The following is a 57671-nucleotide window of genomic DNA, read 5'->3' as shown; positions in this document are numbered from 1 at the left end:
TAACAGTATTAAAACACCTACGATTAAGATTTCTATAATAATATTTCTTATGGGATATTTTTTCTGCATATTTAACTCATACTACTACTCAAATATAGAAAGTTGATGCTATTTTGAGTAAAAGAAAGAATGCATGTGATGTTAATTTTGGTTCTTTTTAAGGTAAAATAGCATAAACACACTGTATCTATCAGCTTTTGGTGGCTAATTTTACATTCAAGAAATAAAAAAGGAAAAAGAGTTATTGTTTTTCTTTGACAACAACTTCAGTTGGTAGTTTTCCAAAATGTGCTTTAAAACATTTTGTAAAATAAGATGCAGAAGAGAAACCAACTTTAAAACCAACCTCGCTTATAAATGCAGAACCTGTTTCTAATATTTGATATGCTCTTTCTAATCTAATTCTTCTTAACAGTTCGTTTGGAGTTTGCCCTGTTAAAGATTTTATTTTTCTGTAGGATTGACTTTTACTTAAGTTTAATTCATTAGCCAATTCTTCTACACTTAAACTAGAATTGCTAATATTTTCTCCTATATATGCCAAAACTTTATTAATAAATTCTTTGTCTATTGATGTTGCATTTGTATTCTCTTTTGCCCCACTAACTTCACTAAAGTATTTATCAAAAATTAATTTTCTACTGGTAATAAGTTGCGAAAGTCTTAAAGTAAGTAAACGCATATCAAAAGGTTTGGTCATATAAGCATCAGAACCATGTTCTATTCCTTCAATACGGTCATCAATCCTTGCCTTTGCAGTAAGCATTAATAAAGGAATATGACTTGTTTTAATATCTGTTTTAATACGTTTACAAAACTCAAAACCATCCATTTCTGGCATAATAACATCCGTTAAAATAACATCTGGAAAAGATTTTTCTGCAATTTTTAACCCCTCTAAACCATTATTTGCTAATAAAACTTTATAGGTTTTACTTAATTCTGTTTTTAAGTAATTTCTTAACTCTGTATTATCTTCTACAACTAAAATAGTATACTTTTTAGAGGGTATTTTTTCAATTTCTTCATGATCTTCTGTTCCGAAAATTTTATTTTCTGGAATAAAGTTTATTTCTTTTTTCGGAAAATCTACTTCTGCTTTAAAACTCTTAATTTCATCTTTGGTAAAATGCTCTTTCCCTTTTGGTAAAATTATTCTAAAGGTAGTGCCTTCATCTATTTTACTAGTTACTTCTATTTTACCTTTATGTAAATTAACAAAACTACTAACTACTTCTAAACCTATACCCGTACCCCCATAATAGGTTTTATTAAGACTTTCTACTTGATAAAATCTTTCAAATATTTTATCAACCTGATCTTCTTCTAATCCTTTACCAGTATCTGATATTACAATTTCTACTACTTTTACAGCTTTGGTTGATGAAATTAGTGGTAAAATATAGTCTTCATCATTGTCTATTAAATTTACACTGATTACCCCATTGTCTGGAGTTACTTTCATTGCATTTGACAAAATATTGAAGATAATTTTTTCGAGCATATTTTGATCTGCCCACGTATTTATCAATGACATTTCGGTGTCTAAAGTCAAAAATATATTTCTATTTGCAGCTTCTTCTTTAAAGAACAGCACAATATTCTTAGTAAAATCTACCAAATTTAATTCTGTTGCTCTTACCCTTACTTTATCAAATTCTAACTTTCTTAAATCCATTAGTTCATTGATAAGCCTAAATAATCTATCAGAATTTCTATAAATAGTACTGTGTTTAGACTTTACTTTTTCGGGTAAATTTAAAGTTTCATCCCTCATCATATCCTTTAAAGGATTTAATATCAACGTTAAAGGAGTTCTAAATTCATGAGAAATATTTGTAAAAAACTGTAATTTATTTTTATTTAAAATCTCTTGTTGTAGTCTTTGAGTTCTCTCGTTTTTAATGAGTTCTTTTTCTTTTAACCTATTTTTTGTTATTTTATTTAAAAGTAAAAGTCCTAATCCAAAAAGTAGCACATAAGTAGCCAGAGCCAAGTTAGATTTCCACCAAGGTGGTAATATTGTTATTTTTAATTCTAATGGTTTTTCGTTCCAAAGACCATCATTATTTGCCGCTTTTAACTTAAAAACATAATCTCCATAATCTAAATTGGTATAAGTAGCACTTCTTTGATTGCCTACATAATTCCAAGATTTTTCTAAACCTTCTAAATAATAAGCATATTGGTTTTTCTCTGGTCTGGTGTAGTTAATCCCTGTATACTGTATGGTAAACACAGACTGCTCATGATTAAACTCTATACTTGATGTTTCTGTAATGGTTTTTGTAAGTGGCGAGTTTTCTTCATTAGGAATCACGTCTTTGTTAAAGATTTTTAAACCCGTTAAATAAAGAGAAGGTACGCTAGAATTTGTACTTAAGTCTTTTGGGTTAAAAAAATCGACCCCTTTATAATTTCCAAAATAAAGTTTTCCTTCGTCGTCTCTTAATACTGCATTAAAATTAAAATCATCAGACAACAATCCATCATTTGTGGTGTAATTAACAACTTCATTTGTTTTTAAATCTAGCTTTGTAATTCCAGTATTTCCACTTACCCAAATATCACCTTTTTTATCTTCTATGATACTTGCAATGTTTTCTTGATTTAATCCAGCAAACTTATTAAACCATTTAAATTCGTCGGACTTTTTATCATACCTACACAATCCAGCACCTCTTGTACCAATCCATAAGTAATTATCTGAACTTTCATATAAAGATAATATATGCGTAGAACTTCTTTGATTGTTATTTGACTTAGCCAATTGACTAACAAAAGATTTTACACTTAATACACCTTTATTATTGTTTATTTTAAAAAGTCCAATAGTTGTTCCCAACCAAATAGCCCCATCATTATCTACCAATATTTTTCTAACGTCACTTGTAGGTATCCCATGTTTTGCAAATTCTTGTGAATTTTGATATGTTAAAACATGTGTTTTGGGATTAAAAGTATAAACTCCGGTGTAAAAAGTACCTATCCAAATAAGTCCGTCTTTATCTTCTGCAAAACTTAAAATGGCATTTGAAAATAATTTTCCATTTGAACTTTCGATATTGATATTTGTAATATTTTTAAATCCGTCTTTTAAGACGTAAATTCCATTATCCCAACTTCCTGCCCAAAAGTTCTTTTTGCTATCAATAAAAATAGTTTGAATGTGGTTACTAGTAAGGCCTGAATATGTTTTATCATTAGCTTTATTAATATGATCTACTTTAGATGTTTTAATATCAAAAACATCAATACCACCACCATCCATCGTAATCCATAATTTATCATGATCATCTCTTACAATACCTGTAACAGAACCTATTTGTAAAGAATTTGGATTATTCTCTAAGCTTTCTATGTTATCGAATTTATCAAATAAATGATCACTTACTACAACACCATTATTGTAATAACCCATCCATATTCTCTTACTTTTATCAACAAATAATGACCAAATTGAATTGGAACGAATACTATTTTTGTCTTTTTTATTATAGAGGTAGTTTTTTATTAGAACTCCATTAGAATCCATGTGAAAAAGACCATCATTCTCAGAACCAAACAAAAAGGTTTTATCTGCTAATGCTACTATAGATAAGATGCGCTTTTGAGTTATCGGAAATTGTGAGAAACCAACAATATTATTTTCTTTAAGTTGATACTTAAAAACCCCTTTGGTGTAGCTACCTGCCCATAAATTATTTTCATCATCGACCAACAAAGTTTGAATTGGCATTTCAAAATCTAAAATATTAGAACCCTCTAGCTTTTTAGGTTTTAAAATTACAGAATTTAGCGTATCTAATTTTCTTAACCCTAAACTTGTACCTAGAAATATAGTACCATTTTTATTCTTTTGTATACTGTTTATAGCTGGTTTACTAACATCTTTACAAGCTATTCTTTGTATTTTATTCGTTTTTAAATTAAGCTTAAACAAACCATTTAGTCTTGTACCAATATAAAGATTACCTCTACATTCTAAGATACTTAAAACAGATATATTAGCATTATCTAATAGACCTACTGATATTTTTTTAAATTGATCTAAATCTCTATCATAAAGATTTAAACCATCTTCTGTACCAATCCAAAGATTATGATTTTTATCTAAATAGGCAGAAAACACCAAATTACTGCTAATTGATGTTGCATCTTCTTGCTTAAATTTATAAGAAGTATAATCTAGACCATCAAATTTATACAAACCAGCTCCATTGGTTCCTATCCAAATAAACCCGTAATGATCCTGAATAATCGTATAAATACCAACTTTAGAGATACCAGATTTTATCGTTTCGAAATTAAAAATTTGCTTTTTATTTTGTGCCTCAATAGGTGCACAAAAAAATGTGCATAAAGACAACATAAAAACAATACACCACTTAGGTTGCATAAATTAGATTTTTAATTAGGACTAAAATTACTATTTTTTGTTAGAATAAAACGGTCCATTTTAAAACCATCTTCTCTCATAGAAAAAGACAACACGTATTCTCCTGATTTATCAAAGTTTAAATAAATTGTTTTTTCTGTACCACAATGATTATCGGGCATTCTTTGTGCAGAAGACCAAGTCCATTCATTTTTACCATCGCACCATTGCATTCTTGCTCCGCTTGCTTGCCAATTTTCATTAAAACCAACATGTACTCCATTATCTTCTGTACCGGTAGAAAGTGCATTTACCCAAATATAATATTTCCCGGGATTATTTATTTTTATTTTATAAGAAATTACACCTCCTGTACCCGAAACCGGAAAGAAATTTTCGCCTAAAATAAGTGCATCATCATGGGTAATTCTTGTGTCTGGCAAAGCTTGAATATAACTGTTTTTATTAGCCGTTTTACTATAGTTTACTTCGTTTATTTTATCATTTAAAGATCTTACAACCCAATTTCTCTTGGTGCTATTATTATTTTTATAATGATAATTTTCTGCTTCAATTTCTAACATTCCGTCTTTTTCTTCAAAAGGTTTTGTGTCTGCTAGTATTTTTAGCAACGAATAATTTTTAGGCGTAAAAGTAATAGAATTCCATCTTCCTCTAGACCAAGCCGTTTCATTTCCTTCAGGAATTAAACCATTGGTAACCGCTTTAGAGGTTATTTCAATAATATCATTTTCATGTAAAAAAACAGCATCCACTTGATGTCTAACACTTTTAAAAGACTCAGAAACTCTAGGGTTTTTAATAGTATCTAAAGCAGTACCATTAATTTTAATAACATATTCAGATTCTCCATCATTCTCTGCTATAGTTACAAAGGTAAAATTATAGGCCCCTGTAGTTCCTTTAAACTTAGCAATTGCCGTTGCAAATTTGTTTCTATTATTTTCTTCTGATGCATTAATTGCCAATACATTGTTTGGAAAATCTTTATAATATTCCAAACCATCCTTTTTTAATAAATCGAAATCTTGAATTGCATTTAAACTGATAATTTTTTGCTCATTTTCTTTCGGACTTTCTTTTTCGTTTTTGGTTGCAGTAATCAATGCAACCCAATCTTTACCCTTATTTGGTGGAAAACCTATTGCTTTTTCACTTCCACCAGTAATTTTTTTAATAGAACCATTTAACAGTTTTCCACCAATTCTTGGATTGTACCATTTAACTGTGTACTTTTTTGTTGCTCCAAATAAATTAATTTTAGTTTCTTTTACCTCTGGTAAATAAATTGCAACCGTTTTATCATTTTCTACAAAAACATAATCGTCTGGATTGTAGGTTAAATCGTCTGCAGAATGCATTTTATCAAAAGGCAAATACTTATTAAAAAAGTCTAATGCGTGTTTTGTTTGATTCCAAACATTTTCTCTAGATCGCCAATCTTCACAATTCAAATCATTGTGCGCAAATTTATACCCAAAATACCATTCTACTCCGGCACCACCAGCCATTAAATTCCCCCATAAAACTTTGTGTCTTATATTATCATGATTTGGATCATCTGCATCTGGTTTTGCTCCTGCATCTGCAGGTCCAATTTCATCTTGAGAAACTACCCATTTTTTTCCTGTTAATTGAGATTCTTGAACCCATTTTTTTGTGATAACATGAATTGAATCTGGGCTAGCTGTTTGCATAGAAGGTCCATCTAAAAACTCATATCCCAATAAAGGCTCTAAATACAAATCTTGCTCTTTAGGTATAGAATGTGTGTGTAAAGCCACAAAATTCTGGTAAGGATCGTGTGTTTTAATATATTTTGCCATTGCTTTTCTATCGGCATCATTTTGTCCTTTTGGAGACCAATGAACAGGGCCGTTTTCTTCTCCTAAATTCCAAGTAACTGCTAAGTGATGTGCAAATCTGGCAATTAATTCTCTGTAATATAATTTACGCTGCGTTTTTAACTCGCCAATATCTAAAAGTAATTCGTTTTCTGTTTCTTGCGTAACAATATGTAACATCAAACCTAAATGATCCATGTGATCAAAAACAATTTCCCATTGATCTAATTTACTGGTATCAAAACGCGTTCGGTCATTTTTAGTGATCCAAGGCCAAACATCGTCTCCATCTCCTTGTACATTCATGGTTAAAAAATATACAGAATTCATTCCTTTAGAAGCCAAATAATTTAATGCTCCAATAATGTTTTTCCCTTTTCCGTTTTGCCAAGTTGGATCTCCTTCTTTCCAATCCTTAAAATGTGGTTGATATTTATGAGTTGCTGGCGTTTCATCAAACTCATAATACCCCAAAAAGTTTTCTGGACTATCTGCACCACCTTTTAAAAATGGTTTGTTAGATTCTGAATAATACAAATAACGTTCGTCTTTGTAAAGTAATCGTCCATTGGTTCTATCTGCACTTTCTTTTATTACAAAACTTCCGGTTTCGTTATCAAAACCAACAGATTTCCCTGCTTTTTCATCATCATTTATAGCAATTTCATTTCCCTTTTTAAAAGAAGCTTTATAAGTCCATTTTCCAACTTTATTGGGCATAAAACGCACCTTCCAAACAGTACCTTTTTTAGAACTTGTTTCTGCAGCATTACCATCGGCAGCAAAAAAACCAGGAATTGTGATTTCTTCATCTCCGTTTTTAAAAGTTACATTTAATCTATAATTTAAGAAAGGATTGTCTTCATCGTTTTCACTAAATTCTTTGTAATCAAAACGGATGGTTATTTTGTTCCATTTTTCTAATTTTCCCTCAACTTTTCCTTGAGAAAATACAGTGAAATTAAAAATGAACATTAAAAAATAGAGTACAATACTTCTTTTATTTATTGACATAAACTAAAAATTAAATTTTGAATTGAGAGAACTTAATCAACAATCTCGCCCCAAGGGTACGAGGTATGCTTCCGAAACATGTTATTCTATTTCGAGGCAAGCCTCGGGGAATTAAACCCTTGGCTATCGCCCTGCGATTAAAAGAATAAAATTACGTTTAAACTTAATTGATGGATAACAAAAAACGTGCATGAAATGTTATAGATTGAGCATAAGATACAAATAACTTATAATTTTCGAGGTTTATCCTAAAAATATTATTACGTAAAAAAAGGTAAACTCTACATAGAATTTACCTTTTTTCCTTCTTCATAACAATGCTCACAGCATTAATTCCCCTTTTTATAATCTTCTAAAAACTTTGCCAAACCACTATCTGTTAATGGATGCTTTAATAAACCTGTAATTGAAGACAATGGTCCTGTCATTACATCAGAACCTAATTTTGCACAATTAATAACATGCATGGTATTACGTACAGATGCAGCTAAAATTTGAGTTTTAAATCCGTAGTTATCATAAATTTGTCTAATTTCTTTAATCAAATGCAATCCATCCGTAGAAATATCATCTAATCTTCCTAAAAACGGAGAAACATAAGTGGCACCTGCTTTTGCCGCTAATAATGCTTGTCCTGCAGAAAATACTAAAGTAACATTGGTTTTAATTCCTTTATCAGAAAAGTATTTACATGCTTTTACTCCGTCTGCAATCATTGGTAATTTTACCACAATTTGTGGATGTAAGGCTGCCAATTCTGTTCCTTGTTCAATCATTCCATCATAATCTGTGGCAATTACTTCTGCAGAAACATCTCCTGCTACAATATCACAAATCTTTTTGTAATGATTTAAAATATTTTCTGCTCCTGTAATCCCCTCTTTTGCCATCAAAGATGGATTGGTGGTTACTCCGTCTAAAACTCCTAAAGCTTCTGCTTCTGCAATATCATTTAAATTTGCTGTATCTATAAAAAATTTCATACTTCTAATTTTATACTGTTTTTAAATATGCTAATACTTCTTTGCTTACCTTTTCTCCTGTAAAACCAAATTTATCATCTAAGATTGTTGCAGGTGCAGAATACCCAAAATGATCTAATCCAAACACTTTTCCTGCATCACCAACTAAACCTTCTAAGTTTACCGGTAAACCTGCTGTTAAACCAAATAATGGTTTGTTTTTAGGTATTACACTTTGCTGATATGCTGCAGATTGTAACCTAAAAACTCCTTCAGAAATTACCGAAGCAATATTTACCTTTAATCCGTTTTCTGCTTCTAAAATTGCTGCTGCAGCTACTAATGTTGCTACTTCAGACCCGTTTGCTATTAAAACTACATCAGGATTTTCTACTTCTTTTACCAAATACCCACCTTTTTCAGCGGCTAATGCTTCTTGATATCTTGAGGATTTAGCAGCTGGTAAATCTTTAATGCCTTGTCTTGATAAAATTAATCCTGTTGGTGTATTTTTATTTTCTAAAGCCATTTTCCAAGCCACACTGGTTTCTGCAGAATCTGCAGGACGTAAAGCCAAGAAACTTGGATTTCCACTATGGTTTTTCAATTTTTCTAACAAACGAATTTGTGCTTCTTGTTCTACAGGTTGATGTGTTGGCCCATCTTCTCCAACTCTAAAAGCATCATGTGTCCACACATATTTTACACCCAATTCTTGAATTCCGCTTAGACGAATAGCCGGTTTCATATAATCTGAAAATACAAAAAATGTTGCCACAACAGGAATGATTCCTCCATGTAACGCAATTCCGTTTGCAATACAAGACATCGTTAATTCTGCTACTCCAGCTTGTAAAAATGATCCGCTAAAATCTCCTTTTTTAAGCGCATGTGTTTTCTTTAAGAAGCCATCTGTTTTATCAGAATTTGATAAATCTGCAGAAGAAACAATCATGTTTTCTACATTTTCAGCCAAATATGCTAATACTCCAGAGGAAGCTGCTCTTGTTGCCAAACCTGCTTTATGTGCTATACCTTCAAAATCTAAGGCTGGTAATTCTCCTGATAAAAAGAAATCTAATTTTGTTGCTAATTCTGGATTCGCTTCTCTCCAAATAGAAATATCTACTTTTTTATCTCTTGCTTGTGCTATTTTTCGCTCTAATAAATTCTGATAAAACTCACTTACATCCTCATAAATATCAAAAGGCGCTTCAGGATTTGCTCCTAAATTTAATAAGGTTTTAGTATAATCTGCTCCTGACGCTCCAATAGGTTGCCCGTGTAACTCACATTCACCTTCAAACGTTTTTCCTTCGGATGTTACACAACCTTTACCCATAATGGTTTTACCAATAATTAAGGTTGGCTTTTCCGTTTCGGCATTCGCATCTTTTAGTGCTTTTCTAATTTCATCATGGTTATGACCCTCAATAGTAACTACTTTCCAGCCCCAAGCTTGGTACTTCATGGCTGTATCTTCGGTAGTAACTTCATCCGTTGGCGTAGATAATTGAATATCATTAGAATCGTAGAACATAATAAAATTGTTCAATCCTAAATGACCTGCAATTCTTCCTGCTCCTTGTGAGATTTCTTCTTGAACCCCTCCATCAGAAATAAAACCATAAATTTTATGATTCATCCATTCTCCAAAACGAGCTTTTAAGAATTTTGCTGCAATAGCTGCACCAACTCCCATGGTATGCCCTTGTCCTAAAGGTCCTGATGTATTTTCGATACCTCGTGCAACATCAACTTCTGGATGTCCAGGTGTGATAGAACCCCATTGTCTAAAGTTTGCAACATCTTCTTTTTTGTAATTCCCTAAAAGGTAGTATTGCGCATACATTAAGGTTGATAAATGCCCTGCATCCATAAAGAAACGATCTCTAAAGGCCCAAGTCATATCTGAAGGATCGAAATTAAAGAACTCCGAATATAAGATGTGCATAAAATCTGCACCTCCCATAGGCCCTCCTGGATGCCCAGAGTTTGCTTTTTCTACCATTGCAACTGCTAAAGCTCTAATATTATCAGCTGATTGTTGGTCTATTTGTTTGTTCATTATTTTAAATTTAATTCAATAAAAAACCTTTCAAATTATAAATCTGAAAGGCCTTTTTGTTTTTATATATGTTGATTGATAATATTCTCAAACAACTCTTGTTTTCCACTTTGTAATGTTAATTCTCCATTTTCTTGCGCAATGTTGTATAGGTCTTTTAATTCTAATTTCCCTGCTTCAAAGTCTTTTCCTTTTCCTGCATCAAAAGAACTATATCTTTTTTCTCTTAAAGAATTGTAAGCAGAAGATGTCATAATTTTATCTGCAGTCAATAATGCTCTTGCAAAGGTATCTGCTCCTCCAATATGTGCGTGAAAAACATCTTCCATATCTGTTGAGTTTCTTCTGATTTTTGCATCAAAATTAACGCCACCTCCTTGTAATCCTCCTGCTTCTAAGAAAACTAACATGGCTTCTGTTGTTTCTTGTATGTTGTTTGGAAATTGATCTGTATCCCAACCATTTTGGTAATCTCCTCTGTTTGCATCGATACTTCCTAACATGCCTGCTTTGGCTGCAACTGCTAATTCGTGTTGCATTGTATGTTGTGCCAAGGTTGCGTGGTTTACCTCAATGTTCATTTTAAAGTCTTTGTCTAAACCGTATTCTTTTAAGAACCCAATAGCTGTAGCAGAATCAAAATCGTATTGATGTTTCATTGGCTCCATTGGTTTTGGTTCTATAAAGAAAGTTCCTTTAAAACCTTGTGCTCTTGCATAATCTCTTGCCATGGTTAAAAACTGTCCCATGTGGTCTAATTCACGTCCCATATCGGTGTTTAATAAAGACATGTAACCTTCTCTACCGCCCCAAAAAACATAATTCTCTCCACCTAATTTAATGGTAGCGTCTAAAGCCAATTTAACTTGACCTCCTGCTCTGGCAACTACATTAAAATCTGGATTTGTAGAAGCTCCATTCATATAACGTGGATTAGAAAAACAGTTGGCTGTTCCCCATAATAATTTTACACCACTTTCTGCTTGTTTTCCTTTGATGTAATCTGTAATAGTGTTTAATCTTGCTTCTGATTCGGCAAAGGTTGCGCCTTCTTGTACTAAATCGTAATCATGAAAACAGAAATAATCAAATCCCATTTTGTTGATAAATTCAAAAGCAACATCTGCTTTGTCTTTTGCGGCTTGAATAGGGTCTGATGATTGATCCCAAGCAAAATTTTGTGTTCCTGGTCCAAAAGGATCTCCTCCTTGTCCGCAGAATGTATGCCAATATGCAATAGCAAATTTAAAATGTTCACGCATTGTTTTTCCTGCTACTACCTGATCTGGGTTGTAGTATTTAAAAGCCATTGGGTTGTCTGACTCTTTTCCTTCGAATTGAATTTTTTCGATTCCTTTAAAATATTCTTTATTTGCCATCTTTAAATGTTGTTTTATTGTTTATTTGTGTAATTGTTTATTGTGCTATGTTGCGTTAGGGATTGAAGCATCTGTTTGAGCTCTTTTTTACTTTTTTAAGTAAAAAAAGCGAGTGCGTAAAGCCCGACCTTTTTAGGGAACGCCCTAAAACATTCTTTTTTTTTATTGATTTTTTAAAACGAGTTCTAGTTCTTTTTTCCAGTTGTTATAGGCTTCTAAATACGGTTTTTGGTCTTTAAAAGGCATAAAAGTCATTACATGATCGTTGTCCATAATTGCTTTTCCGAAAGCTTCAAAATCTCCTTTGTGTAAATTTGCTGCTCGTGCGGCACCAATGGCACCCGTGGTATTGTAGATTTCTATTTCTTGCTCTATTAAGGTTGCTACGGTATTTGCAAATATTTCTGAACGGAATAAATTGTCGTTTCCTGCTCTAATTACACTTGGCTTTATGCCGTCTGATTTCATGATTTCCATTCCGTATACAAATGAGAATGCGATGCCCTCTAATGCGGCTCTACACATGTGCCCTTTGTGATGATTATTTAGGTTCATGTTTACAATTCGTGTTCCAATTTCTTTGTTATTTAGCATGCGTTCTGCTCCGTTACCAAAAGGAATTAAGCAAACACCATCTGTTCCTACAGGAATTTCTGATGCCAAGTTATTCATCTCTTCATAAGAATCTACGGCTAAGTTATTTAACAACCATCGGTACTGAATTCCGGCTCCGTTGATGTTTAATAATTTACCAATTCTTTTATTTTCTCTAGCATAATTTACGTGTGCAAAATTGTTAACTCGGGTACTTTCTTTACCCGATAAATTATCGGTTACAGCATACACAACTCCAGATGTACCGCCTGTGGCAGCTACTTCTCCAGGGTTAAAAACGTTTAATGATAGTGCGTTATTGGGTTGATCTCCTGCTCTATAGAAAATGGGTGTTCCGGCTGCAATTCCGCTTTCTGCTTCTCCTTTTTCATCAACTAAAGATTGAACACCAAAAGTGTCTACAATATCTGGTACCAAATTTTTATCGATTCCATAGTATTCTAATAAAAAATCGGCAACAGTGTTTTCTTTAAAATCCCAAAAGATACCTTCTGATAAACCTGAAATTGTGGTATTTATTTTATTTGAGAATTTATATGCCACATAATCTCCTGGCAACATAAATTTGTGAATCTGATTGTAAATATCTGGCTCATTCTCTTTGACCCATTTTAATTTTGATGCGGTAAAATTTGCGGGTGAGTTTAATAAATGTGATGCACATCTTTCTTCGCCAATTTCTGCAAAAGCTTTATGACCAATTTCTACGGCTCTACTATCGCACCAAATAATACTTTTTCGAAGTGGATTTCCTTGTTTATCTACAATAACCAAACCGTGCATTTGGTATGCAATACCAATCCCTTTTATTTGGGTTCTACTTATATTGTATTCTTTTTTTAGCTTGGTAATTGCATTGCAAATATGCAGCCACCAATCGTTTGGTTTTTGTTCTGCCCAACCATTTTTCTGTGCAAACATCCCCATTTCTTCTTTGGGTTCTTGTACAACTCCTAAACTTTTTCCCGTTGCTACTTCTACCAAAGCTGCTTTTATGGAAGAACTACCTATATCTAATCCTAAATAATACAAACCTTCTTATTTTAAGTTAAAAAATGGCTTAATACAGTTTATAATTCTTAAGCCTTTTATCGAGTAATAAAATTACTTTTAAACCTATTAAAGCAATAACAAAAAACGTGCATGATGTATTATAGAATATGCAAATTTCCTTATTAATAAAGGATTGTTAGAGATTACCTCTTTAATAAGACAGAAAATAGATTAGAAAAATAGAATAACTGAAATTATTATTTAGGCACACTTAACGACCTTAATATTTCGATTTTCTATTGATAATAGATACAAAAAAAAGGTTTAAATCTACATAAAATTTAAACGGATATTTTTGAGTGGAGTATCTTTTAATTTGGTTAAAGGTATTTTTAAAACCTTAGATTTAATAAAGTATGTAAAATGCAATTAGATTACCAATACCATATATCTTAATTATTTAATTTAATAAAGAATCCCCCCTTATTCTTAATTATCAGCTAATAACGAATAAGCTTAAGGTAATTTCACGCACTTTAAACTTTTACATTTCTTGTAATTTTATAACACTTATTAATATAAAACTTACAATTATGAAAAAAAATTACTTTACTTTATTACTTATGTTCTGTGTTGTTTCCTTTATAAACGCACAAACCACAATTTATGATTCTACTTTTGATGAAGCTTCTTACGATGTAGCAGACGTAAATACTGACTTAAATAACCATGCAGATTGGACTGCTGGTCATTTTAACAACGCTAATACTTGGACAAGTAATGCTGATGCAGATTTGATAAGAACAGGAGCCAACTTTACTTATTCATTATTAAGTAGCACGCCTATTACAGGTGTATCCGGTGATGTTATTACTATTAAAACCGTTTATAGAGTTGGTAATGATGACCAACCATTTAATACAGATGCAGCATTTGGTAGTGATGCAGGTGATGTTAATATGTTTGTATCTGGTTTAGCTCCAAATAATACTCCTGTTAATTCAGATCTAGGACAATTTAGAGATGGTGTTTTGTTTAAATCTATACAGTCTGGTACTGTTGAGTTGACTAGTTCTGGAGGATCTAGTTTTGTAACGAACCCTAGTATATCAACTGTTGATAAAGCTGCCTATGAAATTGTTTTTGAATATACTATTGGAGATGACGCAGCTTCTACAAAAAAATCTGCAAAAATAACAAATCTTGGCTCTAGTATTGCTTCTAACATAGGAACTAGTACTGGTATTAAACAAGAAATTTATGATGCCTTAACTGGTAGTGGTGCTTACTTCTTTAACTGGGCATTAGGGTTTTATACAAAAGGAAATAGTACAATAAACGCTTTATACCAAAATAGTTTAACAATCACTAAAAACGGCGCAGTATTATCTACTCCTACATTCAATAATTTTGAGTTTGCTATGTCTCCTAATCCTGCCAGTAATGTTTTAACAATTAGCTCAAAAGAAACGCTTAATAAAGTTGAAATGTTTAACTTATTAGGTAAAAAAGTACTTACTACAACAAATACAAATACTATTGATGTTTCTTCTTTAAGTAAATCAGTTTACTTAGTTAAGTTATCTTCAGACAAAGGAGTATCTACAAAGAAATTAGTTAAAAACTAAAGGTAATTCACTTACCAAAATAACTACTTAAAAAGGCTAGCAATTTAAAATTGCTAGCCTTTTTTTTGCTCTTCATTGTATAGAATTTATCGTTTAATACATTTCAATTTACGGAAAGCCTACATCTTAATTAATCACTTTAAGGTTTGCATACCCCTATTATAAGACACTAAAAAACCCTATAACTAAAAATGTTATAGGGTAAATATTATATTCGCTTTTTAAGCTTTTAATTGAGAAGTAATTTCTTTAAAAGAATTCATTACCAAACCAACATCTACTGCGTAAGAAATATATTGAACGCCAATATCTTTCCACATTTTTGCTTTTTCTGGAGTTTCTGTAAAAGTACCTACAAACTTACCGTACTTTTTAGCAGTTGCTACAGCTCCTTTCATAGCATCTACTACTTTAGGATTGTTAACATCTCCAGGAACACCACAAGACTGAGATAAATCATAAGGACCTAAAAAGATTACATCAATACCATCTACTTGTACAATTTCTTCTAAGTTATTAATACCTTCCATCCCTTCTATATGAATAATGGTAGTAATATCATTATTTGCTTTTCCAAAATGATCTGCGCCACTAATATTTGTGTATTCTGCAGCTCTAACGTAACGGCACATTCCTCTTTCTCCCTTCGGATAAAACTTGGTAGATTTTACCAATCTATCTGCATCTGCTTTTGTACAAATTTGAGGAACTTGTATACATTTTGCTCCGATGTCTAACGTTCTAAGAATTAAAGTTTCAGAATTTTCTGTAACTCTAATAACAGGAGTAATACCTCTAGCTTCTGCGGCTCTAATCATATTTTGAGTAGATTCTACGCTATAAGGACCGTGTTCCATATCTATAATAACAAAATCGAAACCACTTAAAGCTGCAATTTCTACAATGGCAGGATCTTGTACTTTACAAAAAGGACCATACAAGGTTTTCCCTTCGTTTAAACTGTGTTTTATTAAATTTTTTGCCATAATTTTATAATGCAGATGTAATACGTTTTTTAACTAAATAATCATCTAAGGCTAAGTGAGAACAATCATGTCCGATTCCACTATTTTTAAATCCGCCGTGAGGCAAATAAATAGCATATTTTACACCATTAATTTGAATTTCTCCAAACTCTAAATCCTCGGTAAATCTTTCTATTCTTTTATTGTTGTTTGTAAAAATGTAAGAAGCCAAACCAAACTCTGTATCGTTTGCCAATTCTAAAACTTCATCATCTGTATCAAAAGACATAATACCTGCTACAGGTCCAAAAGTTTCTTCTCTAAACAATTTCATGTCTGTTGTAATACCAGAAACTACTGTTGGTTGCAACCAGTATCCACCTTTTGGTAAATCCTCAGGAATTTTACCTCCATATTCTAAGGTTGCACCTTTACTTACAGCGTCTTCTACAACATCAAACATTCTATCTCTAGCCTCACTAGTAGCCAAAGGTCCCATAAAAACGTCTGCGTTTTCTTTAATTCCGAAACCAATTTTTAATTCTGATGCTCTTTTTATATAGGCCTTTAAAAATTTATCGTAAATATTTTTATGTACTAATATTCTATTTGCAGCAACACAAATTTGACCTGTATTATGGAATCTTAAAATGATTGCCAAGTTTAAGGCGGTTTCAAAATCTGCATCTTCAAAAACAATAAAAGGAGCGTTACCACCCAATTCCATTCCTAATTTTTTAATAGAAGTTGTACTATCTGCAATAATTCTTTGCCCCGTTTGCGTAGAACCAATCATGGTAATTACAGCGGGTATTTTACTGGTAGTCATTGGTGTTGCCACCTCACTACTAGAACCTGCTAAAATGGTAACAACGCCTGCAGGAAAATTAATACTGTGTAAAATTTCACCAACCATATAGGTTGATAATGGTGATAATGATGATGGTTTAATGATTAAAGAACACCCAGAAGCTAAAGCTGGCCCAATTTTATACCCAACATTTAACAACGGAAAATTCCATGCTAAATATGCTAAAGCAACACCTGCTGGTTTAGAAATCATTTTATGTGTATGCGTACCTTCGTAATCTGGTATTTGCTCTTCTCTTAAATTTTTCATGGCATTTGGGTACCACTCTAACGCTTCTGTAAGTCTTAAAATATCTTCTTCAGCACCTGCGTAGGTTTTACCCATTTCATGCACCATGGCATTTCTTAACTCGTCTTCTTTTTCTAAAATAGCATCGCGTAGTTTAAGCATCCAAACGGTTCTTTCTTCTAAAGAAAGTTTAGACCAATATTTAAAACCTTTTTGAGCTGATATTAAAGCTTTTTCTGCATCTGCTTTTCCGGCTTTAGCAACCTGAGCAATTACTTCTCCTGTTGCAGGACAAATAACATCTTCTCTTTCTCCGCTAACAGCATCGACTAATTGACCGTCGATGTACAATTTTTTATATCCGAAATTATGAGTTTTCATTTGTTTTATCTTTTAATTTTGTAATTCATTGGTAGTGTTAATACAATACTTACGTAACATATCTTCATCTACATCTATTCCTAAACCAGGTCTATTTGGTACTTCTAACATTCCGTCTTTCATTTCTAATTTTGGGAATGTTAAGTTGTCTCTAAGTCCGTTTTCTGTTTGATCAAACTCCATTAAATAATCTGCTTGATACATTCTACCCGGTATTGCTTCTAAGTTTGCTATAAAATGTAAACCTACATGCAAACCAATTGATGTACCCCAAGTATGTGGTATTAAATCGATACCATTTGTACTTGCCAACGCAGCAATTCTTTTTGCTTCTGTTAAACCTCCACTTGCACAAATATCTGGTTGTAAAATATCTACCGATTTATTTTTGATTAATTCATTAAACCCAAAGCGTAAATATTCACATTCTCCCCCAGCAATAGGGATCGTTGTTTTTTCTCTTAACTCGCTATACTGTTCGTAAAACTCTGGCGAAATTGGCTCTTCAAACCAACCAATATCGTATTTTTCTATTTTTCTAGAAAGCGCTACAGCTTCTCTAAACGTATACGCATGATTAGAATCTACCATTAAGGCAATATCTGGGCCAATAGTTTCTCTAATTAATTTTACATTAGCTACATCTTCTTTAATCCCTAAACCAACTTTCATTTTCATAGCTTTAAAACCTTGAGAAACGTATAATTTTGCTTCTTCTACAAATCCATCAGAAAAATTATTGTGATTTGTAAAATACAAACCTGTTGCATACGGTTGTATCTTTTTTCTATGTGCACCACCTAATAAAGTGGAAACGGGTAATCCTAAAATTTTCCCTTTTAAATCCCAAATAGCAATATCTATTGCACTTACAGAAGCCATATAAACACCTCTTCTAGAAAAATCTAACGTTTTTCGGTACATTTTGTTCCAAATTACTTCGTTTTCTACCGGGTTTTCTCCTAGAACTGTTGGTTCTAATAATTTTATACCGGCTTCTACCATTGTGGCAGGACCATAGCCCTCACCCCAACCGTGTTGACCATTAGATGCTGTTACTTTAACAATACAGATACAACGTTCTGCATATTCCCATTGTGAAAAGAAAAAACTTTTAGATAAAGTATCTTTAAGAACGAAAGCTTCTATTTTTTCTATTGTCATTGTTTAGTTATTTAGTTGACTATTTAACAATTATACAGTGCAAAGTTGTAATCATGTTATAAGTTAAAAGTAATTCATAAGCGGTTTCTGTCCGTCTTCATTTTTATCTAAAACAAATCATATATTACCTTTAAATTTTAAGATAAAAGGATCTCATTTAAGATAGAAAAGAGGTTACACCTAAATGTAACCCCTTTTTTTTATTATGTAATAAAAATATTAGTTATAAACTTCATCTTCAGAAACAATAACATTGTACGAGGTTAACATAGTGCTACCATCTTTATAAGTAGCCATAACATCCATAGTACCAACTCCTGTTTCTTTTACTGCATTTATGGTATATTTTACAGTATAAGATTCTTTTGTTTCTACACCACCAACATTAACCTCTCTTTCTTTTGTAGCTGTTGTTTCTACCATATAATTACCTGTTGTAGAACTATCTGAATATCCTGTAGATACATAACTTTCTAAGTTTACTGCTGAAGTATACTCTACAATTACACCTACTTGCTTGTATATATTAATTTTAAAAGTTGCATTAGGTCCAGTAATATCAGAAATTGTATAAACAGGTGTTAAAATGGTATCAGAATCTTTAAAATTGCTTTCTTCATCGCAAGATGTAAACGCAAAAACAAGTGCGAATACAGCTATAAATTTTATTATATTTTTTATCATTATTTCTAATTTTATATTATTTTCTTTCTTCTAATTTGATAAGAGATAATTGGTCAAAATACATTAATTGAGCTCCTGAAACTCCAGGATTATCTTCTGCTAAAACTCTTAAAGTAGTTCTTCTTTGGGCATCGCTACTAGATAAATCTACCGGAATTACAGCTGGAGCATCTGCAACAACACGTACCCATTTACCTTTTGCAATCGTTGAAATATCAAAATATAAATAATCTAAAACAGGGTTACCGAATTCCATTCTAAAGGTCGTTAACGTTGTACCTGGTTCTATATAAACCCAATAAGATACTTGATATGTACCAGCTGGCATTCCGCCTGGACCGTCCGCTAAACCAAAACCAAAAAGATTTACAGTTGGTATTGCTATATCAGGAAGTTTGTATCGCATACTAGCACCACCTTCATAAGATTTATCTGTGCTACGTGTAAAAATTTCTTCTCCAGCACCAAACTGTCCATTACCTTGCCCACCCGGAATAAAATATTTACCAGTTGCAAAGGCATTGTTAACACCCCCTCCTTCTGGTTCAAAACTACCCCAAGAATTGGCTGGCAAAACATTGTCTCCAAAATACATTTGTACTTTTTGATTTGTAAATGGAGCTAGAGATCTATCATCTGCAGAAAGAATCGTTGTACCATTATAAGAAACAGTTACTACATCAGAATTATAAATTGGTGCCGATAAAATTAATTCTATAAAAGTAGCATTACCTTCTTTTACTCTTGCTGTTTGTACTGCAATATCTTGATCAAAACCTGTGGCAGCATTTTTTACATTTACTGTAAAATTAGCTTCTTCTCCAGAAAATGCTTTTACCTCTCCATTGACTCTAAATTCTATGACTTCATTTTCATTTTCTTTTAACGCATTGTCAAAAACAAAAGGTTGTGAAGATTGAACTACTTTTACTTTTAATGGAATTACTTTTTCTACAGAAGCTACTGGAGCATTATCAACAACACCATTAACAATTTGTAATTGTCTTAAAGATCTAATAGTACCTGCGCTATACGTACCTAATTTATAAAACTTAACTTCTTGTGATAATTGCGCTAAGGTCCCTGCTTGACTAGGCACTCCGTCTGGAATTAACCATGTTACTCTATTAGGTCTACCAACAGTAGATTTATCTACAAAAGTTAACCCTGTTGCAGCTTCTACTTCTATAACTGGCCAAGTACTTTCGTCATTAATATTAGGGATGTCTGTTTCTGTTACATTTAATACCTCTACACCATCTTTTAAAACAGAAAAAGCAGGTAAAATATTTGCATATACATCAAACAAAAACGCTACATCCATTACATGTTCATCTTCTTCTTTTGATGAATTTACAATAACATATGCAGCTCTATCTTCTGATACGTTAGGAGAAACTTCTTCCGTAAATTTATTTACTAACCTAATTTTTGTAATACCACTTTTACCAAATAGAATATGAGCTTTACTGTCTGAACTAATTAAACCAACTTCTTCATTAATAAATTTAGATAAAGTATCGCTAGACGTAAACCCTTCTTTTAAAAAGTTGTTTCCTTCTTCTAAAATCCATTGGTGACTTGTAGCTCCTTGTGATAAATCGAAAAAAGAAATATAGGTGTCTATATTTACTTTAAACTTTGCGTCTATATTAGGTCTGTTTGGATCTAAGCCAATAAGCCATGAAACATCAGACAAATCATCTGGCGCAGTATACGCTTTGTAAGAATCTTCTTCGCAACTTAGTAGAGCCAGTAAACTGAAGAAAAGTATATATTTTTTTATGTTTTTCATGATATATATTTTAATTGATGTTTGGGTTTGAATTTACCTCTGCAAAAGGAATAGGATATGTACCGTTACTTGCTTCATCATAATTTAAGTAAGGTGTATCATATTCATAATCAACGGTAACAAAATTTCCTGAAGTAGGTAATGCATTTACCAAAGAAGGTGTATTACCTCTGTTAACTGTTTGGTTATTACTTCTTTTTGTATAAGAATAATCTACCCCGTAATATACCTCTGTAGACAATTCTTTTAATCTGTCTTTAAAACCATAGTTGTCAGATTTTTTCCATCTTTGAAAATCTAAAAATCGAATATTATGACCTTCTGCACCCATTTCTAAAGGTTTTTCAACCCTCATTAAACGTTGCATTAATTCATCTGCAGTGTATTCTGGATCTGTTTGTTCTCTATCGTAAGTACGTGTAGTATCTCCGTTTGGTCTTCCCAAAAGCACCAATCCCCATCTTTTTCTAACCTGATTAATCAAGCTTAAAGCAGCCTCTACATCTCCTGTTTTAATTTTACATTCTGCCTGCATTAATAAAACATCTGCTAATCTATTAAGCGTAATGTTTTTAGTAGAATATGCCTGACCTCCTGGAAGTTGACTTTCGGTAGATACAATATCACTATTTGTATATTTTTTCCACCAACCGAAACCCCAGTTTCCACCACCAAATCTATTATATTCACTAGTAGTTCCTGTTAAATAATAAGTTGTTTCATTATCATCTACAACCGCCATCATAGCAGAATTTCTTAATGGAACACTTCTTAAACCAACCACAGAAGTATTAGGATCTGTATAATAGTTTCTAGAATCTAAAGGATCCATAGGTTCTGTTTTGTATGCATTCACAATCCAAGCTGGACCTACTGCAGCACGCGTTTGTGCTGTACGAACATTTATCCAGTTTGTACCTGAATCTCCATCCCATGGTGCTAAATCTAATCGTGCATTTTCTTCAGAAAAATTAATTTCTAAAATAGATTCGCTATTAAACTCACCAGCAGTTGTAAACAACTTACTTAAATCTGTTTCTAAAGAATAGCCATGATTATTAATCACATCATTAAAATATGGCATTGCCTTATTATAGTCTAATTCATATAAATAACTGGTTCCTAAAATTGTTGCAGCAGCACCAGAGGTAGCTTTTGCCAAATCATTATCTGGGTATTCTCCATTTTTGTAAAGATTTGCATACGCATATTCTAAATCTTCTCTAACAAATTTAATTACGTCTGATGCTGGAGATAATGCTTTTGAAAAATCTTCATTAGTAGCAGGAACAGCATCTCTAATAATAATACTTCCGTTATTAAAAGAAGTGTATAAGTAAAAATGAAATAAGCCTCTAAAAAAACGTGCTTGGGCCATTTGCGAAGTCCACTCTGCAGTATCTGTTGTAGTTTCTTTTATATTATTTAAAGCTTCAATTACTTGGTTTGCTCTAAAAATACCTAAATAAGTATCTTGCCATTTATTTAAGATTGCCGAAGTACTTCCATTATATAAATGCAAATAGAAATCTTCTGTATTGTCTGGATTTGGACGTCCATAACCAGGGTATCCCATATCTGAACGCAACATTTCTTCGAACTTATTTAAAATAGCTGGTTTATGTAATGTTTGATATACGGCATTTAAACCAGTTCTTGTTTCCGCTAAATTTCTCCAATAATTATCTGTAGATATTAAATTCGGATTCTTTTGTTCTAAAAATCCATCTGAATCACATGAGCTTAAAACACCTATGGTAAAAATGAATATGAAATATTTAAAAATTAATTGTTTCATCACAAATAAGTTTATATTAAAATTAAAAATTAATGTTTACTCCTAACATATATTGTGAGGATATGGGTCCAGTGTTTTTATCTAAACCTCTTGCTTGTATACTTCCACCAACTTCTGGGTTGTAACCAGAATACTTAGTAATGGTAAATGGGTTTTGAGCTCTTACATAAAAACGTAATCTACTAAGTCCCATTTTTTCTAATGATTTTTTAGGAAAACTATATCCTAAAGAAACTTGTCTTAATCTTAAGTACGAACCGTCTTCTAACCAAAGATCACTATACCCTAAATAGTTATTATGTCTTGTAACGTCATTTCTATACGTTGGTATTGTAGAATTTTGGTTTTGTGGAGACCATTGATAAATTTGATCTTTATGTCTTCCAAAACCATACGCCCAAGCATCAAAACCATTCATTATTTCTTGCCCTAATGCAGCGTACCAATTCATAGAAAAATCAAAGTTTTTATAGTTTGCATTAAACGTATATCCTATTTCATATTCTGGCAAACCACTACCACTATAAACTCTGTCTGCTTCATCTAAAACACCATCATTATTTTGGTCTATAAACTTGGTATCTCCCATTCTAGCATTTCTATTTATTTTACTTTGGTACTCTGCTAGTTTTACTTCCGTATCTAAAATACCGTCTGTTCTCCAAAGGTAAAAAGCTGCTGCTTCTCTCCCTACTGCTAATGCTGTAACTCTAGATTGTTGTGGTGCTCTACCTACTAAACCACTATCTGTTGTTAACTGAAACTTGGTATCTCCACTAATTTTGGTAACTTCATTTTGGTTGGTAGAGAAAGTACCGTTCATTCTATATCTAACATTACCAACTTGCCCTCTAAAACCTAATGCCAATTCTAAACCAGAATTAACCATATCTCCTACATTTAAAACTACGGTTGCGTTGTTACCACCACCCGCTGAATTAGGTATAAAAACGGGAAACAACATATTTGTTTTATCTGAGTGATAATACTCTGCTGAAAGGGTTAATCTATTTCGTAAGAATCCAAAATCGAAACCAATATTTCGTTGTGTAGTTTCTTCCCATTTTAAAACTCTGTTTACAAAGTTTTCTTGAGTAGCTCCTAAGCTAATTGCTCCTGTAGAAGATGCGTAATTAATATCTTGAGAAATACCTGCAGAAAATAAATAATCTCCAATTCTATCTACACCAACCGTACCCTGACTTAATCTAAGTCTAAAGTTATTTACAACTCCTTTATAATCTTTCCAGAAAGATTCATCAGAAATATTCCAAGCTAATGCAACTGATGGAAATACTCCCCATCTATTTTCTTCCGGAAATTTAGAAGATCCATCTCTACGTAAACTAGAACTTAAAATATATTTACCTTTATAACTATACTGAAGTCTACCTATTAAACCAATTCTTGTTTGTGTATAATCATTTCCTGATGAAACAAATTGAGTACCTGTTGCTCCGTTTAACACCTGAACATCATCATTAGTTGCCCCATTTCTAGTTGCTGTAAAAGCTTCACTTGTATTTTTAGCTCCAGAAACAAAAGCGGTAAGCGTAACATCATGGTTTTCTGCAAATACTCTATTGTAGATAGCACCAAACTCTGCAACAATATTGGTTGTAAACCTTGTTCTGTTAGACACAAAACTATCTTCTGGTTGACTTTGTAATATTGGTGGGTTTTGATTATTGTATATCTCTTGGTAAGGTCTATAAATCTTACCAATACTATTAATAGACGTAATACCTAAATTACTAGAAAGATTTAAATGTTTTGTTGCTTGATACTTTAAATTAAGTGTTGCAGCAGACCTTGTAGTCTTATAATTATTGGTAGTTCTTAAACTTTCTATAACCCAACCTAATCTATTTACATCATCTCCACCTTGAGCTAATTCATCTAAATTATCTAAATTAACACCATTTTGTGTAGGTCTATACACAATAGATTGTGATAATAGATTTCCTTGAGGAATATCTCTACTATCGGTATTCATAGAAACACTCGATTGAATTCTTAATTTATTTTTTTCGTAAACCGTACTTGCTCTAATATTAAAACGATTATATGCAGAGTTAATTTGCAATCCGTCTTGACTAAAAAATCCTGCAGAAACGTTATATGTAATATCTTCTGTACCTCCAGAAACATTTACATTATAATCTTGTGTTGGTACATCATTTTTAAAAATTAAATCGCTTAAGTTCGTTTCATTTAAAAAATTTCTTGGTTGTTGTGTAATTTGCAAACTAACCTCATCATCAAAACCTCCGTTTACATTTCTATTCTGCACAACATCAAAATAAGTTTGCTCTACAGAATTCATTAAAGGCACAGCTGCTCTTCTATGCTGAATAGCATAACTGGCATTAACTCTAACTTGTAAAGAACCTGGTTTACCCTGTTTTGTTGTAATTAAAATAACACCTGTTGCACCACGAACCCCATAAATAGCCGTTGATGCAGCATCTTTTAATACATTAATAGTTTCTATATCTGATGGTGGTATTCTAGGATCTCCATCTTGTATAACACCATCTACTACATACAAAGGAGTATTATCTCCAGACAAAGAAGTAACCCCTCTAATAAGTATTTCTGATGCGCCTCCTGGATCTGAAGAAGCCACAATATTTACACCAGATACTTGCCCTTGTAAAGCAGATCCTAAATCTGAAGAAACAACACTTTGTAAATCTTCTGCTTTTACTTGAACTACAGCTCCTGTAACTTCTTTCTTCTTAACAGAACCATACCCAATTACAACAATCTCTTCTAAACTTTCTACAGATGGATCTAAAACAACATTCATTGTTGCGTTTTTAACCTTCAAAGATTTCTCTGCCATACCAATGTAACTAAACTCTAAAACATCACCAACATTGGCTTTGATAGCGTAAAGTCCATCAAAATCTGTTGACACTCCTTTTTGAGTACCTTTAACTACCACACTCACACCCGGAATTGGCCCTTTATCTTCCGAACTCGTAACGGTACCAGATACAGTAATTGACTGCGCATTAGAACTAAACTGACACAACAGTGCGAAGAGTAAAAGCAAGAAACTTCCTGCTTTGGCTTTCCTCAATAATAAATTTAAAATTTTCATGTATTTAATTTTAATTTTTGAACTTGATTGAACTTGATTGATTCTGTAAACTCATAGATAAAAAATAACAACACCTTAATAATCCTTATTTTTTAACATAAAAATACAGTTACAAAGTAACAGCATAATCAGAATTATGTATATATGGCATTTATCTTATCATTACTGTATTTTATCCTCATTGTATGTTATATTAATGCAAAAGAGAATATAGTACTGATAAAAGGATTCACTAGAAAATTACATTTCTAATAAATCTAAAACGTGGTTTACTGATTTAGAATCCCTTACCACTAAAACAATCTTAGTAATCATTTTTTTTATTGAAATTGAATACTGAAGCTTTAGTTCTTTTAAAGGATTTACGGCTTCTAATTTTATTTCTTCTACTATTTTTCCGCTTTTATCCTTTAAAAGCAATAAAGATTGTCCTTCTATAAAAACGCCATAAGAACCTTTTAAAACTTTAGTTTCTTTATTAATCTGTAATTTTTCAGTAATAATACCCGTAAGGTTTACATCTAAAATTGGTGAGCTTTCTATTTTGGCTGCTCCATGAATTTCTTTGTATCTAAAACTTTCTTGTGGTTGTAGTGTATATAAAGGTGTTTTTACTTCCGTTTCTAAATACCCTGTTTCTAAACCACTACAAAAAATAGCCATGTTAATTCCGTGATCATATTCTAATGCCTCATTATAAGGTTCCATAATTTTTACAAAAGCGGTGTTTGTAATTTTGTTTACATAGCAAATCCAAGATTTGGATGAAATAATATGCAAACCCGCCATTGCATTATAATCGTATTCAACTTCATAAATTCCGGGAGCAACTTCTCCTTTCCAATTTGTACCTTGGTTAAAGTATTTTTTGACATCTTCTGGATTATTTTTATCAATCTTAAAACGATTTCTATTGATAAAGTTCCATCGTTGTTGTGGCGTTGCAGATATTTCAAATTGAGCGCCACTTGGTAATTTTAAGTCTTCTGAAAAAGGGATAAAAGCACTAAAATTATGTCCGTCTTGCAGTTTAGCATCACTCCAAGAAACATGCTGACTAGAAATCATCAAGCCTTTTTTAATTGTTTTATCTCCCACATTTTTTAAAGTATGGTCTATAAACACCAAACTAGAATTAGGTTCTATATATAAACTTCTAGCATATTGAATTTTTTCATCAACCTTTTCTGGGTATAAAAATTTCTTTTCTTTTCCATAATAAAAAGGAACTGGTAATTCTTGCACGCCAGATTGTACATCAATTGTTTTCTTTCCTTCAGAATTTTCTCCTATAGAAACGTTATAAGGCGCATCACCAATTACAACAGGTGGCGGCCAACGGTTACTTTTGTTTCCGTTTTTATCTATCGAGGAATTTTCAATAGGAGTTGGCACCAATCGATATCCGCCAAAGTTTCGCCATTCATTCATTTTTACTTCATCTGAAGTACCAAAAGACTTGCCAAATAATTTAGGATTTACCCATAAAGAAGGAACATCGCCTAAGTTATATTCTAAAATTCTACCTGCTGCTTCGGGCACAACGGCTAAACTGATGTATTTGTTTTTAGCAACATACACATTACTCCACCCCCAATTATTGTAATTTTTTTCTATGGAAATAGTTTCTTTTTGTTGCGAATAGATACTTATTACAAGGAATAAGAAACCATATTTTATGATTGTTTTCATTAAAAGGATTGTTTTAAGATTAACTTTAGTTACCTATTTTTCTATAACTTTAGTTGAAGTCATAAAAAGAATAAAGTGCAATATTGTAATAATCTTAAAGTAAAAAACACCTAATAATACCTCTTAATACGTCAATTTTACCAAACTTAAAAGGCGATGTAAATCAACTAATTTTATAAAGAAGCTTTGTTTTCTTTCTCGAAATTTCGCAAAACTTTCTGTTGTTTTGTAGATAATTGCTGGTTTTTTAAAAACCAATACACTCTTCTTGCTTTGATAAAATCTGATGATAAGAGCGGAAAAACATTTTCAATTACTTTTTTAGAATGGGGGTTTTTAGTTTGCATTACATCTAAAAAAGATGAAATTTCTTGATAAGAATTCAATTTCGAAACTTCAGCACTTAAAGTATCTAAATACGGAGTTGAAATGGTGTATTTAATTGATTTTAAAGATCTAATTACGGCTAGTTTATGTGCGGTTTTACCTTTAAAAAACAGGTATTCTGTTGCCGAAAAATAGGTGTTTGAAGGTGCTTTTTCTAAATAATTAAAAGTAATTTTTAATAAAGATTCTTCTTCTAAAACTCTTTTTGTAATACTGTTGATAAAAGGCTGTGAGTACATTTTTCTTCTAGCCAACTCTTGTAAGACAACCTTAAAATACGTAGGCTTTTCAGCAACCAAAAAAGCATGTAATTGTTGCTCTGTTAGAGATTTCCCTGTAATTTCTTTAATCTTCTCAACAACATCTCCATTTGCCCAATGCCATAAAGTATAACATGTTAAAGCTGCACCAGGAACGGTATCTTTTTCATCTAGTTCTAAAGCGGTAGCTCCAGAAACGGCATCAGATTCTTCATCATGTTCATCTACAACGGTTAAAATTTCATCAATATAAACCTCTTTAAAAGGAGAATCTTTATTTACTAAAACGGAATGTAGTTTTTTATAATCTTCAGAAGCAAATACCTCATCTTCATATTTTTCTAAAGTGGCACCTTTTTCTAATTCATATTTTTGATAATCGCCAATGGTATTCCAAAAAATTCTTACAGGAATTACCTTACAAACCTGTTCTAAACAAATTACAGATTGCACATCCATATAATAGGAAGTTGGAAGTCCGTTTTTATCTAAAACCTGATTGAGTATAATTGTTACAACTTCTTTTTCTCCAGGATGTTTTACTGCTATTTTATGCTGAATTGTTTTCTCTTTTTGTTGAGAAACACCTAAGCTACCTATCAAAATAAATGGAACAACTAACCAAAAATATGTTTTTATAAAATGTATCATTTATTTTGAAGCGTATTTAATCTTTACTAAAATAACCTCTTTACACATCAATGATGTTACTCACTGTAAACCAAAAGTAGTTATCCGTAAATAGCTTAAATTCTAACCTGTTTACAAATAACTACTCTAAAATTATAAACTATTTTTTTTAAGCAACACTATTAGAATACCCAATAATAATAACGGCTATTATTAAAACCAAAAGCCCAAGTAACATAATGTTAAAAGGTTTTTTTGCATCTTTCCACTCCTTGTTAATATACGCCCAAAAGTTACCAACTATAAGTGATAATCCTAACAATATAGGCCAACCTATTACTGCACCTAAATCTCCCATTAACGTTGCTCCTTGGCCGTAAACACCTAAGGCACCAAACCATAACAACGCTGCTATAATTGACCACATATACGCTTTGCCTGCATTAGGAACTGAAAAAGAATTCCAAGTTTTATTCTTAGCTAATAAAAAGATAGCATACCCAGCATTTACAATAAAACCACCCCAAAGAACCACTACCCAAATAGCCAAACTACTATTTCTTGCAATAGCTCCTTTAGAAATCGCCAAAGCACCTATTTCTCCTCCTTTATCAAAACCAATTGCCAAAGCAGCAGATAAAAGTCCGCTTAAAACAGCAATGGTAATTCCGGCTTTAAGATTTACTTTACCATCTACATTATCTATCTTTAAAATTTTGTCTTTTAAGATGCCTGCATACGCGGTAATAGCAACACCAATTAGCATTACAATGACACCTGTAACAATATATGGAAACGATGCCAACTCTGTTGGATTCTCTAAAGCGAAGAAAGGAATTAAACTACCCGCTGCTGCACAAACTCCCATTACAATTCCGTAGGTTAAAGACATGCCGATATACGGAATACTTTTTCCAAATAAGATACCTCCAATTCCCCAAAGGGCACCAAAAGTCATAGCTAACAATACAGCATCTATAGACGCATTAGAAAGCACTGTAAATAAATCTGGAACCACCATAAGCCCCCAAACTGTTGGTACAATAATTAATGCAAACACTGAGTGAACAAGCCACCATGCTTCCCATTTAAGAGGTGCCATAAATTTCATACCAAGGCCAAATGAACCTTGAAAAATACTCGCAAAAATGACTAAAAAGAGTGGTAAAAATTCCATATTTATAATTTAGTTAGATTTTTAAATTGAATGATTTGAGATTATTCTTTTACTTCCATAAACTCTACAGGCGCTCCGTTATGCTCAATAAAAGCTACTCGTACTCCTTCTCCTGGTGAAAATGTAGGTACTAAAATTTTTCGGCCATCTAAAGCTTCCTCAATATTATCTACAAAGTAAGCTACATGAGGCATGGTTTGCATCATCTTTGGCATGGGACTGTCTTCATCGAATTTTACCCATTCGATTTTATATTCATCTTTATCAAATTCTGTAAAATGGATTTTTCCTGGTTCATAAAAACCATCCCAATTTTTGTCTTCTGTTGTAGGAATTCCGATATGACTAAATGTGTAATTCATCATTTTTATCTTTTATTAAAAGTTATTTTTAAATTAATTTATCTACTATTAAAAGCTAGCAAACCTCTTTTTTATGATAGGCGAACCCAAAGTGTGAAGTGTTTACGCTTTTAAAATTTAATTTCTAGAACACCTAGTTCATAAACCTTATCAACCAGGTGTTACTAAAATTTATTGTTTTAATATCAATGAGTTATGCAGGTAAAATATCAATCTTCAATCAAAAAAAATTATTAATTATGACCCTTTAACACCTCTTTTTTATCTTTATATTACTTCATTAAAACAGGCACCCAAACGGTCATTTCTGCTTCTCCTCTATTTGCCCAAGCAAAATAAGGTACAAATTGAGCGTTGTAGTTTTCCCATTCCATGTTTTTCATTTCACGGTACATTCCTTCTTTTTTGTCTTTACGAATTTTAATATTTCCGTTAATTGTTGAAATTCCACCTAAAAATTCAGGTTTGTACGTAGCAGTTAATTTAGAAGTCACTGGTAAGTAAACGTCTAAAATATCTGTGCCTTTAGGTAAATCTGGAGATTCTACACAATACACAACCGGACCTCTTTTAATTGCTGCTTGGTTACGCACTTCTTCAATTAAAGGATTCCCTTCTAACAATTTAACTTCCATTGGCATTTCTAAAGAAATAACATCTCCTTTGTTCCATTTTCTATTAATTTGTGCATAAGTTCCTGGTTTTACATCCACTTTTGCATCAGAACCATTCACCTTAATTTTTGATCCAGAAGCCCATTCAGGAATTCTTAATAACATATCAAAAGCCTCTTCTTTACATTCTTCTATGGTTACTTTTACAGAACCTTTCCAAGGATATTGTGTTTCTTGTTTTAATTTTAATGCAGAACCATCTAATAACTTTGTAGTTAATAAGTTTCCTCCATATAAATTAACTGCAACACCTTTATTTGTTAAACTATATGCCCAACCAGATACTTTTGCAATAGTACGCACCAAGTTTGGTGGACAACAAAAACAAGGAATATATGGCTGACGAACATCAAACTCTGTATCATTTCCTGGGTCATAACCATCATGACTTACACGCAACGGATTTGCATAAAAATAATCTTTTCCTTCTACACTAATACCAGACAAAGCACTATTAAACAAAACCAACTCCATAGTATCTGCATATTTAGATTCTCCATGTAAACCAAGCATTCTGTAACTAAACATAGAGTTACAAACATTTGCACACGTTTCATTATACGCGGTTAAATTAGGCATCATATATTCATTTATAAAACCTTCATGAATCATGTCTACATGCGAAGACGCACCGTGATGCGTTTGCCCAACAGCACCTGTTACATACATTTTTTTATCAACCACATTGGTCCATAATCTGTCTAAAGCATCAATCAATTCTTGTTCGCCTGTTTCGGCAGCAACATCTGCAGCACCTGCATAAAAATACAACGCCAATACAGCATGACCTTCGGCAGTTTTTGATTTTCTTAAAGGCGTACGTTCTTGTACCATGTCTCCAATAAATTTATAACTTGCAGTTGCATCAGGCACTACTTTACTCTTACCTCTCATATTGATAAACAATTCTGCTAATTCTAAATATTTTTTATCCTTTGTAGTTCTATACAATTCTACCAATCCCATAATTTGAGTTTGATTAAATCCAAAACGTTTTAGATGATCTGGTTGTGGCATAAATACTTTATACAAATGATCTGCATGCTTAATTGCAATGTCTAAAAAGTTTGTTTTCCCCGTGATACGATTATGTATACATGCACTTGTATACAAGTGACCACTATTGTACATTTCATGATATTGTCTATCTCCAAAACGTTCTAAATCTGTAATCTGAACTTGAGTTTGCAAGTAACCATCAGGAGCTTGTGCTTTTCCTATAATCTCAATATAATCATCTAAATCTTTAAGAATTTTTTCATCTTTATTCTGAGCGTAGATATACATAGACGCTTCCATCCATTTATAGAAATCGCCATCATGCCATTTCATTCCTTTGTGCTTCCCTTCTTTTAATCCTGCAGCAATTTTAAAATTGTTTAACGCAAAACCAACATCTCCTGTTAGTAATTCGCCCATGTAAGGCACCATGGTTTCTTCTGCAACTTTAAATTTATCTGCCCAAAAACCATCGGTCCATTGGCAATCTCCTATGTTAATGCTCTTAAATTTCACATTAGGACTATTCGTATTATTAATGATACCTTTATTGGTATCTAACGTATAGTCTGCACTTGTTCTGGTATTTGTTGCCAAAAGAGTACTACTTTTTGACACTTTCTTTTCATTACATGAAGTAATTAGCAATAAGCTAAAAACTACAATTGATAAACGGTTTACTATTTTTAGTTTCCTCATTATTTATATTGGTTTAGTAATTGTTTTAGTTTATTTTTTTAATCTTTTTTAATTTTAATAATAGCTCGTCTTCAAATCTATCAATAAGCTATAAAATTCATGTCTTTAAGGGTACATTAGAGGTGTTTTTAAGTAATTAAAACACTACAAATCAATAGATATAGTAAGGTTTTTCTGTTTTTTTTGAAACAGAGACTTTTTAAAACAAAAAAAGGGCAAAATAGTAAGATTCCACCCGTTTTATAACTCCTTTATAAGCACAAAATAGTGTTTATAAAATCTATTTTTTAGAAGGTAAATCTACTAACATATCCACTTCAAAAGTTTCATTATATTCTGGCATTCTACCATCATTCCATAATTCTTCATCTTTTGCTGAATAATACCATAAAGGTTGTACAAAACCTTCGGTCCATTTTTGTGTTTCCGCTACCATTTTTTTAAGACGTTCTGGGTATTTACCAGCCATATTTTTCTTTTCGCCAATATCTTGAGTAATATTTGTCAATCGCCAAGGTTCATTACCCATTCTTGTAATTTTCCAATCGCCTAATCTTGCACCAACATCACTAAAACCATGACGATATCTTAAACAGTAAATCATATCATCTTTATGTGGTTCTGTATTGTTTTTTACAGCTTCAAAAATATCTTTCCCATCTAATTTTTTGTCTTTCGGAATTTTAGCATTCGCTAAATTTGCAAACGTTGGATAGAAGTCTAAAGACGAAACAGGAAAATCGAATTTCACCCCTTTTCCTAATTTTTTTGGATAATGGAAAAACATTGGCACCCTATAACCACCTTCCCAAGCATCTCCTTTCATCCCTTTAAGCGGATAATTATTGGCTCCGTGATCAAAATTACCTCCGTTATCACTTAAAAACACAATTAAAGTATTCTCATATTGATTGGTTTCTTTTAGCTTTTTCACAATCTCCCCAACTCCTCTATCTACCGCGTACACCATAGCGGCATAGGTTCTTCTATCTTTGTCTTTAATACTGGCAAAAATCTTTAAATCTTCTGCTTTTGCTTCTAAAGGAACATGTGGCGCATTGTACGCCAAATACATAAAGAAAGGTTCTTTTTTAGTGGCAGCTAATTCTATATCGTTTATAGCTTCTCTAGTTAATGCATCTGTAATGTATGCTGTCTCTTTTACTTCTTTGCCATTATGTTCTAGCGGAAGAATATAATCGCGAATTTCTTTATTCCCTGCTTTTAATTGTTTCTGATAATCTTTCTGATATTTTTGTGGAAAATAATTATGTCCTCCACCAAGAAACCCATAATAATTATCAAATCCTCTTGTATTCGGATGAAATTTAGGAGCACTTCCTAAATGCCATTTTCCAAAAGCACTTGTACGGTACCCAGCATCTTGCAGTACTTTAGACATATAGGTTTCATCCGTTGGAATCCCCATATTATCCGCATCGTTCATACTAGAATTACTATGCAAATTAAAAGCAACTCCCATTTCATGCGGATAACGCCCTGTTAATATTGATGCTCTACTTGGGCCACAAAAAGGATGTGCCACATAAGCAGAAGTAAAAGTGACTCCATCATTTGCTAATTTGTCTAATTCTGGTGTAATAATATCTGTAGATCCATTAAAACCAACATCATTATAGCCAAGATCATCACACAATACAAATAAAATATTAGGACGCTCTTGTTGTGCTGTACAACCTATTACGGATATAAAAAATACAAAGAACACTAGTTTAAATTGTTTAAAAATCTGTTTCATAATATGATATAATTTAGAATGATATTTAACACGTTTTTATTTTTAATTATTGCCCATAACAACCGTTCTATTGGTTGCTTTTACTGTCTTTTCTAGAACTTCACCATTAGAATAGGTAACTTTTACTTTTACAGATTTGCTACAATCTCCTAATCCGAAATGTACAAAAGTGTTGTGATTTAAAGAATACTGAGAAGATGAAGTACCTACTCTTTGCCTTTGTTTGTTACCACAAGAAGAAATGGTAACTACAGCTCCTAAAGGAGAAATATTTGACTTTTTAGCGTTTTTAACCTCAACCGTGAATGCTTTATTTTCAGGAGCCATTTCATTTTTAAACAAGTGCCATTTACCTCGTTCTTGTCCAATAACAACATCTACTTTTCCATCTTTGTTATAATCGATACTCTCAACAGCCATTCCTATTCCACCTAAATCATTGGTCATAATATTATGTCCTTCTTTTGCTCTAAAACCAGATTCCCCGTTGTTTAAATACAAAATAGATTCGTTGGCATATACCAAATCTCCTCTTCTAATAACCAATAAATCCTTGTAACCGTTATTATCATAATCTGCAACAGTAACTGCCATAGTATGGGCTTCTAAAAATACGTTTGCTTTTTTAGTAACATCTACAAACTTAGATCCTTTATTTTCTAATAAAATATCATTTAATGCCTTTGGATGTGCAGATTCTTTGTAGTTTTTTACGTTATGCACAACTCCTGTTGCTGGTGCCCAAAGAAAACCACCAATTCTCCATTTCTGATTGCCAACATAACCAATATACCAACCTTTTTTCTCATTGTAATTAGGATTATCAGGAAAACCCAAAGCATCACTTACGACCAAACTGATGTCTTTACCAGAATGTGTTTCTCCTTCAAAAATATAATCATAAGAAGATTCTCCAATGTAATAGGTATCATTATTGGGCCATTGAGATTGAAAGTTTTCCATTTCTAAAACTTCTCCAGAAACAAAATCATCTAATTTTAATTCGCCTCTTTTGCTATAAAAACCTAAATCTTTTGTTTCTTTATTGTAAAAAGTTTCTCCTTTTTTAAACTCTAATCCTCTGGTGAAAAACAAATCCGTATCACCATCATTATCGTAATCTATTTCTGCAATTCCAGTTACATCATCAATATCATAAGGCAGTACTTTTTTGGTAACGTCTTTAAAGGTTAAGTCGCCTTTTCCCTGATACACAATTACATTTTTATTGCCGTATAACAGCAAATCTATAATGTTATCATTATTAATATCTGTAAGCAAGGTTTTTTGTCCGTCTACTTTACTTGCAGGTAATGTTCCGTGTAAAATGAGTTCTCCAGAACCATTGTTTTCATAAATGTAGTTTTCACTTGCCCCTTTTTTTGCGCCATCAGGAAATGCAAAATTTAACAAATCTAAATCACCATCATTGTCTAAATCTACAAACTTTACCGTTCTACCACGCATTAATGCCAAAGGTTCAGTAAAATCTGCTACCGGAATAAACTCTCTTCCTTTAACTTTATATATTTTAGAATTTCTAGCATTACTTCCAGAACCTCCACCACGAGACATAATTACCTCTAAATAACCATCATTATCAAAATCGCCCACAGAAACTCCGTGCAAATCGCCCATAATAATATCAAAAGGCTTTGCAAATTTTCCTTTATTATTCCATTGTACTTGAATTCCGTATCCATGATCATTTATCAATAAATCTGGATACCCATCTTTGTCTAAATCTGCCACCACAGGAGCATCCCACTTCCTTAAATTCTTTTCTTGCCTTGGAAATTCTTTAGAAACTTCTTTAAATGAACCACTTTGAGCATTTGATATATTTACTGCTAAAAGCGATACAATAATCCCTAATAAACCAAGGTTTTTAAATTTATTCATAATACTATTTTGATGAAATTTTTACAATTATTACAACATTCAAGAACCGAAAAAAAAAGGATACGTAATAACAATATTATACCTTATGCTGTAACAATATTACCATCATTTATCTAAAAAATAAACACAAAAAAAACAGCTCCGTCTTTTTCAGTTTTCCTGAATAGACGAAGCTGCATTACTAAAATTAATCAAATATATTTACCAAACAACAGGCATAAAAACCGTCATTTCTGCTTGCCCTCTATTACTCCAAGCGTAATAAGGAACTAATTGTGTTTTGTACGTTTTAAAAACAGGTTTAGTAGTTACTTGATACATGTCATCTGTTTTACCTTCTCTTAATAAAAGTTCCGTTTCAATTACTGTAACTCCTCCTAAGAAATCTGGTTTATGAACTGCATTTAAAGCAGCATCACCTTTAATATAAACATCTAAAATTGGGGTATCTTTTGGTAAATCTGGAGTTTCAATGGTATACACAATTGGCCCTCTTTTTACTGCTAATTGGTTTCTAACTTCTTCAATTCTGTTATGACCTTCAATAAAAGTTGGTTCCATAGGCATATCTAAAACAATAACATCTCCTGCTTGCCAAGTTCTATGAATATTTGCAAAATTACCTGGATTAATCGCAACACCAGCATCTTCTCCATTTACTTTTAAAGTACTACCCAGTGCCCATTTAGGAATTCTAACTTGAATATCAAAAGCCGAATTTTTACATTCATCAACCGTTATTTTTACCAATCCTTTCCAAGGATAATCTGTGTCTTGAGATAATTTTAATGGAGACCCATCCAACATTTTTGTATCTAAATGATTCCCTCCAAATAAAACAACAGAAACACCATTTTCTGATAAATTATACGCCCATCCAGAACTTTTACAAATGGTTCTTACCAAGTTCGGAGGACAACAGAAACACTCTAAATACGGCTGTCTAACAGGGCTTTCTGTTACATCATCATGCGAATCGTAGTTTCTAGAATTGTTAACCATTCTTAACGGATTCGAGTAGAAATAATCTTTCCCTTCAATACTAATTCCAGATAAACCACTGTTATACAATACTAATTCAATAATATCGGCATATCTAGATTCCCCATTAATCCCCATCATTCTATGGCTAAACATGGCATTACATAAGTTGGCACACGTTTCATTATAAGCTGTCATATTTGGCATCATGTAGGCATCTATAAAACCTTCTTCAATCATGTCTAAATTTGTAGACGCACCATAATGTGCCTGACCAACAGCACCTGTTACATACATTTTTTTGCCTGTAACGTTTTCCCACAATTTATCTAAAGAAGTTAATAACGCTTTTTCACCTGTTTCTGCATACACATCTGCAGCACCTGCGTAATAATACAACGCTAAAACTGCATGACCAACCGCTTCTTCAGACTCTCTAAAAGGCGTTCTTTCTTGTACCATGTCTCCAATAGGATATCCAATGGTTGTATCATCATGCTTTATTTCATAAGTTCCTCTTCTGTTGATAAACTTTTCTGCTAATTTTAAATACTTTGTATCCCTTGTAGTTCTGTACAATTCTACCAAGCCCATAATCTGAGTTTGATTGAAACCAAAACGTTGATAATGCTTGGTATCTGGCATAAAATAAGCATGTAATAAATCTGCCATTTTAATTGCAATATCTAAGAAATTACGTTGCCCTGTAATTCTATAGTGAACAGACCCAGCAATAAACAAGTGTCCGAAATTATACATTTCGTGGTATTTTCTGTTCTCAAAACGATCTACACCTTCCGTAATTTGAACATGCGTATGAATATATCCATCTTCTTCTTGTGCTCTTCCAATAACCGCGATATACTCGTCTAATTCTTTTAAAATTGACTCATTTTTAGTCAATCCATAGACGTACATTTTAGCTTCCATAAATTTATAGAAGTCACCATCATGCCAATAAAAACCTTTATGCTCTCCTTCTTTTTCTCCTGCAGCAATTTTAAAATTATTTAATCCATGGCCAATATCACCACACAGAAGATCTCCCATATAAGGCAACATTTTATCTTCTGCATTTTTTACTTTTTCAGACCAAAAGCCAGCGTTCCATTTACAATCACCAAAATTGATGCTTTTTAATTTTACAAACGGACTTTCTGAAGTGTTAGTTATTGCGTTATTATGAAGGTTTAAAGTAGTACTCATACTATTAATTTTTTTGAAATAAGTTTTCTTACTATTGATTTTTTACTGTTTTTTCTTGATCACAATATTGTCTATCAAAAGTTTTGCGGCTCTAGTTTTAGGCAAATCTTCTTTTCTAATTTCAATAGCAATTGCATCTTTTGCACCTGAAGCAACCTTTCTAGATATGGTACTCTCTACAGTAATCCACTGGCGTCTTGGTTGTTTTCTAAGGTCTGCAAAAGTAACCTCTAATGCTGGATCTTGTAAAACCAAGTGAATTTTATCTGCAATAACTCCCTGATCTAACCAAACCTTTGCAGAAATGGTATACTCACCAGCTGCTAAATTTAAAGAACCTTCTGGTGCCATTGCAACTGCTTTTTCTACTTCTAAACTTTCTGTTTTACTAAAGCCAGCAAATTCTAAACTGTTTACACCTTGGTAATAATCGCCATAAGCTATTGATAAGTATTTTGCTGAACCTTCATTAATTTCCCAGAATTTCTGATACTCATCTGGCACAGAACTTTCTGGCAATAAGGTTAAAGGTCTTCCGTTTTCTTCACACAAAATTGGTCCTTCAAAACCATAAAATGCTGCATCTTCTGCTAATAAATTATCTGATGGTTTTTGCCAAACTCTCATATATTCAATTTCAAAATCTACAGGTAATTCTTCTTTATGAGGCAAACCTAACCAAAAGAATATCTCAGAATCTAACCAAATTTCCATCGGGTTATTCAATACAAAAGAAGTCCCTAATTCGTCCTGAGTAAAATGACGAATCATCTTACCATCAATAAATAATTTTAAGTAATCTACCCCCCATTCTGCTCCGTATACATGAAAATCATCCGCAGTTCTAAAGTCTAAATTTTCTACATGATTAAATATTTTTGTTGGTCTTTTAGCAGGTGGACTCCAATCGTGCGCAGTTGCTAGATAAGAATCTTCTCTAATGTTTCCTTTTTTACTTTTAGGATTCCCCATCAATTCATAAACGTCTAATTCTTGTTCGTGCCCAATTGCCCAAAAAGCGCCAGTAATTGCCGCATTACCAACTTTAGATTTCACCTCCATATACCCATATAAAAAACGTTTGTTGGTTAAAACACCCGCTGTAGTAACTGGCATTGGCGTTCCGTCTTTGTACACACCATATTGAGACGACCCCATATTACCATCTGCATAACTTTCTTTGATAAAAGGATAATCTAGTTCCCAGGCTGTTCTTAGCTTTAATTTACCGTCTTCTACAATAACATTTTTAGCTACAAACTGAGAAGGAGCACGTCCTTTCCAAATATAATATTGATCATTTCTACCTTCTACAAACCACTTTACAGTGTCTATCTCTGTGCCTTTAAACTCGTCACTTAAATCTTCATTCAATACCCAACCACCTTCGTTTTGTAGATCAGAAAATGGCATTGGAGTGGTTATTTCTGTTTTAACTTTATCTGCCTTTTTATTTTGTGCACAACTTACACTGGCAAGTGTTAACAATCCGGATAATGCGATAAAAGTATATCTCTTAAATTGTATCATTCTATTCTTTTTTTAATTTATTGCTTTGTGATGATTTGTAAATTTCACCCTTAATTTCCTATAAAATTCGCTCTATAAAATCTGCTAATTAGTATATTTCTCCATTTCTTTTTTCACTAATTCTGGAGTTCTGTAACGATCCATTCTATCAATGTCATATTTTTCGAAACGTTGTTGTAACATCCATAAAGGACGTTCTTGTGTTAACTCCCATTCAAATAGTTTTTTAAACATTTCTTTAACACGTTCTGGTTCTTGTAAAGCCAAATTGTTTTGTTCTGTAATGTCTTTTGATACATCATACAATTCTGCTGGTCTATCTGCAAAACGGATTAATTTCCAATCATTATCTCTACAAACTGCGCGCGCTTCTTTTTTCCAAAACAGATATTTATGTGGTCTCGCTTTATTTGAACCATCAACAAAAGGAATGATATTTACACCATCAACTTTATCTAAATCTTTTACATCTCCTCCTCCAGCAGCATAAAATGTTGGCAGTAAATCCATAGTACTCACAGGGTAATTGTATACTTGACCTGCTTTTAATTTTTTAGGCCATTTCATTAAAAAAGGAACTCTTAAACCGCCTTCTAAATGGTTTGATTTTGTACCACTCAATGGTAAATTTAAAGAGGCATTTTTATCTGTTGGTCCACCATTATCATTAGAAAAAACAATAATGGTATTCTCATCTAGTCCTAATTCTTTTAATTTATCTAACACTTTTCCACAAGCTCTGTCTAGTGCCAAAGTCATTGCTGCTACTTGCTGACGTTTCCCTTTTAAATTAGGGAATTTTGCCAAATCTGCTTCTGTAGCTTCCATGGGTGTATGCACTGCATTAAAAGCCAAGTAAATAAAGAACGGATTGTTTTTGTTTTTCTCTATAAATGATATTGCTTCATCTGCAAAAACATCTGTTGCATAACCATTTGGTTCTTCAAAATTTTCGAAATTACGTTCCATTTTATTATCATGGTGAATTCCTTTAAAATTCTTGATTGGAAAGAAACTTCTTGCGCCACCTCTAAAACCATAAAACTCATCAAACCCTCTTTTTAATGGATGAAAACGATCTGCATTTCCTAAATGCCATTTTCCATAAACGGCACTTTTATACCCTAATTTTTTTAAGTAATCTGCAATGGTTTTTTGATCTAAAGGCAAACCCATATCATCACCTAAATACTTAGAATTTTTACTCATATAATTTGGAACATTAATTTCTTGGTATCCAAATTTTTGTTGATATTTCCCTGTGATTAATCCTGCTCTAGAAGGACCACAAGTTGCGTCAGTTACATATCCTTGTGTAAATTTCACACCTTCTTTAGACAATTTATCCAAATTAGGAGTTATCATAACATCACTACCTTGAAAACCAAAATCTGCATACCCTGCATCATCACAGAATAAGAAAATAATGTTTGGTTTTTTTTGAGCGCAATTCGTTAATGAAAAGCTTAAAACAACTAGTATTATTATTTTTTTCATTTTTTATTTTTTTTGCAATTTCACTTGAATTTCTTCTAAAGAAAGTCCTTTGGTTTCTAATAGGTATTTGTATAAAATAATTAGGCCCACAAGTACAATACCTGCGTAAATTATAAACGTTGTGGCAGCTCCAAATATCTCCATTTCTAAAGGGAATAAGTATTGTACCAATGCACTAACGGTACTAGAAATTAACGCAAATAACGGTATTGCCACTCCACGGTTAGAAATTGGAAAAATTTCTGAAAGTAACACCCACATAATAGGGCCTATTGAAAAATTAAATGCGGCAATAAAAGTTAAAATACTCAGTAATATTAAGATAGCATTCATGTGTGCCGTTTCTTTAAATATGACACCAGAGTTGTCACGTGCAGACTCCACGCCAAGAATATCACTCAAAGAATTCTTAAACTCAATATCACTAGTAAATTCTAGTCCAACAATAGTGTTTAACTTTTCTATATTAGGGATATCTTTCATTTTAACAATGGCGTCTGGAGTTACCTTATATGTTGCTTGTTTAAACCCATAAGAAACCGTTGAGATGCTTATTATAATCAAAATTAAACCACCCAAAACTAATGGTCTACGACCAAATTTATCTATTAAAGACAAGGACACCAACGTAGATACCAAACCAATGACACCAATCCAAATAGTACTAGAAAAAGCGGCATCTGTACCCAAACCTAATTGCTCAAACATAGTTGGAGCGTAGATCATAACCGCATTCATACCTGTAAATTGTTGAACAATAGCTAATGTAAAAGCTAAAATTAAGACGATTCTTGCTCTACTACTAAAAATTTCTTTTAATTGACTCACTGTAGATCTATTACCTTCTACACTATCTACACTTTCTACCATTTGTAGAATTTGTCCATCAACTTGATCTTCTGGATATACCTTTGCTAACGACTTTTTGGCCTCTTCAATTCTACCTTTATAGACTAACCAAGCTGGACTTTTTGGAATTAAAAGCAATAACAAAAACCAAATAACAGCAGGCACTATTTCTATACCAAGCATCCAACGCCAACCTGTTTCGGCTAGATTTAAATCTTTTACCCATTGTAAATCAGATCCCATTTGTTGTAAAATCCAATAATTTATTAAATAGGCAGCTGTAAATCCAATTCCCATGTTTATTTGTAGTGTAGAAACCAATTTACCTCTTTGCTCTGCAGGTGCAATTTCACCAATATACATAGAAGCTAAAGTAACAGAGCTAAAGGCTAATCCTCCTAAAAATCGAAACCAAAATAACGACAAAAATGAGGGTGCTAAAGCAGAACCAACTGCAGATACAATATAAAATATTGCAATAATTTGTAATGTAAACTTTCTTCCAAACTTGTTTGCAGAAAATGCTGTAAGTGGTAATGCTACTAAAACCCCAATACCTGGAGCAGAACCAATTAAACCTACTTGTGAAGCTGTTAAATTAAATTCTTGTGTGATAAATTTAAATCCTCCCGAAATTAATACAGCATCTAAACCAAAGACAAACGACCCAATAGCTACAATGATAGCATATAAGAAAGCATTTTTTGTGTGTTTACTCATTATTATTGTTATTTAGTTAGTCCTTATTTTACAACTCATTATTTTCACACTAAAATGAAAGCAATTAGTTGGCTAACAAAGAAAATATAATTTAGACGTATGCTGTTGATTAAATTTACCAACTCTTAACCCTATTTTACCTTACAGATTTTTTATTTTTTAAATCTAAGGGATAATCTACTTGATTTAATATACAAATAACCTACTGCTTTTTGGTAACGTATCCTTTTTAAAAGTAACTCTTTTTTGATACTTTACAATAATTTTACTTAATGTAGAAGCGATAATAAACTACTTTCTATAATAAAAAATGCTGAAGATAAATCTTCAGCATTTTCTCAAATCAAATTCAAATAACCTTACAATTAAGTAAAATGTTTTTTAATATCCATAATTTTGCTCTAAAGAAGCATCCTTATCAATTTCTGTTTGTGGAATTGGTAAGTAATATCTATAATCAAACCAAGGTCTGTTAACCACGGTATACTCTTCATTCGTTAAAGTTCCGTCAGTAGCTCTTGTCCATTTTAAACCTTTAATATCATAGCCTCCAATATGATCTTGCACCATCCACCTTCTTTCATCAAAGAAATTATGACCTTCAAAACAAAGTTCTACACGTCTTTCTCTTTGAATTGCTGCATATAAATCATCTCCTGATGCCGTAATATTTGGTTGTAATGCTCTTGCCGATACTTTGTTTAAATAGGTTCTAGCCAAACTTTCTTGTCCTCCCACTTCATAAAGTGCTTCTGCATAATTTAAATACACTTCTGCCAACCTGTACATAATATAAGGGCGATTTACAGAAAAAGTTGTTAATGTAGATAGACTTTCATCTTGAAATTTTCTTATATTATATGCTGTTTTTGATGAATGCAATTGATTTCCTAATCCGTTTGGGGAATCTAAACCATCTGGAGTTGCATCACTTGAAACTTCTGCTAATGCATAATCTACTTTACGATTTCTAAACATTGCTCCTTGAAAATTTAAATCTGCATAATATCTCATTTCTCTATTTTCGTTTGGTTCAGAAGGATTATATGCTGCTGAAGTGGTAGCAGAACCATCTGCCATATTAAATTCTAATGCAAAATTAAGCGTAGGAGAACACAATCCCCATCCACCATAACCATTGGGAGTTTGAGCCATATCTGGTAAGGTGTTTATATCGTTAGCCATTTCTGCATACAAACTACCATAAGAGCGTCCGAATAAAATATCTTGATTTGTTGATAAAAACAAATTTTGATATTCTGTTGCATCTGCTACAGCAATTAAATCTCTATTACCCACCAAATCTATAACAGCTTTTGCAGCGTCTGCAGCGTCTTGCCATTTTGTTGTTTTGGTATAATCATACAGTGGCCCATTAGGTACTGTACTAGGGTCATGTAACTTACTAGCCGCATACAATAAAGCACGCGATTTAACTGCCAAAGCTGCTAACTTAGTTGCTCTACCAAATTCTGAAGCTTCCATAGGTAAAACTGCCGCAGCTTCATCTAAATCCGCTACAATAAAAGCTACACAATCTTCAAAACTATCTCTAGAAAAATTAAAATCATCATCTAAACCAAATGAGTTTTTAATAATTGGCACACCACCATAATATTTAATTAAATTAAAATAGGTAAACGCTCTTAAAAAGGTCATTTGTGCTTTTAATTGCGCTACCTCATCAGGATTTTCTTCCATTGCTTGACTACCTTCTATTTTTTCTAAAAATTCATTGATTAGTTTTACATAATCCCAAGAAGTTGCCCATCTATTATTAAAAGCTAAACCAGCATTACTAGGAGACCAACCACCTCTCATTTTATATGGGTTATCTAAATCTTTAAAGTTAAATTTAGCTTCCCAAGATGCTCCTTCAATACCAATTCTTTGTGTCCACCATTGAAAACGATTTATAGCCCAACTATCTGTAGTATTATAAGCCGTTAGCACCACAAGTTTCGCTTGGTTTACGTCACTATAAATGGCATCTTCTGTAAAAGAACCACTTGATTCTGTATCTAGAATATCATTACAACTCACTATTGTAAAAATAGCCAGAATTGCAATTGCAAATTTTATTTTTATACTTTTCATTTCTTTGTATCTTTTTAAATTTCTTATTAATTAAGATTTGATTCAATATTTACTTAAAAATTAAAATCTAAACCAAACGTAAATGATTTTAAAGAAGGATAAGTACTACCTCTAAAACTATTATATCCTTCAGCTTCTGGATCTAAACCTAAATCATATATATCAGAAAATAGGGTTACCAAATTATAACCTCTAAGGTAAATGTTAACATCTGCAAATTTTATAACATCTTTAGGTATAGAGTACCCTAATTGAAGTTCCTTTAACCTTAGATATGAAGCATCACGTAAGTAAAGATCTGCTCCTTGAAAAGTTTCTGGTCCGTTTAAACTAGTACTGTATGAATCACCATTTGCAAATGCTCTTGGATATCTTGCATTTGTATTTTCTGGTGTCCAACGTTGATTAAACATAAAATCTGGTAATGCTCCATTTCCTTCAAAAAATACTTGCATTTTAGCTTTTGCTTGCCCTTGAAATAAGAAACTGAAATTCCAATTTTTATAATTTAAGCCACCATGAATACCATATTGAATTTCTGGTACGTTAGAAGAATAAGAACGAATTCTATCTCCTGCATCAATTTTTCCATTACCATCGGTATCTATATAATAAGGTTCCCCTGGCACAGTACCTGCTAATTTTACAGGTTCAGCATCTACTTCTGCTTGATTTTTAAACAGTCCGTTTGTTGGGTAAATTAAGTACGAATCCATTGGATGCCCTTCTTGTTTAATAGCATCTGCAACATTTTTAGCTTCATCTAAATAAACAACTTCGTTTTTAGCTTTGGTAAAATTAAATCCAAAATTATACCCTAATTCTCCTACTTTATCATTCCAACCTAATTCTAATTCCCATCCATAATTATCTACTTTACCAATATTTTCTTGCGGTAAAGTTAACCCTGTATAATCAGGTACAGAGGCACTTCTGGTGACTAAAATATCTTCTCTTTTTTGATAGAAATAATTAAAATCTCCTGTTAATCTGTTGTCAAATAATGTAAAGTTTAAACCTATATTTTTCATATCTGCAGCCTCCCAAGTAATATTTGGATTTGCAGCGGCTACACCAATACTAGAATACCCATTATAATATTCACCACCAAAATTGTAATAATTAGGTTGCGCACCAACATTACCAGCGTAGTCATATTGTGTTAAATACTGAAAACCTGCAATACGATCATTCCCCATTTTAGCCCAAGAAGTTCTAAGCTTTAAAGAATTTACCCAAGAAACATTTTCCATAAAAGATTCCTTGTTAATAGACCAAGACAAGGCAACTCCTGGAAACGTACCAAATCTATTACCTGGACCAAAATTACTAGACCCATCATGTCTTAAGGTTACGTCTACATAATATTTTTTCATATAATCATACGAAAATGAACCAAAATAATTTACACGTGCCCACTCAAAAGAAGTACCGTCTGCAGTTTGTCCATCTGCATCACCAGCAAACAATTCTGAATGTTCAGAATCTGGAAAACCTTTCTTTTGTACCCAAAAATTTCTTTGATCTGAGGTAGTTTGCTCATACCCAACAAACCCACTAAAACTATGTTTATCATTTATTGTTTTAGAATAATGTAAGGTTGCATTTAACATTAACTCATTGTATTTCCAAAAACTTTCACGTAAAATATTTTCATTACCATCTTGAGAAAAACCAGGTTGCGAAACATACTCATCGGTACTTTGTAGGTAAGAATAAACTGTCCAAGGGCTGTACCAAGATTTTTGATCGTAATTCATTTTTCTCATACCTGCATATCCTTTAAATTTCAGGCCTTCTGCAAGTTTGTGTAAATCGTAATCTATAGAAAACTTCCCTCTTAAATCGGTATCTATTTGCTTATCAAAACCAGACTTGTTACTAGACATTATAACAGGGTTTGCACCATTTTCTCCTCCCCAAGCAATTAAACCGTTTGGATATACGGCTGCATTTGTTGGCGAGTTATTATAAATATTTTTATAGATATAACTTGTACCAATACCTGGCTCTAAAGTTTCTCCAAACCTACCTGATAAATCTACTCCTAATTTAAAATCGTCTGTAATCTTAATATCTAAATTAGATCTTAATTGATTTTGATCGAATTTTAAATCTCCAGATTTATACATTCCTGTTTGACGAATCATATCTCCACTTACAAAATAACTTACATTTTCAGTTCCTCCAGAAAGTGACAATGAGGTTCTTGACTCTGGAGAACTTTTAGCAAAAGTCTCTGCAGCCCAGTCTGTGTTTGCATAATTTATAGGATCTGAACCATCTGCAAACTTATTAATTTCTGTTTGCGAGTATATTGCATCTCTACCATACCTTGCTTCAATTTCATTATTATAAATTGCATATTGCTCTGAAGACATTAAGCTTGGCGTAGCAGAAAAAGAAGAAACAGTGTATGAGGTTGATAAACGTATTTTAGTTTTTCCGTTTTTACCTCTTTTAGTAGTTACTAAAATAACACCATTTGCTGCTCTTGCTCCATAAATAGCCGCTGCTCCATCTTTTAAAACTGTTAAGCTTTCGATATCTTGCGGTGCTAAATTAGAAAAAGAGGCAGCTGCAATACCGTCTATTAAAATTAAAGGCGAATTGTTTCCTAAAGTAGATTTACCTCTAATTAACAAAGTTGCATCATTAGCACCAGGTGTACCACCTCTATCTGAAATAATTAAACCAGAAACTTTACCGGCCAATGATTTTACTAAATCTTTACTTCCAGATTTTGCAATCTTATCTGCTTTTAAAGTACTCACAGAACCTGTAATATCACCTTTTTTTCTAGAGGTATAACCAATAACAACAACTTCATCTAAATTTGCTACATCAGCCACCATCGTTACATTAACTTCCGTTTTACCACTAACAACTACTTCTTGTGTTTTGTAACCGATATATGAAAATATTAAAATAACATTTGCATCTTTAGTTGATAAAGAATAATTACCATCAAAATCTGTTACTGTACCTTTTGTACTTCCTTTTACTTGAACACTCACCCCAGGGATTGGTCCGCTTTCATCTGAAACTGTTCCAGTAATACTTTGCTGAAACGTAGCTTCATTAACATTTTTATCACTTGCCTCTAACGAGCTTGCATTGGCAAACTTTGGAAAAGTGATGATACAAATTAGTAATAATCCTATCACCCTAAATTCTTTCATAAAGGATACATAAGAACTATTATTAAAAAATAGTTTTTTTCTCATAATTGCTTAGGTTTGTTAATTGTTAAAATTATGAATTCGATAAAAATTTAATTCACTTTCCAAATTTCCATAAAATAAACCTCCTAATTTTATGAATCTTACCTTTCTTTAACACTAATTTACCTTTATTGTATACAAAATTAACCTACAGAGATAAAGTTATTTTATGCTGATGAAGTTATATTGATAAAATATTTATGCATAAAAAAACTCGCAACATTTGTTGCGAGTTTTCACTAAATACAATTATAAAAATTGATTATATTTTTATCATTTTTTCTATTGAAAAATCTTGATCAGTCTTTATTCTTAAAATATAAATTCCTGCAGGTAAATTAGAAACATCTACTCTTGGATTACTCACATTGGTTTCTTTAACTTTTTTTACTGATTTTCCTGAAGTTGTAAAAATTTCAAGTTCTAATTTTTTGATATTTGTTTTAAAACTAAAATCAAAATAATTATTAGCAGGGTTTGGAGAAATACTAAACAATTGCTGTAAAGTTTCGTTTACACTTAATACTTGTTCTGTTGTATCAAATAAATCTGCATATCTTGGTAATGTTTTAGTATCAAACCATAATTTTCTATGAGGATGTCCGTCTCCTCTTTCATGATCAAACCAAGCTGGTTTTACATCTTTAAATTCTCTAACCCAAGCAATTGCTTTATCTAAAAGATTCTGAACAATTTGTTCTCCATTTACTTCACTATTCCTTACATCAGTAGTTTCTCCTTGATCTGTTAGTATATTAAATAATCTCCAATTTCCATTTCCTCCTGTTTTTACTATTTTCCAAGGATAAGAAGTAATAGCTCCATTATGAAAACCATTTTGAGGTCTAATAACATACAAAGGCTCATCATCTTCTCTAACTCTTTGACCCGCAATTATTTTGTCCATAAAATCTTTACCATCAATTTGTTTTGTTGCAGGTATAGTTGCCCCTGCTAAACCTACCAAAGTTGGGTAAATATCTAAAGAGCTTACTTGGTAATCATACGTGCTTGGAGACGTAATTTTATTTGGCCAACTTACAAACATTGGTACTTTATGACCACCCTCTAAAACACTTCCTTTTTGTTGTTGTAACGGGTAGTTTACGGCTCCTTTACTCCATCTATAACCACCATTATCACTTAAAAAGATAATAACGGTATTGTTAAATACATTCATATCTTTTTTTAATTCTGCTACAACTCTACCAATATTGTTGTCCATATTAACCGTCATAGTTGCATATGTAATACGTGCTTCTACAAACTCCTCTACTAAAGCATCTTTTTCTGCTTGCGTTGTTAATTTTGCTACTGGTTGAGATTCTGTTAAATACGTACTACTTCTAACTAAGCTTTCAAAATTAGGATTATCTGCTTTAAATTTTGCAATTTCAGTGTCCTTAGCTTGTAAAGGTGTATGTGGAGCATTGTAGGCTAAATACATAAAGAAAGGATTTGATTTACCTCTATTTTCACTAAGATATTGAATGGCATTATCTGTAAGAACATCTGTTAAAAAATCTTCGTTCTCAGCATTGCTATATTCTTCTCTTGCCACATAAGCCTTGTCTCTTTGTAATGGATCTTGATACTCATTTGTAACTGGGTTTACACCACCTTGTCTGTTATAAAAAGAATCTTCATAATAACTCTCAAAGTAATTTTTCCCTCCTCCTAAAAATCCAAAGAAATGATCGAAACCTCTATCTAATGGCTGAAACTTACCATCCTCGAAACCTAAATGCCATTTACCGATTGCTGATGTATTATAATCTGCATCTTGTAATACTTTAGAAAAATACGTCTCACTTTCCGGAATACCTAAAGGAGAAGTAATATCATTCGGTAAATTATATTGAGCTCCAATTCTATGAGGATAAATACCCGTTAATAACGCAACTCTACTTGGTCCACAAAATGGGTGTACTACATGGGCATTCTTAAAAATAATACCACTATTTGCTAATGCATCTATGTTTGGCGTAGGAATTATTCCTTGGTCTGCAGGGAAACTAGCATCTCTATTAAAACCAACATCTGCATACCCTAAATCATCCGCTAAAATTACAATGATATTAGGTTTTGTTCCGTGAGTTTGTGCATAATTACTAACCGAAATTAATACCATAAAAAAGAATGCACAATATTTAAAATAATTGTTTTTCATAATTTTTATTTAATAATGATTTTTTTTGTTTGCTTTGTTTTTTCTGATGTAACTGATAAAAAATAGACTCCTGATGATAAATTAGAAACATCTACTTTAGTGCTACTAACATTACTTTCTTTTACTTTTTTTACTGATTTTCCTAAGGTTGTAAAGATTTCAATTTCTATTGCACCTTGGCTTTCTCTAAAGTTAAGATTGAAAGAGTCATTTACTGGATTCGGAAAAACACTAAACTGATTAATAGCTTGATTTTTTAAACTTAAAACACCTGCAATACCAATATCTCCCGTTGTACTGCCAGAGGCTTTATCAAAACTCCACAAGTTGTATTCTGTATCTTCTGAAAACACCCAGTTATTTGCATCATTAATACTTGCTCTTAATTGTGCAGGTGTACCAGATAAAGCACCTTTGTATACTCCAAAATCATGCTTTTCTCCTACATCGTTGGCATTTACCCCATTGGTTAAAGCTGTTGGTAAATCACTAACAGTATTCCCACTTCCAACACCCCATCCTAGAGCTGTATTTACACCAGTTACCCAAGCTGCTGAATTAGAATCTGTTGGCAATTCAAAAGGAGCTGCTTGAAACATTAAAATACCTTCTCCATTTACTGAAAAATCGAAATCACCATCACTTGCTTGTGCTACTTTACCCGTATAATCATGAGAAGTTGTACCTACAACTACCTCCGCATTGTTTATAATTTGCTTAACCTGTCCGTCGGAATCTAGCATAAAAATATCTCCCGAACTATAATCAGCAACTGCAGTCCATGTCCAAATATCATCAACAGAATAATCTCCCGTAAATTGATTCAAAGAATTATTCCATGTTCTATTAGAAATAGATAAGGTTGTTGCAGAAGTAATATCTTTTAAAAGCATAAAAGCCAATTTACCGCTTCCAGATTTCCAGCCAAGTATAGCAACATCTCCTGCTGTTAATATTGTAGAAGCAACAAAGTCTGATAACTGAATACTTGCTGCAGTTGTATTTACTGTTTTAGAACTAGAAGATTGTAACGTAATGGTAACGGTTTCTAGAGCTTCATCAATGCCATCTTCCGTTGCATCAATAATTATTTGAGACGAATTCGTTCCGTTTGCTATGGTAACCGTTTTTAGTAGCGTAGTATAATCTTGCCCCTCAGTTGCAGTTCCTCCTACCGAATACGTAATGTTAATATCTTCGGTTGCAATTTCTCCGTTAGATAAAGCTACAGTAAAGATTCCATCGGTATTTCCTTCAATAGCATCTATAGTTCCAATTACAGATATTTCGTTTGTTTGTTGTTGCCAAACTCTTATATATTCTATTTGATATTTTGCAGGTGTTTGTAAATCTGATGCTTCTGGTAACCCTAACCAAGGAAAAGTTTCCGAATCGAACCAAATCCAAAAAGGAACATCCGTTACCCATCTATCTGGATCTGCACCATTGTTTGTTAAAACAGATTTTAAAATGGTACCATCTGGATGCAACACACCATCAATATAAACTTTTATATAATCTGCCGTCCACTCAAAACCATATACATGAAAGGCATCTGCGGTATTATCTGTTGCTTGTATATTTCTAGTATGCGTTGTACCTATCTTACCAATGGCTCTTTGTTCTTTATAAATTTCATTATTTGGGTCCCAACTTATGATGTTAAGCTTTAACCTTTTTTTCCAAGCGTCGTTCGTTTTATGACCACCAAACATTTCAAACATATCTAATTCCGACGCTCCACCTGGTTTTCCTGGTCCAGGTCCTGTTGTCCAAAAAGAACTTGTTATTTCTGCATTTGCTGCTTTAGATTTAATTTCCATATAGCCATATTGAAATTGTTTTTTACTAATTACAGCTGCTGTAGTTATAGGTTTAGATACTCCATTATATTCTCCTAATTGGTTACCACTATTATCTTTATTAAAAGGATAATCTGGTTCCCATTTTGTTAAAATTTTTAATTTACCATCCTCTAAAATGGCATTATCTGTAGAAAACTGAGCGGGAACTCTTCCTATAAAGTTAGATTGGTATTGCCCGTTTCTACCTTGAATTAACCATTGGTCTTCATTTATAGTAGCCCCTTCAAATTCATCTGAAATTTCTGTATTTAAAACCCAATTTCCAGAATTTTGTTGGTCGGAAGCAGGGAATGTTTGTGCCTTAGTAGTATAAACACATAGTGCAAGCACCATAAATGTAATACTATATTTAAAAATTATTGAAAAATGTAGTTTTGTTAAATACATGTCTATTTTTAGTTAGACCTCAAAACTACATGATAATTTAGCACATAATTAAGCTAATATTAACCATAAATAGCATCTTATTATCATAAATTAGTTGGTAGTAATTAAAAATTATACTTTTTAATAACAATAAAATAAGCGTGTTAACATAGATAAAAACTGCAGGCTAAATAGCCTCTCTAAACTTTTTAGGTGTAGAACCCATAATTTGTTTAAACTGCTTATTAAAGTTGGTAATTGAATTAAAACCAACAATATAACAAATCTCTGAAACTGGTAAATTTTCTTGCACTAAAATTCTAGAAGCATTACGAATACGAATTTCATTTAAAAATTGCGTAAATGATTTGTTGGTCATTTTTTTAAAAAAACGACAAAACGAATTGGTTGTCATACAGGCAACGTTAGAAATATCATCTAAACTAATACTAGATGCATAATTATCTGAAATAAATTTTAAAACGGTATCTATTCGCTCAGAACTTTCTGTAGTTGTTTGTCTCATATCTGACGATGATAAAACTTTTCTATCTGCTTTATCAACCAAAGACAACCTGTTTAAAATACTTAAAAGCATGATATGCTTTTCTGTAGATGACAACTTTGGAAGTGACATAATATCATTATGAAGAGGTTTACTAATTTCTTTACCAAAAGACAAACCTAGTTTACAATCTTCAATTAACTTTCTAATATTATAAAAATCTGGCATTTGAAAAATATCTTTACCCAAAAAGTCATCTGTAAATTTGGTAACAATTGTTTTTACTTGCTGAGTACTTTCATCCGAGTAATAAGAAGGATCGTTTCTCCATAAATGTGGTAAATAAGAGCCAACCAAAACCAAATCTCCTGCAAAAAAGGGTGCAACACTATCTCCCACAAAACGAATACCATTACTTTGAGAAATATATAGTAATTCGAATTCTTTATGGTAATGCCATGCTGCATCTAAACAAGGAACATCTCTTGTATAAATATCAAGTTTTTTACTTACAGGCGCATCAGATTTTTTTAAAATTAGTTTCATTCCTAACAAATATAACAATTATTTCATGGAAGTAAAATTCACATGAGTTTTTTAACAAATATTATCTAATTATAATATTAAGCAGCTTAACACCACATAAAACATATATTTTATGCACGTTATTACTCTAAAAATCTAGAGGAAGTTTTCTGTTTATAAACAACATTATTTTTAATAAATAGCCATTTTATATGTTTTAGGAGTAGTATTCATAATTTGTTTAAATTGCTTATTAAAATATGTCATAGAGTTAAAGCCTACGAGATAACAAACTTCTGAAACTGATAAATTTTCTTGAATTAAAATTCTAGAGGCATTTCTAATTCTAATTTCATTTAAAAACTGAGTGAATGATTTGTTTGTCATTTTCTTAAAAAATCGACAAAACGAATTGGTTGTCATACATGCAACTCCCGCTACATCTTCTAAATTTATATTCGAAGCATAATTATCAGAAATATACCTTAAAACTAAATCTATTTTATCCGCTCCATCAGTACCAGATTGCCTCATATCTGAGGATGATAAAATAGTTAATTTACTCTCTTTTACTTCAGATAATTTATGCAAAATGTTTAGCAAACCAATGTGTTGCTCTATTGATGATAATTCTGGTAGTTTCATAATCTCTTTGTGCAAATCTCTACTTACTTCTTTAGAAAAACACAACCCAAATTTAGATGCTTCTAATAATTTATTTACCTTATAAAATTCTTCATTTTTAAAGAAATCAGCCCCTAAAAAATCTTTAGTGAACTTACTAACAATTGTTTTTACACTCCTATTACTTTTCGATTCATAATAAGACGAATCACTTCTCCATAGATGTGGTAAATGAGAACCTACCAAAACCAAATCTCCAGGAAAAAAAGGAGCTACATGATCACCAACAAAACGAATTCCATTACTTTGAGAAATATATAACAATTCAATTTCTTTATGATGATGCCATGCAGTATCAAAAGAAGGAATAACTCTCTTAGAAATATTTAATTTTTTATTTAGAAGAGTATCTGATTGTTTTAAAACTAATCTCATAATTTGTGGTTTTATTTTAGACTTTTATCCATTAAATACTAGCAATAAATTGCTTTAAATTAGTTGACCTAGAAATATTTAATTTCTTTCTTAACCTACTTCTCGTGGTATGCACACTTTCATTAGACATGCTTAATAACTTTGCTATTTCTTTACTAGAAAAATTAAGCTTTATTAAGGCACAAAGCCTTTGATCGTTACTTGTTAATGTTGGAAATTTCTTGGTAAGTTTGGTATAAAATTTTTTATTAATTGATACAAATCTAGTTTCAAATTCATTCCAATTTTCAAGATTATTTATAGAAATAGAATTGACAATTTGTTTTGCTTCCTGTCTATTTATTTCACCTTTTCCACTAGATAGTTTTTCTTTTAGTTGATCTATAAATGCGTCTTTTTCTATCAATTTTATTACAGAAGTAGCCAGTTCTTTATTTTTCAATTCAATTACCTCTTTGTTTTTCTGAAACTCAAATTCTCTTTTCTTTTGTAATATTTTCTTTTCTACTAAATGCTTAGACCTTATATTATAGATCAACAAAATACCGAACAATATTAAAAAAACAATAAAACCAAATAGCAATATTCTTTCTAAAAAAACTACTTTTTCTTCATGTTCTAACTGATAAAGTCGTTGTTCTTTAAACGCAATTACTTGTCGCTTTTTTGTCTCTAAAAATTCATCCTGAATTTCTAAAAGGGGTCTATTGGTTGCACTTCTGCTATCAAAATAAAGATCATCTAAATCTTTTGCTTTTTTTAAGTTGATAAAAGCTTTATCCTTATCGCCTGTTATTAAATATAAATTAGATAATCTTTGATAAATTAAAGGTGCAAAATCTTTGTGTACGTTGTATTCTTGAGATAAATTTAACGCACTCAAATAGTAATTTTCACTTTTTTTATACTCCCTTAAATTTTTATAACAATCACCAACATAAGCGTAAATTAAAACTTTATAAGATGGTAATTCTTTAGAAAACCAATCTAAACTAGTCTTAAATTCCTTTAAAGCTTCTTTACATTTTCCTTGATAATCTAAAATAACCCCATGCTCAAAAGTATAAAAAGCTCTATCTCTTAACATGGTATCTTTTTGTAAAAAAACTGCACTACTATCTAAATATATTTTAGCAAGTTTAAAATCATTTAACTCTCTAAACGTGGCAACAAATGCTAAATAAGCATTTGTTAATGTTGCTTTTTTCGATTTTTTATTATAGTACAAATCCTTTCTTAAACTTAAAGACAAATTCAAGAATTTTAGAGCCTTCTCTTTTCTTTTATAATAGCTATAATGCCTACCAATATCTCTATACAAAAACGCTTTCTTATCTCTATTTTTTGATGCATCTGCCAATAATAAAGCCTCCCACAATTTATCATAAGACTCTTTATGGTTTCCTTGATGACTATAGATGAGTGATAATTTCTGAAGTGAATTAATAGCTTTTAAAGTATCCTGTTTCTTTATATAAGTAACATATCTTTCTTTTAAAACCTGAGCAGCACTATCAGAATATTGTTCAAGTTTTTTTAAGGTCTGTTCCTTCCTTTCTTGAGCAAAAAAAGAACCGCACATAAAAAACCCAAATAGTGTAATTATAAAGAAATTACCTATTAAAGTGTTCCTAAAAAATAATTTACACAATCTATACATGTTTATATTTTTTGCCCTAGACGAATCCTCGTAAAACCTTTAACTACAATGTACAAATCATATAAAGACTTAGAGTAGCTAATAATTAGAAATAATCTCTTGTTATGTTTTTGTTTAGTTTTTTAAGAGGTTTTGTTTGTATTCTGTTAATTATACTATCTAAAAACCATTTTTACAACTCAATAATTAGTTCGTTATTTCAACATATTGAAGCCTATAAATGTTATGTTTTTTTAATAGAATTCTATAAATAAAATCCCCATAAAAAAACTTAATTTTATTATGGGAATTTTTAAAATGATGCTATAAGAATCTATTACAATTTATTTAATCCTAAACGTCTCATCAAACTTTGGCATATCATCTTTTTTCCACTGAACTCCAGTTTTTACATCGTGCCACCATTCTGGTTGCACATGTTTATCACTCCATAATTTAGCATTATGCACGAGCTCTTTTAATATTGCAGGATGTAAACTACTAACATCATTTTTCTCAGAAATATCATTTTCAATATTAAATAATTTCCATTTTTGGTTGTATGCTTTTACAGCTTTCCATTCGTTTTTTCTAACACCTACATCACTAAAACCATTTCTATGACGCATCACAAAAATATTATCATCTTTATGTGCATCTTTTTGAAGTAAGAAATCATCCCATATATTTTTACCATCTAATCTTTTACCTGAAGGTATTTTTGCTCCCGCTAATCTAGCAAGGGTTGGATAAAAATCTATAGCAGAAACTGGAGTGTGAAATTTACGACCAGCAGGCACAACATTTGGCCAATTAAAAAACATAGGCACCCTATACCCACCTTCATAAGCACTTCCTTTTCCTTCTTTTAAAGGATAATTTGTTGCTCCGGAGGTTGTTTTACCTCCATTATCACTTAAAAAAATAATTAAGGTATTGTCTAACTGCCCAGAATCTATTAAAGCTTGCTTCACTCTTTTAACTCCACGATCTACAGCAT

33 protein-coding genes (1 of these 33 only partly in view) are annotated in these 57671 nt (G+C 32.0%); 1 reads left to right on the top strand and 32 read right to left on the bottom strand.

The features are described 5' to 3' along the window. Window positions 1-241: 241 nt before the first annotated feature. The 6 genes from WHD07_RS12225 to WHD07_RS12200 all read right to left on the bottom strand — a co-directional run bounded on the left by WHD07_RS12225 (window position 242) and on the right by WHD07_RS12200 (window position 13313). On the bottom strand, window positions 242-4399 hold the full coding sequence (locus WHD07_RS12225) for a hybrid sensor histidine kinase/response regulator transcription factor (RefSeq protein ID WP_343328634.1): 4158 nt from the start codon (window positions 4397-4399) through the stop codon (window positions 242-244). An 11-nt stretch (window positions 4400-4410) separates the two neighbouring features. After that, entirely contained in the window at window positions 4411-7257 is a 2847-nt protein-coding gene (locus WHD07_RS12220; RefSeq protein ID WP_343328633.1) for a DUF5060 domain-containing protein, read from the bottom strand. A gap of 329 nt (window positions 7258-7586) precedes the next feature. Beyond that, window positions 7587-8240, bottom strand: coding sequence for a fructose-6-phosphate aldolase (fsa, locus tag WHD07_RS12215; protein ID WP_105048301.1), 654 nt, complete (start codon window positions 8238-8240; stop codon window positions 7587-7589). A 10-nt stretch (window positions 8241-8250) separates the two neighbouring features. Next, window positions 8251-10287, bottom strand: a complete 2037-nt coding sequence (locus tag WHD07_RS12210) for a transketolase (protein WP_343328632.1) — start codon at window positions 10285-10287, stop codon at window positions 8251-8253. 62 nt (window positions 10288-10349) lie between these two features. Further along, on the bottom strand, window positions 10350-11666 hold the full coding sequence (gene xylA, locus WHD07_RS12205; protein ID WP_343328631.1) for a xylose isomerase: 1317 nt from the start codon (window positions 11664-11666) through the stop codon (window positions 10350-10352). Between the two features lie 162 nt (window positions 11667-11828). Continuing rightward, a complete protein-coding gene (locus WHD07_RS12200; protein WP_343328630.1) occupies window positions 11829-13313 on the bottom strand; it encodes a xylulokinase in 1485 nt (494 codons plus the stop codon). A 554-nt stretch (window positions 13314-13867) separates the two neighbouring features. Between WHD07_RS12200 and WHD07_RS12195 the strand changes: the two genes are divergently transcribed. Further along, window positions 13868-14902 (top strand): T9SS type A sorting domain-containing protein, encoded by a 1035-nt coding sequence (locus WHD07_RS12195; RefSeq protein ID WP_343328629.1) that lies wholly within the window; start codon window positions 13868-13870, stop codon window positions 14900-14902. A 221-nt stretch (window positions 14903-15123) separates the two neighbouring features. Here the strand turns inward: WHD07_RS12195 and WHD07_RS12190 are convergent, their stop codons facing one another. The 26 genes from WHD07_RS12190 to WHD07_RS12065 form a co-directional block, all read right to left on the bottom strand. Then, a complete protein-coding gene (locus WHD07_RS12190) occupies window positions 15124-15888 on the bottom strand; it encodes an HpcH/HpaI aldolase family protein (protein ID WP_343328628.1) in 765 nt (254 codons plus the stop codon). A gap of 4 nt (window positions 15889-15892) precedes the next feature. Next, the gene (locus WHD07_RS12185; protein ID WP_343328627.1) at window positions 15893-17347 is read right to left on the bottom strand and encodes an NAD-dependent succinate-semialdehyde dehydrogenase; all 1455 of its coding nucleotides are present in this window, start codon (window positions 17345-17347) and stop codon (window positions 15893-15895) included. A gap of 12 nt (window positions 17348-17359) precedes the next feature. Continuing rightward, window positions 17360-18511 carry a mandelate racemase/muconate lactonizing enzyme family protein gene (locus WHD07_RS12180; RefSeq protein ID WP_343328626.1) on the bottom strand — a complete coding sequence of 384 codons (1152 nt, stop codon included), beginning with the start codon at window positions 18509-18511 and terminating at the stop codon, window positions 17360-17362. Between the two features lie 219 nt (window positions 18512-18730). Next, complete coding sequence (locus WHD07_RS12175; RefSeq protein WP_343328625.1) at window positions 18731-19195, bottom strand: hypothetical protein; 465 nt, start codon at window positions 19193-19195, stop codon at window positions 18731-18733. A 16-nt stretch (window positions 19196-19211) separates the two neighbouring features. Then, on the bottom strand, window positions 19212-20990 hold the full coding sequence (locus WHD07_RS12170) for a hypothetical protein (RefSeq protein ID WP_343328624.1): 1779 nt from the start codon (window positions 20988-20990) through the stop codon (window positions 19212-19214). Window positions 20991-21000: 10 nt separating this feature from the next. Continuing rightward, entirely contained in the window at window positions 21001-22788 is a 1788-nt protein-coding gene (locus tag WHD07_RS12165) for a RagB/SusD family nutrient uptake outer membrane protein (RefSeq protein ID WP_343328623.1), read from the bottom strand. Between the two features lie 22 nt (window positions 22789-22810). Next, window positions 22811-25897 (bottom strand): TonB-dependent receptor, encoded by a 3087-nt coding sequence (locus WHD07_RS12160; protein ID WP_343328622.1) that lies wholly within the window; start codon window positions 25895-25897, stop codon window positions 22811-22813. Window positions 25898-26137: 240 nt separating this feature from the next. Beyond that, on the bottom strand, window positions 26138-27589 hold the full coding sequence (locus tag WHD07_RS12155) for a hypothetical protein (protein ID WP_343328621.1): 1452 nt from the start codon (window positions 27587-27589) through the stop codon (window positions 26138-26140). Between the two features lie 173 nt (window positions 27590-27762). Continuing rightward, complete coding sequence (locus tag WHD07_RS12150; protein ID WP_343328620.1) at window positions 27763-28887, bottom strand: hypothetical protein; 1125 nt, start codon at window positions 28885-28887, stop codon at window positions 27763-27765. Between the two features lie 148 nt (window positions 28888-29035). Next, window positions 29036-30043 carry an L-rhamnose/proton symporter RhaT gene (locus tag WHD07_RS12145; RefSeq protein ID WP_343328619.1) on the bottom strand — a complete coding sequence of 336 codons (1008 nt, stop codon included), beginning with the start codon at window positions 30041-30043 and terminating at the stop codon, window positions 29036-29038. Between the two features lie 41 nt (window positions 30044-30084). Continuing rightward, entirely contained in the window at window positions 30085-30408 is a 324-nt protein-coding gene (locus WHD07_RS12140; protein ID WP_343328618.1) for a hypothetical protein, read from the bottom strand. Window positions 30409-30677: 269 nt separating this feature from the next. Continuing rightward, window positions 30678-32777, bottom strand: a complete 2100-nt coding sequence (locus WHD07_RS12135; protein WP_343328617.1) for a glycoside hydrolase family 127 protein — start codon at window positions 32775-32777, stop codon at window positions 30678-30680. 280 nt (window positions 32778-33057) lie between these two features. Then, window positions 33058-34536: a sulfatase-like hydrolase/transferase gene (locus WHD07_RS12130; protein ID WP_343328616.1), complete on the bottom strand. Its 1479-nt coding sequence runs from the start codon at window positions 34534-34536 to the stop codon at window positions 33058-33060. A 42-nt stretch (window positions 34537-34578) separates the two neighbouring features. Continuing rightward, window positions 34579-36438, bottom strand: a complete 1860-nt coding sequence (locus WHD07_RS12125; RefSeq protein WP_343328615.1) for a CRTAC1 family protein — start codon at window positions 36436-36438, stop codon at window positions 34579-34581. A gap of 201 nt (window positions 36439-36639) precedes the next feature. Next, entirely contained in the window at window positions 36640-38625 is a 1986-nt protein-coding gene (locus WHD07_RS12120; RefSeq protein ID WP_343328614.1) for a glycoside hydrolase family 127 protein, read from the bottom strand. Between the two features lie 42 nt (window positions 38626-38667). Continuing rightward, window positions 38668-40155: a family 16 glycosylhydrolase gene (locus WHD07_RS12115; RefSeq protein ID WP_343328613.1), complete on the bottom strand. Its 1488-nt coding sequence runs from the start codon at window positions 40153-40155 to the stop codon at window positions 38668-38670. An 84-nt stretch (window positions 40156-40239) separates the two neighbouring features. Beyond that, window positions 40240-41652 (bottom strand): sulfatase-like hydrolase/transferase, encoded by a 1413-nt coding sequence (locus WHD07_RS12110; RefSeq protein ID WP_343328612.1) that lies wholly within the window; start codon window positions 41650-41652, stop codon window positions 40240-40242. A 3-nt stretch (window positions 41653-41655) separates the two neighbouring features. Continuing rightward, window positions 41656-43221 carry an MFS transporter gene (locus WHD07_RS12105; protein WP_343328611.1) on the bottom strand — a complete coding sequence of 522 codons (1566 nt, stop codon included), beginning with the start codon at window positions 43219-43221 and terminating at the stop codon, window positions 41656-41658. Between the two features lie 381 nt (window positions 43222-43602). Then, on the bottom strand, window positions 43603-45318 hold the full coding sequence (locus tag WHD07_RS12100; protein WP_343328610.1) for a RagB/SusD family nutrient uptake outer membrane protein: 1716 nt from the start codon (window positions 45316-45318) through the stop codon (window positions 43603-43605). 53 nt (window positions 45319-45371) lie between these two features. After that, window positions 45372-48545 carry a TonB-dependent receptor gene (locus tag WHD07_RS12095; RefSeq protein WP_343328609.1) on the bottom strand — a complete coding sequence of 1058 codons (3174 nt, stop codon included), beginning with the start codon at window positions 48543-48545 and terminating at the stop codon, window positions 45372-45374. Window positions 48546-48804: 259 nt separating this feature from the next. Continuing rightward, entirely contained in the window at window positions 48805-50712 is a 1908-nt protein-coding gene (locus WHD07_RS12090; RefSeq protein WP_343328608.1) for a sulfatase-like hydrolase/transferase, read from the bottom strand. Between the two features lie 5 nt (window positions 50713-50717). Further along, window positions 50718-52910 carry a T9SS type A sorting domain-containing protein gene (locus WHD07_RS12085; protein ID WP_343328607.1) on the bottom strand — a complete coding sequence of 731 codons (2193 nt, stop codon included), beginning with the start codon at window positions 52908-52910 and terminating at the stop codon, window positions 50718-50720. 220 nt (window positions 52911-53130) lie between these two features. Next, window positions 53131-53994 carry an AraC family transcriptional regulator gene (locus WHD07_RS12080; protein WP_343328606.1) on the bottom strand — a complete coding sequence of 288 codons (864 nt, stop codon included), beginning with the start codon at window positions 53992-53994 and terminating at the stop codon, window positions 53131-53133. Between the two features lie 171 nt (window positions 53995-54165). Further along, window positions 54166-55032 carry an AraC family transcriptional regulator gene (locus tag WHD07_RS12075; RefSeq protein ID WP_343328605.1) on the bottom strand — a complete coding sequence of 289 codons (867 nt, stop codon included), beginning with the start codon at window positions 55030-55032 and terminating at the stop codon, window positions 54166-54168. Window positions 55033-55063: 31 nt separating this feature from the next. Beyond that, on the bottom strand, window positions 55064-56683 hold the full coding sequence (locus WHD07_RS12070; RefSeq protein WP_343328604.1) for a hypothetical protein: 1620 nt from the start codon (window positions 56681-56683) through the stop codon (window positions 55064-55066). A gap of 332 nt (window positions 56684-57015) precedes the next feature. Next, a protein-coding gene (locus tag WHD07_RS12065; protein WP_343328603.1) for a sulfatase-like hydrolase/transferase crosses the window boundary here: on the bottom strand, window positions 57016-57671 show its 3' end. The gene runs 856 nt beyond the window's last position; the window shows 656 of its 1512 coding nt (coding positions 857-1512); the start codon falls outside the window, past its right edge; its stop codon occupies window positions 57016-57018.

It is taken from the genome of Polaribacter staleyi, assembly GCF_038024045.1.
Lineage (GTDB): Bacteria > Bacteroidota > Bacteroidia > Flavobacteriales > Flavobacteriaceae > Polaribacter > Polaribacter butkevichii.
This window is presented reverse-complemented; position numbering and strand designations above follow the sequence as displayed.

Coding starts and splice junctions, on each gene's coding strand:
- WHD07_RS12225 (WP_343328634.1), bottom strand. CDS start 4,399: ATGCAACCTAAGTGGTGTATTGTTTTTATGTTGTCTTTATGCACATTT.
- WHD07_RS12220 (WP_343328633.1), bottom strand. CDS start 7,257: ATGTCAATAAATAAAAGAAGTATTGTACTCTATTTTTTAATGTTCATT.
- fsa (WP_105048301.1), bottom strand. CDS start 8,240: ATGAAATTTTTTATAGATACAGCAAATTTAAATGATATTGCAGAAGCA.
- WHD07_RS12210 (WP_343328632.1), bottom strand. CDS start 10,287: ATGAACAAACAAATAGACCAACAATCAGCTGATAATATTAGAGCTTTA.
- xylA (WP_343328631.1), bottom strand. CDS start 11,666: ATGGCAAATAAAGAATATTTTAAAGGAATCGAAAAAATTCAATTCGAA.
- WHD07_RS12195 (WP_343328629.1), top strand. CDS start 13,868: ATGAAAAAAAATTACTTTACTTTATTACTTATGTTCTGTGTTGTTTCC.
- WHD07_RS12190 (WP_343328628.1), bottom strand. CDS start 15,888: ATGGCAAAAAATTTAATAAAACACAGTTTAAACGAAGGGAAAACCTTG.
- WHD07_RS12185 (WP_343328627.1), bottom strand. CDS start 17,347: ATGAAAACTCATAATTTCGGATATAAAAAATTGTACATCGACGGTCAA.
- WHD07_RS12180 (WP_343328626.1), bottom strand. CDS start 18,511: ATGACAATAGAAAAAATAGAAGCTTTCGTTCTTAAAGATACTTTATCT.
- WHD07_RS12175 (WP_343328625.1), bottom strand. CDS start 19,195: ATGATAAAAAATATAATAAAATTTATAGCTGTATTCGCACTTGTTTTT.
- WHD07_RS12170 (WP_343328624.1), bottom strand. CDS start 20,990: ATGAAAAACATAAAAAAATATATACTTTTCTTCAGTTTACTGGCTCTA.
- WHD07_RS12165 (WP_343328623.1), bottom strand. CDS start 22,788: ATGAAACAATTAATTTTTAAATATTTCATATTCATTTTTACCATAGGT.
- WHD07_RS12160 (WP_343328622.1), bottom strand. CDS start 25,897: ATGAAAATTTTAAATTTATTATTGAGGAAAGCCAAAGCAGGAAGTTTC.
- WHD07_RS12155 (WP_343328621.1), bottom strand. CDS start 27,589: ATGAAAACAATCATAAAATATGGTTTCTTATTCCTTGTAATAAGTATC.
- WHD07_RS12150 (WP_343328620.1), bottom strand. CDS start 28,887: ATGATACATTTTATAAAAACATATTTTTGGTTAGTTGTTCCATTTATT.
- WHD07_RS12145 (WP_343328619.1), bottom strand. CDS start 30,043: ATGGAATTTTTACCACTCTTTTTAGTCATTTTTGCGAGTATTTTTCAA.
- WHD07_RS12140 (WP_343328618.1), bottom strand. CDS start 30,408: ATGATGAATTACACATTTAGTCATATCGGAATTCCTACAACAGAAGAC.
- WHD07_RS12135 (WP_343328617.1), bottom strand. CDS start 32,777: ATGAGGAAACTAAAAATAGTAAACCGTTTATCAATTGTAGTTTTTAGC.
- WHD07_RS12130 (WP_343328616.1), bottom strand. CDS start 34,536: ATGAAACAGATTTTTAAACAATTTAAACTAGTGTTCTTTGTATTTTTT.
- WHD07_RS12125 (WP_343328615.1), bottom strand. CDS start 36,438: ATGAATAAATTTAAAAACCTTGGTTTATTAGGGATTATTGTATCGCTT.
- WHD07_RS12120 (WP_343328614.1), bottom strand. CDS start 38,625: ATGAGTACTACTTTAAACCTTCATAATAACGCAATAACTAACACTTCA.
- WHD07_RS12115 (WP_343328613.1), bottom strand. CDS start 40,155: ATGATACAATTTAAGAGATATACTTTTATCGCATTATCCGGATTGTTA.
- WHD07_RS12110 (WP_343328612.1), bottom strand. CDS start 41,652: ATGAAAAAAATAATAATACTAGTTGTTTTAAGCTTTTCATTAACGAAT.
- WHD07_RS12105 (WP_343328611.1), bottom strand. CDS start 43,221: ATGAGTAAACACACAAAAAATGCTTTCTTATATGCTATCATTGTAGCT.
- WHD07_RS12100 (WP_343328610.1), bottom strand. CDS start 45,318: ATGAAAAGTATAAAAATAAAATTTGCAATTGCAATTCTGGCTATTTTT.
- WHD07_RS12095 (WP_343328609.1), bottom strand. CDS start 48,545: ATGAGAAAAAAACTATTTTTTAATAATAGTTCTTATGTATCCTTTATG.
- WHD07_RS12090 (WP_343328608.1), bottom strand. CDS start 50,712: ATGAAAAACAATTATTTTAAATATTGTGCATTCTTTTTTATGGTATTA.
- WHD07_RS12085 (WP_343328607.1), bottom strand. CDS start 52,910: ATGGTGCTTGCACTATGTGTTTATACTACTAAGGCACAAACATTCCCT.
- WHD07_RS12080 (WP_343328606.1), bottom strand. CDS start 53,994: ATGAAACTAATTTTAAAAAAATCTGATGCGCCTGTAAGTAAAAAACTT.
- WHD07_RS12075 (WP_343328605.1), bottom strand. CDS start 55,032: ATGAGATTAGTTTTAAAACAATCAGATACTCTTCTAAATAAAAAATTA.